Source organism: Guptibacillus hwajinpoensis, from assembly GCF_005144865.1.
Lineage (GTDB): Bacteria > Bacillota > Bacilli > Bacillales > Guptibacillaceae > Guptibacillus > Guptibacillus hwajinpoensis_A.
On the sequence record NZ_SWFM01000012.1, the window covers coordinates 1 to 42,117 of the forward strand.

General features: G+C 38.1%; 43 protein-coding genes and 2 pseudogenes. 39 read left to right on the forward strand and 6 right to left on the reverse strand.

Features of this window, described 5'->3' with window-relative positions; all coding sequences use genetic code 11:
* Positions 1–289: 289 nt before the first annotated feature.
* A complete protein-coding gene (locus FBF83_RS19955; RefSeq protein WP_136948853.1) occupies positions 290–1,729 on the reverse strand; it encodes a carbon starvation protein A in 1,440 nt (479 codons plus the stop codon).
* 337 nt (positions 1,730–2,066) lie between these two features.
* Here FBF83_RS19955 and FBF83_RS19960 point away from each other — a divergent pair, with 337 nt between their 5' ends.
* From FBF83_RS19960 to FBF83_RS20015, 11 genes are all read left to right on the forward strand, one after another.
* Positions 2,067–3,044 carry an acyltransferase family protein gene (locus tag FBF83_RS19960; protein WP_169525654.1) on the forward strand — a complete coding sequence of 326 codons (978 nt, stop codon included), beginning with the start codon at positions 2,067–2,069 and terminating at the stop codon, positions 3,042–3,044.
* Positions 3,045–3,491: 447 nt separating this feature from the next.
* Entirely contained in the window at positions 3,492–4,616 is a 1,125-nt protein-coding gene (gene msrB, locus FBF83_RS19965) for a peptide-methionine (R)-S-oxide reductase MsrB (RefSeq protein ID WP_136948855.1), read from the forward strand.
* Between the two features lie 117 nt (positions 4,617–4,733).
* Positions 4,734–5,108, forward strand: coding sequence for a YidH family protein (locus FBF83_RS19970; protein WP_136948856.1), 375 nt, complete (start codon positions 4,734–4,736; stop codon positions 5,106–5,108).
* Positions 5,109–5,487: 379 nt separating this feature from the next.
* Positions 5,488–5,748, forward strand: a complete 261-nt coding sequence (locus FBF83_RS19975) for a metal-sensitive transcriptional regulator (protein WP_136948857.1) — start codon at positions 5,488–5,490, stop codon at positions 5,746–5,748.
* 50 nt (positions 5,749–5,798) lie between these two features.
* A complete protein-coding gene (locus FBF83_RS19980; protein ID WP_136948858.1) occupies positions 5,799–6,278 on the forward strand; it encodes a DsrE/DsrF/DrsH-like family protein in 480 nt (159 codons plus the stop codon).
* 13 nt (positions 6,279–6,291) lie between these two features.
* Positions 6,292–6,651, forward strand: coding sequence for a rhodanese-like domain-containing protein (locus FBF83_RS19985; protein WP_136948859.1), 360 nt, complete (start codon positions 6,292–6,294; stop codon positions 6,649–6,651).
* Positions 6,652–6,665: 14 nt separating this feature from the next.
* On the forward strand, positions 6,666–6,974 hold the full coding sequence (locus FBF83_RS19990; protein WP_136948860.1) for a rhodanese-like domain-containing protein: 309 nt from the start codon (positions 6,666–6,668) through the stop codon (positions 6,972–6,974).
* A gap of 20 nt (positions 6,975–6,994) precedes the next feature.
* The gene (locus FBF83_RS19995; RefSeq protein WP_136948861.1) at positions 6,995–7,558 is read left to right on the forward strand and encodes a sulfurtransferase TusA family protein; all 564 of its coding nucleotides are present in this window, start codon (positions 6,995–6,997) and stop codon (positions 7,556–7,558) included.
* A gap of 39 nt (positions 7,559–7,597) precedes the next feature.
* Positions 7,598–8,719, forward strand: a complete 1,122-nt coding sequence (locus FBF83_RS20000; protein WP_136948862.1) for an MBL fold metallo-hydrolase — start codon at positions 7,598–7,600, stop codon at positions 8,717–8,719.
* Positions 8,720–8,735: 16 nt separating this feature from the next.
* Complete coding sequence (locus FBF83_RS20005; protein WP_136948863.1) at positions 8,736–8,963, forward strand: sulfurtransferase TusA family protein; 228 nt, start codon at positions 8,736–8,738, stop codon at positions 8,961–8,963.
* 347 nt (positions 8,964–9,310) lie between these two features.
* The gene (locus FBF83_RS20015; protein ID WP_136948865.1) at positions 9,311–10,093 is read left to right on the forward strand and encodes a sulfite exporter TauE/SafE family protein; all 783 of its coding nucleotides are present in this window, start codon (positions 9,311–9,313) and stop codon (positions 10,091–10,093) included.
* A 67-nt stretch (positions 10,094–10,160) separates the two neighbouring features.
* Here FBF83_RS20015 and FBF83_RS20020 read toward each other — a convergent pair whose 3' ends face one another.
* Entirely contained in the window at positions 10,161–11,447 is a 1,287-nt protein-coding gene (locus FBF83_RS20020; RefSeq protein WP_136948866.1) for a hemolysin family protein, read from the reverse strand.
* A gap of 464 nt (positions 11,448–11,911) precedes the next feature.
* Between FBF83_RS20020 and FBF83_RS20030 the strand changes: the two genes are divergently transcribed.
* The 5 genes and pseudogenes from FBF83_RS20030 to FBF83_RS20050 all read left to right on the forward strand — a co-directional run bounded on the left by FBF83_RS20030 (position 11,912) and on the right by FBF83_RS20050 (position 14,341).
* On the forward strand, positions 11,912–12,613 hold the full coding sequence (locus FBF83_RS20030) for a TVP38/TMEM64 family protein (RefSeq protein ID WP_136948867.1): 702 nt from the start codon (positions 11,912–11,914) through the stop codon (positions 12,611–12,613).
* An 80-nt stretch (positions 12,614–12,693) separates the two neighbouring features.
* Entirely contained in the window at positions 12,694–12,996 is a 303-nt protein-coding gene (locus FBF83_RS20035) for an EthD family reductase (protein WP_169525656.1), read from the forward strand.
* A 104-nt stretch (positions 12,997–13,100) separates the two neighbouring features.
* Entirely contained in the window at positions 13,101–13,718 is a 618-nt protein-coding gene (locus FBF83_RS20040; RefSeq protein ID WP_136948869.1) for a flavodoxin family protein, read from the forward strand.
* A 321-nt stretch (positions 13,719–14,039) separates the two neighbouring features.
* Positions 14,040–14,141 (forward strand): annotated as a pseudogene (locus FBF83_RS21230) (YjcZ family sporulation protein); the annotation flags it as partial.
* Between the two features lie 113 nt (positions 14,142–14,254).
* Complete coding sequence (locus FBF83_RS20050) at positions 14,255–14,341, forward strand: YjcZ family sporulation protein (protein WP_136948892.1); 87 nt, start codon at positions 14,255–14,257, stop codon at positions 14,339–14,341.
* Positions 14,342–14,927: 586 nt separating this feature from the next.
* Here the strand turns inward: FBF83_RS20050 and purU are convergent.
* Positions 14,928–15,791 (reverse strand): formyltetrahydrofolate deformylase, encoded by an 864-nt coding sequence (gene purU / locus FBF83_RS20060; RefSeq protein WP_136948870.1) that lies wholly within the window; start codon positions 15,789–15,791, stop codon positions 14,928–14,930.
* Positions 15,792–16,051: 260 nt separating this feature from the next.
* Here purU and FBF83_RS20065 point away from each other — a divergent pair, with 260 nt between their 5' ends.
* The 8 genes from FBF83_RS20065 (at position 16,052) to FBF83_RS20100 (ending at position 23,691) form a co-directional block, all read left to right on the forward strand.
* The gene (locus tag FBF83_RS20065; protein ID WP_136948871.1) at positions 16,052–16,813 is read left to right on the forward strand and encodes a DeoR/GlpR family DNA-binding transcription regulator; all 762 of its coding nucleotides are present in this window, start codon (positions 16,052–16,054) and stop codon (positions 16,811–16,813) included.
* A gap of 188 nt (positions 16,814–17,001) precedes the next feature.
* Positions 17,002–18,030 (forward strand): LLM class flavin-dependent oxidoreductase, encoded by a 1,029-nt coding sequence (locus FBF83_RS20070; RefSeq protein WP_136948872.1) that lies wholly within the window; start codon positions 17,002–17,004, stop codon positions 18,028–18,030.
* Positions 18,031–18,093: 63 nt separating this feature from the next.
* Positions 18,094–18,444 carry an IDEAL domain-containing protein gene (locus FBF83_RS20075; protein WP_136948873.1) on the forward strand — a complete coding sequence of 117 codons (351 nt, stop codon included), beginning with the start codon at positions 18,094–18,096 and terminating at the stop codon, positions 18,442–18,444.
* A 70-nt stretch (positions 18,445–18,514) separates the two neighbouring features.
* Positions 18,515–18,931 carry an RrF2 family transcriptional regulator gene (locus FBF83_RS20080; protein ID WP_048311837.1) on the forward strand — a complete coding sequence of 139 codons (417 nt, stop codon included), beginning with the start codon at positions 18,515–18,517 and terminating at the stop codon, positions 18,929–18,931.
* 70 nt (positions 18,932–19,001) lie between these two features.
* Positions 19,002–19,502, forward strand: coding sequence for a Crp/Fnr family transcriptional regulator (locus tag FBF83_RS20085; RefSeq protein WP_136948874.1), 501 nt, complete (start codon positions 19,002–19,004; stop codon positions 19,500–19,502).
* Between the two features lie 12 nt (positions 19,503–19,514).
* Entirely contained in the window at positions 19,515–20,150 is a 636-nt protein-coding gene (locus FBF83_RS20090; protein WP_136948875.1) for a nitroreductase family protein, read from the forward strand.
* Positions 20,151–20,274: 124 nt separating this feature from the next.
* The gene (locus tag FBF83_RS20095) at positions 20,275–22,029 is read left to right on the forward strand and encodes an ABC transporter ATP-binding protein (protein ID WP_136948876.1); all 1,755 of its coding nucleotides are present in this window, start codon (positions 20,275–20,277) and stop codon (positions 22,027–22,029) included.
* 126 nt (positions 22,030–22,155) lie between these two features.
* Entirely contained in the window at positions 22,156–23,691 is a 1,536-nt protein-coding gene (locus tag FBF83_RS20100) for an FAD-dependent oxidoreductase (RefSeq protein ID WP_136948877.1), read from the forward strand.
* Positions 23,692–23,778: 87 nt separating this feature from the next.
* Here FBF83_RS20100 and FBF83_RS20105 read toward each other — a convergent pair whose 3' ends face one another.
* Both FBF83_RS20105 and FBF83_RS20110 read right to left on the reverse strand, forming a co-directional pair.
* Complete coding sequence (locus tag FBF83_RS20105; RefSeq protein WP_240688159.1) at positions 23,779–26,196, reverse strand: S8 family serine peptidase; 2,418 nt, start codon at positions 26,194–26,196, stop codon at positions 23,779–23,781.
* 192 nt (positions 26,197–26,388) lie between these two features.
* Positions 26,389–27,741, reverse strand: a complete 1,353-nt coding sequence (locus FBF83_RS20110; protein WP_136948878.1) for an alanine/glycine:cation symporter family protein — start codon at positions 27,739–27,741, stop codon at positions 26,389–26,391.
* A 196-nt stretch (positions 27,742–27,937) separates the two neighbouring features.
* Here FBF83_RS20110 and FBF83_RS20115 point away from each other — a divergent pair, with 196 nt between their 5' ends.
* From FBF83_RS20115 to FBF83_RS20135, 5 genes are all read left to right on the forward strand, one after another.
* Positions 27,938–28,705, forward strand: a complete 768-nt coding sequence (locus tag FBF83_RS20115) for an SDR family NAD(P)-dependent oxidoreductase (protein WP_136948879.1) — start codon at positions 27,938–27,940, stop codon at positions 28,703–28,705.
* Between the two features lie 192 nt (positions 28,706–28,897).
* Complete coding sequence (locus FBF83_RS20120; RefSeq protein ID WP_136948880.1) at positions 28,898–29,953, forward strand: GGDEF domain-containing protein; 1,056 nt, start codon at positions 28,898–28,900, stop codon at positions 29,951–29,953.
* Positions 29,954–30,051: 98 nt separating this feature from the next.
* Entirely contained in the window at positions 30,052–30,690 is a 639-nt protein-coding gene (locus tag FBF83_RS20125) for an SDR family oxidoreductase (protein ID WP_136948881.1), read from the forward strand.
* A gap of 217 nt (positions 30,691–30,907) precedes the next feature.
* On the forward strand, positions 30,908–32,317 hold the full coding sequence (locus FBF83_RS20130) for an alanine/glycine:cation symporter family protein (RefSeq protein ID WP_169525658.1): 1,410 nt from the start codon (positions 30,908–30,910) through the stop codon (positions 32,315–32,317).
* A 352-nt stretch (positions 32,318–32,669) separates the two neighbouring features.
* Positions 32,670–33,554 carry a hypothetical protein gene (locus FBF83_RS20135; protein WP_136948882.1) on the forward strand — a complete coding sequence of 295 codons (885 nt, stop codon included), beginning with the start codon at positions 32,670–32,672 and terminating at the stop codon, positions 33,552–33,554.
* A gap of 33 nt (positions 33,555–33,587) precedes the next feature.
* Here the strand turns inward: FBF83_RS20135 and FBF83_RS20140 are convergent, their stop codons facing one another.
* The gene (locus FBF83_RS20140) at positions 33,588–34,322 is read right to left on the reverse strand and encodes a hypothetical protein (protein ID WP_136948883.1); all 735 of its coding nucleotides are present in this window, start codon (positions 34,320–34,322) and stop codon (positions 33,588–33,590) included.
* Positions 34,323–34,589: 267 nt separating this feature from the next.
* Between FBF83_RS20140 and FBF83_RS21020 the strand changes: the two genes are divergently transcribed.
* From FBF83_RS21020 to FBF83_RS20185, 10 genes and pseudogenes are all read left to right on the forward strand, one after another.
* Complete coding sequence (locus FBF83_RS21020) at positions 34,590–34,739, forward strand: hypothetical protein (RefSeq protein ID WP_169525660.1); 150 nt, start codon at positions 34,590–34,592, stop codon at positions 34,737–34,739.
* 234 nt (positions 34,740–34,973) lie between these two features.
* Positions 34,974–35,411: a GNAT family N-acetyltransferase gene (locus FBF83_RS20145; protein WP_136948884.1), complete on the forward strand. Its 438-nt coding sequence runs from the start codon at positions 34,974–34,976 to the stop codon at positions 35,409–35,411.
* A gap of 79 nt (positions 35,412–35,490) precedes the next feature.
* Positions 35,491–36,391, forward strand: a pseudogene (locus FBF83_RS20150) (aminoglycoside phosphotransferase family protein).
* Between the two features lie 563 nt (positions 36,392–36,954).
* Entirely contained in the window at positions 36,955–37,530 is a 576-nt protein-coding gene (locus FBF83_RS20155; RefSeq protein ID WP_136948885.1) for a class I SAM-dependent methyltransferase, read from the forward strand.
* Between the two features lie 65 nt (positions 37,531–37,595).
* A complete protein-coding gene (locus FBF83_RS20160; protein ID WP_240688161.1) occupies positions 37,596–38,372 on the forward strand; it encodes a carbon-nitrogen hydrolase family protein in 777 nt (258 codons plus the stop codon).
* A gap of 115 nt (positions 38,373–38,487) precedes the next feature.
* Positions 38,488–38,811, forward strand: coding sequence for a hypothetical protein (locus FBF83_RS20165; RefSeq protein ID WP_240688160.1), 324 nt, complete (start codon positions 38,488–38,490; stop codon positions 38,809–38,811).
* A 175-nt stretch (positions 38,812–38,986) separates the two neighbouring features.
* Positions 38,987–39,271, forward strand: a complete 285-nt coding sequence (locus FBF83_RS20170) for a hypothetical protein (RefSeq protein WP_136948887.1) — start codon at positions 38,987–38,989, stop codon at positions 39,269–39,271.
* A 502-nt stretch (positions 39,272–39,773) separates the two neighbouring features.
* Complete coding sequence (locus FBF83_RS20175; RefSeq protein ID WP_136948888.1) at positions 39,774–40,169, forward strand: hypothetical protein; 396 nt, start codon at positions 39,774–39,776, stop codon at positions 40,167–40,169.
* Positions 40,170–40,467: 298 nt separating this feature from the next.
* A complete protein-coding gene (locus FBF83_RS20180; protein ID WP_136948889.1) occupies positions 40,468–40,797 on the forward strand; it encodes a hypothetical protein in 330 nt (109 codons plus the stop codon).
* A 381-nt stretch (positions 40,798–41,178) separates the two neighbouring features.
* The gene (locus FBF83_RS20185; protein ID WP_136948890.1) at positions 41,179–41,757 is read left to right on the forward strand and encodes a histidine phosphatase family protein; all 579 of its coding nucleotides are present in this window, start codon (positions 41,179–41,181) and stop codon (positions 41,755–41,757) included.
* The last annotated feature ends 360 nt before the right edge of the window (positions 41,758–42,117 follow it).

Sequence of the window (42,117 nt, forward strand, 5' to 3'; positions counted from 1 at the left end):
GATTGTTGTTTTGAAAGAGGTTTTGTGAAAAAACCCCACTTCGCTAATTGGAGCGGAAGGATGCTCGACTCCTGCGGGACTAGCGGGACAGGTGAGACCCCACAGGCGCGATGTTCTTACGCGCCGAGGAGGCTCAGCGCCCGCCCCGCGGAAAGCGAGCATCCTGGAGCGGAAATTCCACCCTACCTTCAATCAACAATATCTATCTACGAAAAGAGCCTTCTATAGTAAAGAAGCTTACATAAAAAACCAGCTACCTTTTCACTAAAGAAAAGGTAGCTGGTTTTGTTTATGCAACTTGTTCTACCGTAACAGGATTACTTCTACGAGCTTTCCACAGTTGATAACCGAACCATCCGGCTGTCAAAGCTGTAATGCCTGCGCCAAACATCATCGAAACATTGTATGGAAGTTCGAATCCTTCAGGTGCAAGGAACAAATAGGTTGAAACGGTCATGGTCATGAAAAGTGCTGGTAAAGAGCAAATCCAGTGGAATTTATGCTTTTTGACAAGATACATTGCGGCTGTCCATAGCATAACGGTTGCAACAAGTTGATTAGTAAAGCCTACGTATCTCCATAAAAAGGTGTAATCGATTTGCGTTAAAAGGAATGTTGGTGTAGCAACTACTGCAGTTAGTAGCAATGTTTTACCTTTGCCGCCGTTACCCTTTTTATCTTTCTTTACGAATAAATCAGCAAGCATCATTCGAGAAGATCGAAGTGATGTATCTCCAGTTGTGATTGGAAGAATGATAACCCCAATGATCGCTAGAACTCCTCCGAACGTGCCGAGTAAAGAAGAACTGATTTCATTCACAACGCCTGACGGTCCACCAGCAGCAAGTGCACCTTGAAGGCCACCAGTGTTTCCGAAGAAAGTCATTCCTGCAGCTGCCCAGATTAAGGCAATGACACCCTCAGCAATCATCGCTCCATAGAATACCTTTTTTCCATCGCTCTCTTTTTTCATCGTTCTAGCAATGATAGGACTCTGAGTGGAATGGAATCCTGAGATCGCTCCACAAGAGACGGTAATCATTAATAGTGGCCATAGTGGCAAATTATCAGGATGAAGGTTTGCCATTGTTAAGTTTGGAATTGGGTTGTCCATAAAGAATAGCCCGATACCGATTGAAACAGCCATCATGATAAGAATGACACCAAAGATCGGATAAATCCGACCGATGATTTTGTTAACTGGAAGCACAGCAGCCAGTACAAAATAAGCGAAGATAACAACCAAACACATTGTGAAGCTCAGTGGTGTAACCTGTGCCATTAGCTGTGCTGGGCCTGCAGTAAAAGCAGCCGCAACGAGAATCATTAATACGATAGAGATAATATTGATCGTTCCTTTTGCGCCTTTTCCAAGATAGCGACCAACAAGGGAAGGATATTGTTCACCATTGTGTCTAAGTGACATCATTCCAGAGAAATAGTCATGAACAGCTCCAGCAAAGATCGATCCAATGACAATCCAGATAAAAGCAACTGGTCCATAAAGAGCGCCTAATACAGCTCCAAAAATAGGACCTAGTCCAGCGATATTTAATAGCTGAATTAAACTACCCTTCCACCAGCTCATTGGCATATAATCCATGCCATCTTCTTTTGTATATGCAGGGGTCTCACGATCATCGTCTATGCCGAAAATTCGCTCAACCACCTTTGAATAAACGTAATAACCAACGATCAATAAACAAATAGCACCGACAAATGTGATCATGTTCCCGCCTCCTTTTCCGTGTTCGAAAATATAACACTCATTTTACTAATCTAATCCAAAAAAAACAACATGATTATTCAGAAAAAATGTATTTTTCTATTAATTAAAACGTTTCCAATATAAATTAGTTCAAATATCCTTGTATAGGTTAGTAAATTCGTCTTGTTTAAGTTGGATATATAGTTCGAATAGTCCTACTTTTTGTTTGAATGACAGAATGGCAGACATTTAGTACGAATAATCTACAAAGAATATAGTTGAATTAATGAAAATATGGGTATATAGAAGAAGACGAAGCTTCACAATCGTCTCTTGTATCTTTGAGGAGGTTGTTTTCGTGTCAAAGCGAATTGCATTGTTTGATAACAGTAAAGCTATATTAATATTGCTAGTAGTAGGAGGACATTTGCTCACACCTTTTATTGGTGATTCTCGTTTCCTCTATAGTCTTTATCACGTAATCTTTATATTTCATATGCCTGCATTTATTTTTTTAACAGGTTATTTCACTAGAAAGGCGTCTGGAACAAAGTATTTTTGGAAGATATTCACAACGTTTTTGTTGCCGTATATCATTTTCCAGGTAGTCTATTCGATTTATTACACTAACCTTTATGAAAAATCGTTTGCCATTGAGCTTTTAACGCCTAGATGGGCGATGTGGTTCTTGTTATGTATCGCAGCATACAAGTTGATATCCCCAATCTTATTGAAGATGAAAGCTAGAATATTGCTTCCATTAAGTATTGTTGCTGGCTTACTGGTAGGATATTTTGATATTGAAAGATTCCTATCATTAGATCGTCTATTCGTATTCCTTCCATTCTTTGTGCTAGGTATGATGATGGGACGAAGAGAACAGCCGATTCGATTGCCATATATGAAATGGGTTGCCCCTATTGTATTAAGTGGTCTATTCGTTCTGTTCTACCTTTACCAAATTGAAGGTCTAACGGATCTTCTTTACGGCACGTACGTGTACGACTCCAATATCGACCTTCTTGTTCGTCTTGTGTATTATGTTGGAACTGCACTTGTGATGTTCCTGTTTTTCTCCATGATACCTGAAGGTCCAATGGTACTTACACCAATTGGGTCACGTACATTTGCGATTTATTTGTTCCATGGATTTATTATTAAATGGTTCTTGGAACAGCAGTCTGCGGATGTTATTGCTACGGTATGGGGTATACCGTTCATCGTCGTCTTTGCCGTTTTCATCTCCACATTATTGAGTATGCCTTTCTTCTCAAAATTACTTGCGTTCGATCGATGGCTCCCTTCACCTGAGAAATTAACTTCAGCACGTAGATAGCAATAAGCGGTATGCCACCTGGCATACCGCTTTTATGTATGTCTACTTCACTTACTCTAAGAGAATGTGCTCTTTGCAATCAAAAGATTAAAGATTCAAAAGAAAATACGTTACACTAAATGAAAGTAAATCAAACCGTACTACTTTCTTCAAAGAACAATAATTATTATTGCATAGCATAAGGTTACCTTAATGTACGATTCTTTTGGTGAGGCATTACACGATGAGGCCTTTTCGATGAAGAAACATATCGCAATTATCTCCAAACTATTGAGTGGGAAATGGGAAGACTAAGTTAATTAAAAGATTAGACTGAGGCAACCCCTATGATGCGATATCAAAACAGTTGATTGAACTTCACGGAGGTAAAATAGTCGTTAGAAGCCAGTGGGCGTGGGAAGTGAATTCTGGTTTACGCTTCCTTTAAACAAGAAGGAGGAATTGTAAATGAAAGCAACAAGATGGCTTCTATTAGTTGGTATAGCTGTGGTACTCATTTTTGCTGTACCAAAGTTATATGATGTTGTGTTCAAACGTTCTTATGGTAGTGAACCTGCACAGGCTATTGAAGATAATGAAGCAGTAGCAACATTTGCAGGGGGCTGTTTCTGGTGCATGGAACCGCCATTCGAGAAATTAGATGGTGTTAGTGAAGTTGTTTCAGGCTACATTGGAGGGGATACTGAAAATCCTTCATATAAAGAAGTTTCTAGAGGTGGAACTGGACACGTGGAAGCTGTCCAAGTTTACTATGACCCATCTGTTGTTTCGTACGAAACACTGTTAGATGTTTTTTGGAGACAAATTGATCCTACTGACGATGGCGGTCAGTTCGTTGATCGCGGTGATCAATATTTGTCAGCTATTTTCTACCATAATGAAGAACAGCAACAAGCAGCAATTGAATCAAAAAAAGAAATACAGAACTCTGATCGATTCGAGAAACCAATTGTTACGCCCATTGAAAAAGCGACAACATTCTATGTAGCGGAAGAATACCATCAGAATTACTACAAAGAGAACGAGTTACGTTATAAATTCTATCGGAAAAATTCAGGAAGAGATCAGTTTCTTGATAAATACTGGGGTAACGAACGTGAAGTGGAAATACCTGAAGTGAGATCAACTTCATATTCAGATGCTGAACTTAAGGAAATGTTAACACCAATTCAGTATAAAGTGACTCAGGAAGATGGCACAGAAAAAGCATTCGATAATCAATACTGGGACAACAAAGAAAAAGGAATCTATGTAGATATCGTGTCAGGAGAACCGCTATTCAGCTCTACTGATAAGTATGAGTCTGGAACAGGGTGGCCAAGTTTTACTAAGCCTCTAGTGCCAGAGAATATCGTAGAGAAAGAAGACAAAAGCTTCTTTACCGTTCGAACTGAAATTAGAAGTAAAGGAGCTGATTCCCATCTTGGTCATGTGTTTGAAGATGGGCCGGAACCAACAGGTCTTCGATATTGTATGAACTCAGCTGCACTTGACTTTATTCCTTTAGATGAGATGGAGGAAAAAGGTTACGAAGAGTATATTGAAACAGTTAAAGAGGGAGCAGGATCCTAATCGGATTCTGCTTTCATTTTCGTAGTATGGGTATAATAGAAGGTAGAATGGTTGCAAGAATCGGGAATGAAGGATATAGTATAGGATATTCCGTAAATACACACGGGGGTATGATAAATGGACATTGAAAATAAAAAAGCTGATGGCAGAGTACAACAGCTACTCGCGAATGAAAGAACTTTTCTTGCCTGGGTGCGAACTTCAATTGCGATTATAGGGATTGGTTTTCTAACTGCGAGTTTACATTTTACAAGAGCGGTTGGTGAGAGAGCAGATGATCAAGTGGCCGTCTTTATTAGTTTCTCATCATTATTATTTGGCCTATTAACCATGGTCGGTGGAACGATTCAATTCTATCGAACGAAAAAAAGGATCTTGAAATTTGAAGTTCCATCATCTTCATGGATTGTTATCTTCTTATTGGTAGTTGTTCTATTAATCATTGCTCTTATAGCAACGTACTTTATCATTCAAATCAATTGGCTGAGCTAATTGCTACCTATTGACATGTAATTCATGTACGTTATAATGCCCCTATAGGTATTGGAGAAGTAACCATCCAAATATATTTTTTCTTGACTTTATACCCCTTGGGGTATAAAGTAGGAAGAGTAATAAACACAATACAATGAAGTCGTAATCTTCATGGAACGTTATCTTTTATTGATAGTTGTTCTTTTGATCATCGCTCTCATAGCGACGTACTTCATTGTTCAAATCAATTGGCTAAGCTAATTGCTGCCTATTGACATATGAATTATATACGTTATAATACCCCTATAGGTATTATAAGAAAGCAACAATTTAATTAGATAAATATTTTTTTACTTGATTTTATACCCCTTAGGGTATAAAGTGAGGAGGTAAATAAATGCAATACGATAAAGCCGTCACAAATCGATTGAAAAGAATAGAAGGTCAGCTACGTGGCGTAATTAATATGATGGAGCAAGGGAAAAGTTGTGAAGACATCGTTACGCAACTTTCAGCTACACGTTCTGGCATTGATCGTTCAATTGGATTGATTGTTGGTTCTAATCTTGAACAATGCTTACATGAACAAATAGAAAATGGTGAACCAACGGGTGACGTTGTAAAAGAAGCCGTCAACCTACTTGTAAGAAGCAGATAAAAAATTTTAATTAGTTATATACCCTATGGTGTATATTAGGAGGATATAGAATGAGTGAACAGAAGAAAACAACGATTGTACTATTTAGTGGTGACTATGATAAAGCAATGGCAGCTTACATTATTGCGAACGGTGCCGCTGCTTATGACCATGAAGTAACCATTTTCCATACGTTCTGGGGATTGAATGCACTTCGTAAAGATCAGCAAGTTGACGTGAATAAAGGTTTCCTAGAAAAAATGTTTGGTAAAATGATGCCTCGTGGCGCAGACAAAATGGGTCTCTCAAAAATGAATTACGGCGGAATGGGTAAGAAAATGATTAAAGACGTTATCAAAAAGCATAACGTAACCGAACTACCTCAGCTTATTGAACTTGCTCAGGAACAAGATGTGAAACTTGTTGCATGTACAATGACAATGGATCTTCTTGGACTTCAGAAGGAAGAACTATTAGAAGAAATCGATTATGCAGGTGTTGCCGCATATCTTGGTGATGCCGAAGATGGTAATGTGAATCTCTTCATCTAAGGAGCGATAGGATATGGAAATCATCATTGTTGCAGCAATCGTTATAATAGGGTGGCTACTGTATAAGAAAGTAGGCCCTGGAAAAAATGTTAAAACGATTACTTCAGAAGAAGCTAAAGCGAAGTTTAATGATCGAAATGTACAATTCATCGATGTTCGAACAAAAGGTGAATACAAAGGGCAAAAAGTAAAGCAGTTTAAAAATATGCCGCTCCATGAACTTGGAAACCGCGCAAAAGAGCTCGATCCGAATAAAGAAGTTATTGTACTTTGTCAGAGCGGAATGAGAAGCGGAAAAGCTTGCAGCGAATTGAAGAGACAAGGATTTACTAATGTTTCTAATGTTCGCGGCGGATTGAATATGTGGAGATAATAGGAGGAAAAAGAATGTCTGGTTATGTAAAAGATGTAACTGCTACAGAAGTAAACGAAATGTTACAACAAAATAAATCGATTAGCGTTGTAGATGTTCGTGGTCCTGAAGAAGTTGCTACAGGCAAGATTCCTGGCGCATATAATCTACCTGTTAATGAGCTTCAATCACGGATGGATGAACTTGATAAAGAGACTGAACATATTATTGTATGTCAGTCTGGTGGAAGAAGCAGTATGGCTTCCATGGTACTGAAATCAAACGGATATAAGGTATTAAATATGACCGGCGGTATGCTTGGATGGTCAGGAGAAACTGAATAATCATTCTCAGGAGGTAGACTATGATAAAAACAGATCATGTATTGGATGCGAAAGGACTCGCTTGTCCTATGCCAATCGTCAAAACAAAGAAAACGATGAAAGATCTTGAAGCAGGAGTCGTTCTTGAAATTCAAGCAACAGACAAGGGATCGAAAGCAGATATTAAAGCATGGGCTGATAAAGTAGGCCATCAATATCTTGGTACAGTAGAAGAAGGAGAGGTTCTGAAGCATTACCTCCGTAAAGCATCAGATAGTGAAACAGAATCTGAGAAGAACCACCCGAACATTATTTCAAATGATGAGCTTGCAGACAAATTATCTGATGATAACATCACGATCGTTGATGTAAGAGAACCAGCAGAGTATGCATTTAGTCATGTTCCAAATGCGGTTTCCCTTCCACTTGGCGAAATGGAAGACCGTATGTCTGAACTAACTTCTGACAAACAAATTTATGTCATCTGCAGAACGGGTACACGTAGTGACCTTGCAGCTCAAAAATTAGCTGATAGTGGCTATGATGTAATCAATGTTGTTCCAGGGATGTCCGAATGGACTGGACCAACTACTTCAAGTCTATAAAAAATTTTAAAATAATTAATACCACAGGGGGTATAAAGATTGGATTTAAAACAAACACAAGCAAGTGAAGTGGCTTCAAAGGTGATTAACAAGCAAGATCTCTTTATTCTCGATGTGCGTAATGAAGAAGCATATGGTGACTGGAAGATCGAAGGAGAATCCATTACTTCAATGAATGTTCCTTACTTCGATTTAATTGATGGAGTAGAAGATCTTCTTCCGGAACTCCCGAAAGATAAAGAAATTCTCGTTGTTTGTGCAAAAGAGGGTTCTTCGATCTTCGTAGGTGAAGAACTAGTTGAAGCAGGAGTCGAGAATGTTTCTTATCTCTCTGGTGGTATGAAAGCATGGAGTGAGTATCTTGAACCTGTTAAAGTTGGGGATCTTCCTGGAGGAGCACTCTATCAATTCGTTCGAATTGGTAAAGGATGTCTTTCATACATGATCGAATCAAACGGAGAAGCTGCTGTTGTTGATGCGAGTCGCATGATTGAGAATTATACGACCTTCACAGAAAACAAAGGTCTTACAATTAAGGCAACAATGGATACGCACTTGCATGCAGACCACATTTCTGGAGGTAAAGCGTTAGCTGATCAAGTTAATGGAACATATTATCTTCCAGAAGAAGATGCAGGAGAAGTAACATTCCCATTCACTGCTCTTAAAGAGAATAACAAAATGGTCATTGGTGAAGTTACAATTGAGCCAATTTATTCTCCAGGACACACGATCGGTAGTACTTCATTAATGATCAATGATGCTTATCTTTTAACTGGTGATATTTTGTTCGTAGAATCAATCGGTCGTCCAGATCTAGCCGGGAAAGCTGAGGACTGGGTTCTCGATCTTCGTACAACACTTTATAACAGATACAAAGAAATGGCTGGCGAATTAACTGTTTTACCTGCCCACTTCTCTAAAGTGGCTGAACTTGGTGATACAGGAGTTGTTTCCGCTAAGCTTGAAGAACTTTATGAGAAGAACGATGGACTTAATGTGGAAGAAGAAGCTGAATTCCGTAGAATGGTAACAGAAAATCTTCCACCACAGCCGAACGCATATCAGGAAATTCGCGAAACAAATATGGGGAAAATCACCCCAAATGAAGAAACACGAAGAGAAATGGAAATTGGACCAAACCGCTGCGCGGTTAACTAATAAGGAGGATTTTACAATGGAAGCACAAAAAACATTAGACGCAAAAGGGCTAGCTTGCCCGATGCCAATCATCAAAACGAAAAAAGCTATGAAAGATCTTGAATCTGGTCAGGTTCTTGAAATCCAAGCAACAGATAAAGGTGCACAAAGTGACCTTACTGCATGGGCTAAATCTGGCGGTCATGAACTAATGAAATCAGAAGAAACGGACGGCGTCTTCTATTTCTGGATCAAAAAAGCCTAACAACACTATAAGGAGGTACTGAAAAAGTACCTCCTTTTTATTAAGTGTTTTTTTAAGAAATTTTTAAAAGATTGTTGCACATAAAAGTATCTTTGTATAAGGCTCATTTCTAAAAGATTTTTGCTTTTGCTGTATAGATAACCACACTTGGCTGATTGGAGCGGAAGGGTGCTCGACTCCTGCGGGACTAGCGGGGCAGTTGAGACCCCACAGGCACGCCTAAGCGTGCCGAGGAGGCTCAGCGCCCGCCCCGCGGAAAGCGAGCACCCTGTAGCGGAAATCAACCACCACTTTTATAGCAACAAAGTATACGAAAAGAACCTTAATTGAAGAGAGGAGGGAACAAGATGGATTTTAGCTTTATTATTACGATTTTTGCAATTGGATTTATTGGTTCGTTTGTATCAGGGATGGTAGGTATTGGTGGTTCGATTATTAAATATCCAATGCTTCTTTATATCCCATCAGCTCTTGGGTTTGCAGCATTTAGTGCGCATGAGGTTTCAGGCATTAGTGCGGTGCAGGTGTTCTTTGCTACGATTGGTGGTGTCTGGGCCTATCGTAAGGGTGGATATCTAAATAAGCAGTTGATTCTTTATATGGGTGTTAGTATTCTGATCGGTAGCTTTATCGGTGGGTATGGATCAACCATTATGTCTGAACAGGGAATTAATGTGGTTTATGGTGCTCTTGCTGCGATTGCTGCAATCATGATGTTTATTCCGAAAAAGGGTATTGATGATATTCCACTTGATCAAGTGAAGTTCAATAAACTGCTTTCAGCTAGTCTTGCCTTTATCGTAGGAATTGGTGCAGGTATTGTTGGTGCGGCTGGTGCGTTTCTACTCGTACCGATCATGCTTGTGGTGTTGAAAATTCCTACCCGTATGACGATCGCATCGTCACTTGCAATTACGTTTATATCTTCAATCGGTTCAACAGTAGGTAAACTAGCCACAGGCCAAGTACTACTACTTCCAGCTGCGATCATGATTGTTGCAAGCTTAATTGCTTCACCACTTGGTGCAAATGCAGGGAAGAAAATAAATACAAAGATTCTACAATGGGTTCTTGCAGCCCTTATTCTTGGAACGTCGATTAAAATTTGGTTTGATTTACTAGTTAAGTAATAAAGAAGCTGTCTCCCTTGTCTAAATGCAAGGAGACAGCTTCTTTTTTTACTATAAGCGAAATTCGTCATTCAGTATGTTTAATTTCAAGCTCTTTAATCTGGTGTCCATCAATTTCACGGACGGTGAATTCGTAATCATTAACAGTAAATGATGTGCCAAGTTCAGGTTCAATATCATGTGTTAAGACCCAACCGCCAATGGTATCGACGTCAGTATGATCAAGAGAAGTTCCAAGAAGTTCGTTAATGTCAGAAATTAACGCTTTCCCATCAACGATTGTTTTTCCGTTTGCTTCTTCACGTATTGGAAGCTTTTCATCAAAATCAAACTCATCCTGAATCTCGCCTACAATTTCCTCAAGAATATCTTCTACTGTCACAAGTCCTGCAGTGCCACCATATTCATCAACTACAATTGCAATATGGTTGTGGCTTTTTTGCATCTTTTTAAGAAGGACTTTAATGGGAGAAGTTTCGATAACATGATTGATTGGGTGGATATATTCTTTAAGAACGAGCTCTTCCCCCCACTTATATTGGGTTAGAATTTCCTTAATATTGACCACACCAATAATCTTATCTTTGTCTCCATCTGCTACAGGGTAACGTGTGTATTTACCGTTTTTCATGATTTCTAAATTTTCTTCTGTTGTATTGTCTACAAATAAACACGTCATTTCAGTACGGGGAATCATGATTTCCCTCGCCATACGCTCATCGAACTCGAAAATATTATTAACGAATTCCATCTCCGACTTATTAATTTCTCCACTCTTATAACTTTCAGATAAAATGAGACGAAGCTCTTCCTCAGAGTGCGCTTGTTCATGTTCATTCGCTGAGTGTAAGCCGAACAGTTTAACGACGCCTCTCGCTGATCCATTTAGTGCCCATATGAATGGATACATAATCCGATAGAACCAAATAAGTGGTCGTGCTAGTAATAAACTAACTTTCTCTGCTTTCTGTATGGCGAATGTCTTAGGGGCAAGTTCCCCTAGTACAACATGCAGAAACGTAATAATACTGAAAGATAAAGCGATCGTTAGCGGTGACATAATAGCTTCTGGAACATGAATAAGTTCAAACAGTGGATGAAGAAGCTGTTCGACTGTTGATTCACCAAGCCAACCAAGAGCTAGAGCTGTAATGGTAATACCTAACTGACAGGCGGAAAGATACCCATCAAGGTTTCCAAGTACTTTTTGAACAGCTTTGGCCTTTTTATTTCCTTCACGTGCAAGTGAGTCGATTCTTGTTCTTCGAATTTTTACGATTGCAAATTCAGAAGCTACAAAGAACGCAGTTAATACAATTAGTAGAAGAACAGCAATTATTTTAATGATTTCCAATAGTGCCCTTACAGAATCGTAAGGGTTCACCTCCTATGTAATAAGATATCTATCGTTAGTATAAAGATGTTTTCCTTATTAGGGATAAAGTGAAACTAACTTTATCATACTATTTGATTGGATAGTGGGAATATGAGTGATATTGATGGATTACAATGAGATCTGGTGCTATGATAAGCTTTGTCTTTGGTTAAAGTTCTACTCTAAAAGATTGTTGCTATTGAAACAATTATTCAAAAGAACCACACTTAGTGATTGGAGCGGAAGGATGCTCGACTCCTGCGGGACGAGCGGGACAGGTGAGACCCCACAGGAGCGTAAGCGACGAGGAGGCTCACCGCCCGCCCCGCGGAAAGCGAGCATCCTGGAGCGGAAATTAACCCACGCAATGTATACGAACAGGTCCTTATTTAATGTCTTAAGAGCCTCTTCACATATTAGTTTTTTCAGAAAGGGGACGAATTATGAAAAAGAACGTATCTCCCCTTAAATGGACAGGGTTAGCTTTACTCATTATAATTCCAATTATTTTCTTTATCAATCCACAATGGTTTACTACGATTCGTTCATTTATATCTCTCGACTCCCTATCACTGCTTGCAGATTATTTCCGTTCTCTTGGAATCTGGGCTCCTTTCATTAGTATTGGCCTAATGATCGCACAAGGTATCATTGCACCACTACCTTCTTTTGTAATTACAGCAGCAAATGGGCTTGCTTTTGGCATACCGCTTGGAATAATTATCTCGTGGACAGGTGGAATGGCTGCTGCACTTGTCATGTTCCTTCTAGCTAGACTACTTGGGGCTTCGTTTGTTGAAAAAATAACGAAGAATAGCGATCTTCTTGCTAAAGCGAACAGGTATAGTGGTGAGAATGGGTTCTTCTTAATTCTCGTTGCAAGGATTATTCCAATTGTTTCCTTTGATATCATTTCCCTTATTGCTGGACTAAGTAACATTAAGTTCCGATCGTTTGTTCTTGCAACTGGTATAGGACAGATTCCGGGTACAGTTCTATATACGATTGTTGGACATGATATTGCAAATCTTGATCAATACCAGAATCGCTTCATTTGGACAAGTATTGTTCTAGTTGCATTCCTGATTATTGGTAAATGGAGAAGTGTTCGTAAGGCAAAAAAGCCGAAAACTGGTCATGAATAATGCCTTTCACTTCCTTAATTTATTTCATGAGATTATGATTAACGTGAGCTAGATATAAAAAAAGACAGGAGAGATTGGCATTGGCTAAAATCATTGTGATTTATCAAGAACCAAAGGAAGTTGCTGAGTTCAAACAATACTACGAGAACAATCATATGGCACTTGTAAAAGATGTACCAAACGTGAAGCATGCTGAAGTAAATTATGTTACTGCTGCAATGAACACGGACAAACCATACTTCTTAACAGCTACGATTGAGTTTGGTTCGAAAGAGCAATTAGAAGATGCGATGCAATCCCCAGCTTGGGCTAAAGTATCTGAAGATGGCCAGAACATGATGAAGTTTCTGCATGAGCCACCACTTCTGCTTATTACAGAATAAGAATTATAAGGGTACTCGAATACGAGTGCTCTTTTGTTTAACCTTCTCTTCAAAAGGTAATAGGATGGCAAGACTATGTAAGAATTTAGAGAGGAGATTATTTCATGAAAGCTTTGTTTCTTAACTGTTCATTAAAAACAAGCGATGAGCGATCAAACACGGACGCTTTATATAAAGAAGCGGAAGCTGTTTTTGGAAAAGAAGGTATTGAAATGGAGAGCGTCAGACTAGCTGATTATAACATTGCTTATGGCATATCTGAGGATGAAGGTAATGGTGACGAATGGCCAACGATCTTTGAAAAAGTAAAGGCTGCGGATATAGTTGTGCTCGGTACACCACTATGGCTTGGTGAGAAAAGCAGTATCGCAACACTTGCCATTGAGCGCCTATATGGAGGAAGTGGGTTAACAAATGAGAAAGGTCAATCTCTTTACTATAATAAGGTAGGCGGAGTGGTCATCACCGGTAATGAGGATGGTGCGAAGCACGCAGCTGCATCCATATTATATGGTTTCTCACATATCGGGATTACCGTACCTCCTAATGTAGATGCTTATTGGGTCGGTGAGGCAGGACCAGGTGATTCATATATCGATGCAAATGGTCAGGAAAATGATTTTGCTACAGGGCATGCCAAAACAATGGCGCATAATTTAGTGCATTTCGCACGAATCTTTAATGAAAACCCAATTCCTGCAAAAGGAAACACAATGGAATAAATTCAACCTCTCTCCTACTTATAGGAGAGAGGTTTTTTATATGTCTATTTTCGACATGAAGATACCTCTTCATTCACCTGAGAGCCCAGTATTCCATAAGATAGAAGATAAACAAAAATGGGGGGATTCCAGTGGATGAACTGATCTTGTTTCTTGTCCTTTTTATTCTTCTCATAATTATTTTGCTTGCAGTAGCGGGGATAATTTAGAACACGTAAAAAAAGGCTTAGGATATTTCTATAGGACTATGGACATCCGCCTACCCTTCTTTTTCATTGCGACATATAGTATTAGTAACCTTCCAGGAAAGGGGGTTTTCTAATGAGTGGAAAAGAGCAAGTTCGTGGCGGAGGCTACGGTAAAGGATTTGCGTTAATTGTTGTATTGTTCATTCTCTTGATTATCGTTGGGGCAGCTGCAGTAGGCGGAGCAGGTTACGGATGCGGTCCATGTGGCGGAAAAGGTGGCTACGGCGGCTACGGCGGTTATGGCTACTAAACCTTTCTTGTTGAATTAGCATGAAGGGAGGGATATCTATGAGTTACGGTTATGGTCAAGGCTTTGCGCTAATCGTTGTTTTGTTTATTCTTTTGATTATCGTTGGCGCAGTATGGGCTTACTAATATAAGCAAAAGCACCCAATTAGGGTGCTTTTTTCCTTGATATGAGGTTGGTTATAGCGGTGAAGTTATTATTGATGGGCGTTTTTGTACATATTGCTTTGTTAAATATAGTTATTCACAATACCTCTTATGAAAGTCTTTTAGAAAGGCTCTTTCATAGATATTGTTGCGATAAGAGTGGGATTTCCGCTTCAGGATGCGCGCTTTCCTTGGTGCGGGCGATGAGCCTCCTCGGCGCGCAAGAACATCGCGCCTGCGGGGTCTCATCTGTCCCGCTAGTCCCCGCAGGAGTCGAGCACCCTTCCGCTCCAGTCAGCCAAGTGTGGTTCTTTATACAAAAATGCTTTTACAAGCAACAATCTTTGAAAAAAGAGCCTTTCATAAACATTGTTGCGATAAGAGTGAGAGGGATTTCCGCTTTAGGATGCTCGCTTTCCTTGGTGCGGGCGATGAGGCTCCTCGGCGCGCAAGAACATCGCGCGGAGGAGGCTCATCTGTCCCGATAGTCCCGGCAGGAGTCGAGCATCTACCGCTCCAATTAGCTAAGTATGGCTCTTTAAACAACAATGCTTTCAAGAAAAATACCTTATTGAAAAACAATTGTTTTATTACCGTGCACGATGACTCGTTTCTCAAGATGCCATTTAACAGCCCGGTATAAGACAATTCTTTCTATGTCTTTTCCATGTCTTTTAAGGTCCGCTACATTGTAGCGATGGGTAATGCGAGTAATATCCTGTTCAATAATTGGGCCTTCATCTAGTTGCTTATTCACATAATGGGCGGTTGCACCGATTAATTTTACACCACGGTCGAATGCTTGTTTATAAGGGTTTCCTCCAATGAATGCAGGGAGGAAGGAATGATGAATGTTAATGATTTCATTATGATAATGTTTGATTAATTCTTCAGGGATAATTTGCATGTATCGTGCCAGAATGACAGTATCTACTTTACGTTTTTCAAGCAATGACAAATGTGATACTGTTGCTTCTGCTTTCGTTTCTTTTGTTACAGGAACATGATGGAAGGGAATGCCTGCTTCCTCAGTTAATTCTCTGAAATGATTGTGATTACTAATGACCATGGCGATTTCTGCATGAAGTTCACCTAACTGCCATCTCCAAATTAATTCTTGTAAACAATGATCTTCTTTCGTAGCAAATATAGCGATGCGAGGCTTTTTTGATGTTGCTGTGATGGACCACTGCATTGAGAAGGGTGAAGCCGTTTCTTCAAACGCATCTTCAAGATCAGGTAGCTTTTCAAGCAAGTTCGGGTGACTAAATTCAATTCTCATGAAGAAATGACCTTTAACAGGATCTGTAGAGTGCTGATCTGAGTGTACGATGTTGGCACCATTTGAGAAGAGGAAGGTGGAGACTGCTGATACAATTCCTTCCGTGTCAGGGCATGATACTAATAGAATACCTTTTTCTGTTTGGTTCATCACTGGCCTCCTATAGGTGTTAAATAGTTAAAATCATACATTATTTCGATGTAAAGCGCAAAAGGATTTTCGGTTTTTGCAGGGGCTGGGGGGTTTTTGAGTCGAAAATCGAGCGGTTACATGAAAATTGGGTATAGTGGCATATGAAAAAAGTACTGATAAAACTTACAAATACTTAATAATACCTATAAAAACTTATTAATATTGATTTATTACTTATAAAAACTTATAATGTAAGGGAATGGAAGCGGGGTATTGGCATGTATCAAGAAGAAAGAATGTTAGCTATATTGGATTATCTGAAAAAACATGAACGTATTTCTGTTGATCAGATTTGCGAACTCTTTCTTGTTTCAAGAGATACGGCTAGAAGAGATTTAGTGAAACTTGAAGAAGAAGGTGCAGTAACGAGAACGAGGGGTGGAGCGGTACTTCCACAGCTTCGACATGAAATTAAGTCTTATCACGATCGACTAAATGTTGTTTCAGAAGAGAAGCAGCGGATAGGAAAGAAAGCAGCCGGTTTTGTTAACGAAGGGGATGTTGTAATTCTTGATGCATCTACTACCGTACAGGCATGTGCTGAGTTTCTAATCGACAAACAAGCAACTGTGATAACTAACTCAATTCATCAAGCCGATATTCTTTCCAATGGTGAGCTACTTAATATTCATCTTCTTGGCGGAAAGCTTGAGAAAGACCACCGATTTCTTTATGGATCAGCAGTTGTAGAAAAAGTGTCTTCTTATAATGCTGATATTGCCTTTATTGGCGTTATCGGTATATCCGAGCAGGGTTTAACGATTGCTCATGAAGAAGATGGAATGGTTAAAAGGAAGATGATTGAGCAATCCAATTATGTAATAGCACTCGCGGATTCATCAAAGTTTGGGCGGTCAGAATTTTTTCGTTTTGCCAAGCTTGAAGATGTGGATCTGATTATTACTGATAAGATACCTGATGAGAATGTACAGCTAATGCTGGATGATCATCAAGTGGAACTTGTAATTGCAGAGAAGTAATGAATGGCCAGTAACAGCTTAGGCTGCTGGAATAATAGAAACGAACCGGCGTAACCATAAGGGCGTGACGGTTCGTTTTTTGTTTGCAATAAAAGTGAAGTGGTTAAAAGCAAATTGCTTTGTGAGATTAAGAAAAGCTGTTACGATGAACTGTAATAATTCGTTTTACATTAAAGGGGCGGTTATATATGAAATTAAGCGTACTTGATCAATCTCCTGTATCAAGAGGTAATACGCCAGTAGATGCACTTAGAGAAACGACAAAACTAGCTCAAGAGACTGAGAAACTTGGGTATCATCGTTTTTGGGTTTCAGAGCACCATAGTACGAAAAGCCTTGCAGGCTCCAGTCCAGAGGTGTTGATCTCACATTTGGCTGCAAATACAAATACGATGAGAATCGGGTCAGGTGGTGTGCTTCTGCCACACTATAGCCCATATAAGGTAGCTGAAAATTTTCGAATGCTTGAAACTTTAAATCCAAATCGAATTGATCTTGGACTTGGACGAGCGCCAGGAGGAATGCCTAATGTTACAAAAGCACTCGCCGGTGGTAATAGTATGGGTATCGATCATTATTTAGAACAAGTGAATGAATTGGCCTCTTATTTAAAAGGAGAGGATCCAAATCGACTGAATGTAAGAGCGACACCGCTTGGTCGTACAACTCCTGAAATGTGGTTGCTTGGCTCAAGTGCTGCAAGTGCAATGATGGCAGCTCAGCGTGGATTAGCATTCACATTTGCTCATTTCATTAATGGAAATGGTGGATCAACAGTAGTCGATCGTTATTTGAGTCGCTTTGTACCGTCTGAATTTAATGAAACACCTCAAACAAACGTGGCTATTTTTGTTGTTTGTGGAGAAACCGAAGAAGAGGCAGAATATCTCGCCTCAGGTCTTGACCTCGCTATTCTTTTAATTGAACAAGGAAAATCTGGAGAAGGGTTCCCATCACCAGATGAAGCACATCAATTCTCATATAGCGTGTTTGATAAAGAACGTATTCGGGAAAATAGAAGTAGAATGATCGTAGGAGATCCGGAGCAGGTAAAGAATCAAATCGAGGAACTTGCCTCAAAGTATCAAACGGAGGAAGTTATTATTAATACGATCACTCATGACTTTGAATCACGAATAAAGTCATATAAACTCATTGCGGAAGCGTTCGACTTAAAGGAAAACGCTAGTCTTGACAAAACCAACTGTAATAATTAAAATTACACTATATCTTGAATCAGTTGGAACACAAACTAGTCTTCCAAATAAGGAGGGAGAAAAATGATGAACCAACTACATCAGCAATCTCAGTATCAAAAAGGTGATTGGGTAACAGGAAAATCAGTCCATGATGAATTAATTCATGGTTATGTAGAATCAGTAAATAACTATCTTGGAACGATTAAAATATTCGTTCTTGAATGTGATAATCCAGAAACAGTAGGGAAAACAATTGAAACTTTCCAGAATCGTATTTCCCAGCTTGAAGAGCCTGATTTTGAAAAAGATGAATCATATCTTTTAAACTTAATTGAAGTATCATTAATTACTAAAGATAAAGAATGGTTTATGGAGCTTTCAGATCAACTTAACCAACTTAGAAATGAATCAGAGGAAGTAGTTCTCTGTTAAAATTTTCTTGCCAGCTATAAATGGAATACGATAGGATGGAAGTGGAAGAAAGTGTAGGGAGGAACTGCAATTGAATAGTGATTTTACTCTCGCCGTGCACAGCTTGGCGTTGCTTGCGATCAAGCCTGGACAAATGGCGACAAGCGACTACCTTGCTGGAAGTGCTTCAGTCCATCCCGTTCGTATGAGGAAAATTCTTAGTTTACTCAAAAAAAGCGATTATATCGCTTCAAAAGAAGGCGCTGGCGGTGGTTTCACCCTAGCCTGTCGAGTAGAAGATGTTACGCTTGATAAGATTTACAATCTAACATCTGTTGGGGCCCTTAAGCCTAAGTGTCCTGACTCAAATGAATATTGCCTCGTAGGAGCGAACTTGTCTAGTGTACTTGGCGACATATTTACAGATGCTGAGAATCATTTAACAGCATTTTTGCAACAATACACGATTCGTGATATCATTCAGAGCCTAAAGCAAAAACAATTGTAATCGATTGTTTTTGTTTATTACCCGAACTGTAATAAAAATAATTTCAATAATTTATTGGGGGTGAGCAGACATGAGTAAAGGTCTGGCAGAAAGAAACGTAAAAAGCAAATTGAACACGAAGGATTGGAACAAGTTAGAACGTTCGGGTCAGCAGATAAAACGAAATGAAGCTAGAATGTTAATTAAGCCAGAACATACAAATCGTGATGTTTACATTATCAAAAAGGGAAGTGTTGCAATTTACCATGCTGATAACATGGAAACACCACTCGCGGTGCTTGGAGCAAATGATGTTCTTGGCAACCGGTCCATCTTTGTACATCAAAATTTGTATGCAAAAACTATTACTGATGTTGAGCTCATTCGACTCGATCAAACAGCCTATCGTACTTTTTATCTGGCATATCCGGAACTCGCGATTAAGTTAACAACTGAGCTCTCTAGATTGAAGTTAATTATTGATTTTCCTGAAAGAACTGCAAATTCATTTTTATCACAAGTAAAAAGTGGTTTACAAAACTGGGTCAACAAGACAACAGGTAAAAAAGGAAGATACTGCCACAATTGCTAAAGGAGAGTAATCATGTCTGTAGGTACGCAAGAAAAGCAAAGTGTTTTAGAAGTAATGAAAGAGCGACATTCTGTAAGAAAGTTCGAGAAGGGTGTTAAGATTCCTGAAGAGGTAATGGATGAAATGCTCAATGCTACTATTGAAGCACCATCATCATGGAACTTGCAACATTGGAAGTTCTTAGTGATTGAAAGTGAAGAACAAAAAGAGAAGTTGCTTCCGATTGCGTTTAACCAGCAACAAATTGTTGATAGCTCAGCAACAATTGTGATTCTAGGTGACACAGAAGCTAACCTTCATGCTGAAGAAATTTATGGACAAGCAGTGGAACTAGGCTTTATGGAAGATGCAGTGAAAGAAGCGCTTGTTAGCCAGATTAATGGTGCTTACCAACGTGAAGGCTTTGCATTAAGTGAAGCGATCAAAAACAGTTCACTCGCAGCGATGCAGCTAATGCTAGCAGCAAAAGCAAAAGACTACGACACGGTTGCAATGGGTGGATTCAATCCGGTAGCACTTGTAGAAGAGTTTAACATTCCATCACGTTATGTACCGACGATGCTCATTTCTGTTGGTAAAGCAGCTGTTGAAGCACATGGAACAGCTCGTTTTCCGCTAGAACGTGTCGTTGTTAAAGAAAGCTTCTAAATTGAATACATGACCAATCAAGGGAGGGGGAAACCCCTTCCTTATTTATGTATAAAAAAGCGTTAAATGTCATTGCTAGAGAAATAGAGCTATACTAGTGGGAGTGAATCAAGGGGGAACTGGTATGAAAGAAAAGCATAAAGAAAAACGGATGAATTGGCGCGATCTTTCCAAGCTGATTCGTGATACGAGACCTTCCAAACTTTTAGTTTCAATTGCTATATTTATGAGTGTGGTTGGGACAATAGCCGGATTGATTGTACCGTATTTCACCAAAAATTTAGTTGATCAGCTGTCTGCTAGTACACTTTCATCAAGTGTCATTGGCTTATTGATCGCTGCCTTTATCGTACAAGCTATTTTCTCTGGTCTCTCGATGTATCTTCTTCTCTATATTGGTGAGACGGTAGTAGCTCGTCTTCGTCAGCGTTTAATGAACAAGGTGCTATCGCTTCAGGTTGCCTATTTTGATAGCAATCGGGTAGGTGATACAACGAGTCGCATCGTAAATGATACAGGTGTGATTAAAGATTTAGTATCGAATCACTTAATAAATTTACTAACTAGCACACTTTCCATCGTAGGTTCAATCGGTATCCTACTCTATCTTGATTGGAAGTTAACTGCGATTTTACTTGCTGTTGTTCCAATTATGATGATCGGTATCCGTTTCATTGGAAAGCGAATGTATAAAGTATCGAAGGGACTACAGGAGGAAACGGCTAAATTTACAGCAACGATTACTCAGGTCCTTTCAGAAGTACGTCTTGTAAAATTCTCGATGGCAGAAAATGTTGAAGAGGAAAATGGAAAGCAAGGAATTAACAACGTTTTCTCATACAGTATGAAAGAAGCAAAGATATACGCTCTATTAATGCCGCTTATGACGTTATTACTAATGGGTGTTCTCGTAATTATTGTGGGATATGGTGGTGTTCGAGTCTCAACGGGAGAGTTAACAGCAGGAGAGCTTGTTGCATTCTTGCTATACCTTTTCCAAATCATTATCCCCTTTAGCTCAATGGCCCGTTTCTTAACGGCCATTCAGAAAGCTATGGGGGCAACAGAACGTCTTCAAGTTCTCCTACAACACGATAGCGAAGAACGAACAAGTGGTGATGAAGTGGTCGATCCAGCTCAGTCACTTACTTTTCACGAAGTTGAATTTTCATACGGAAAAGAAGCAGTACTCAAAGGGGCATCTTTCAATGTTCCACCTGGCAAAGTTACAGCTATTGTAGGTCCAAGTGGGAGTGGAAAAACGACAACCTTTTCCTTGATCGAGCGATTCTATAAACCACAACATGGTTCGATTACCCTTGGTGGGAAAGATATTCATACCTTCTCGCTTCAATCGTGGCGTAAACAAATCGGATATGTTTCACAGGAAAGTCCGCTCATTGCAGGATCAATACGAGAAAATATCTTATATGGACTAGAGCATACCGTTTCAGAGCAAGAACTAAAGGAGGCAGCAGAGCAGGCCTATGCCCTTCCTTTCATTATGGAGCTTCCGGAAGGCTTTGACACTGAAATAGGTGAGCGGGGTATTAAGCTTTCGGGTGGCCAGCGACAGCGTATTGCCATAGCGCGAGCCATTGTAAGAAATCCATATATTTTGTTATTAGATGAAGCAACATCAAGTCTCGACAGCACGTCGGAAGTTCAGGTTCAACGAGCACTAAATAATCTGATGGAAGGCCGAACGACCATTGTGATTGCACATCGACTGTCTACTGTTGTCCACGCTGATCAAATTCTTGTGATGGAAAATGGAATGGTTTCAGGAAAAGGGACGCATGAAGAACTTATGAGAGATAGCAGTCTCTATAAGGCATTAGCTCAGCAACAATTTCAAATAGATGAGAAGCTTTCATAGTTTCTATAAAAACTATAAAGTAAAAGACTTATCTCTATCGTGGAGATAAGTCTTTTTGTGTACACGGTATGAATCACTCTTAAATGGTAAAAATAGGAGAGTTGATTCCTTAAGGAGGTTTTCCTATTGAAACCGAGTAAAGAATGGCCAGATGCTCCTGAACCGATTTGGCAAATTAATAAAGAAATCACTTCTCACCCGTCTCTTAATGAAAATATAGAGACAGATGTTGTCATTGTAGGTGGTGGAATAACAGGCATTACATCTGCTTATCTTCTAGCAAATGAGGGGCTAAGAGTTGTCCTACTAGAAGCAAATCAAATTCTAAACGGAACTACCGGTCATACAACAGCAAAAATCACTACTCAACATGACCTTATTTATGATGAATTCTTAAATCACTTCGGCAAGGAAAAAGCACAGAAATACTATCAAGCAAACACAGAAGCTTTAAAGTTTATTAAGCAAACGATTGAGAAAAATACTATTTCTTGTACATTCTCTGAAGAAGATGCTTATCTCTATGCCACAACTCCAGAATATGCAAGAAAGCTAACGAACGAGATGCGAGCTTACCAGCAGCTTGGCATTAATGGGGAGTTCGTGAACAGCTTGCCAATTGATCTCTCAATTAAGGCTGGAATCGTTATGAAAAATCAGGCTCAATTTGATCCTGTTGCCTATTTGACACCCCTTGTTGAGGCTTTTTTAGAAAAGGGAGGGCAACTATATGAACAAACGGTGGCAATCGATGTTCAGAAAGGCACAAAACCAATTGTTGTGACGAAAAAAGGTTCAACTGTGACAGCCAAACACGTACTAGCATGCACGCATTTCCCGTTCTATGACGGAAATGCTCTCTATTTCACACGAATGTACGCTGAAGCCTCTTATGTCCTAGCTGCTTCTACTAAAAAGGATTTTCCAGGGGGCATGTACTTAAGTGCTGAAGATCCAAAGCGATCACTAAGGAGTCATACCTTTAACTGTGAAAAGCTCGTGCTTTTTGGTGGTGAAAGTCATAAAACCGGTCAGGGGAACAGGTTAAGCGACCACTACAAAGCGCTTAAATTCTTCGCTGAAGAAACTTTCGGAGTGAAGGAAGTTGCCTACAGATGGTCGGCAGAAGATTTTTATACACTAGATAAACTACCATACATAGGTCCTGTAACAAAAGGACAAGAAAATGTTCTAATCGCGACGGGCTTCCACAAATGGGGCATGACGAACGGTACAGCTGCTGCGCTACTTTTCCGAGATTACGTTCTAGCAAACGAAAATCCGTATATGGATTTGTTTGTACCTTCCAGATTCTATGCTGATCCAAGCATGAAAACATTTTTGGTGCAAAATGCTGATGTGGCAGGACATTTTGTTAAAGGGAAATTATCCATTCCTAAGAAGAAACTATCAGAGTTAAACAAGGATGAAGGAGCCGTTGTTCGCATCAACGGGAAACGGGCGGGAGCTTACAAAGATTCTGAAGGGTCTATCCACCTCGTCGATACGACATGTACTCACTTATACTGTGAGGTTGAATGGAATGATGGCGATCGAACGTGGGATTGCCCATGTCATGGATCTCGATTTGGATACGATGGCAAAGTTGTGGAGGGTCCAGCAGATAGACCGCTAACGAATTTATCAGATGAACTTGAATAGGTACCAGATTTTAGAACGTTCACTCCATAAAAAAAGCGGCACTCTCATATCGATCGAGTGCCGCTTTGTATTGTAATGAAAGAAACTTTAATACTGATTAAAGAACCGAGTCATGGAAACTGCAAGCTCTCCACGAGAAACTTTTGAAGTTGGGTTGAAAGCAGCATGAATGGTTGGTTCTTTATCATATGGTCCCTGTGATGATGTGAATTGAGCATTAAGGATACCGAGATCGAGTGCAAGCTGAACATAGCCTTTTAGATCGGATGGGATAGTGCTCGCATCCGTAATCGCAATTCTTTCCCCTTTGTAAGCTACTGAAACGTCGCCATTAAAGCTTTGTGCCTCTTCTTGTAAGCCTAAGCTTTGTACAAGAGAGTAAGCGAGTTCAGCACGAGAGACATTTCCAGACGGATTGAATTTGTCGTTAGCGGTTTTTAGCATAACGCCGTTGAAGCTATGCGCGCCTTTTAGAGCTGCACCTTTTGCAAGAACAGCTTCGATTGCCGCATTGTCGGTCCCTTGCTCAACCTGACGGATACCTGATCCCATCACAAGGTAGTTAGCGAGATCTTCACGAGTTAGCAATTGATCTGCATAAAACTTCCCACCACTTTTGGCATCAAATAGACGCTCTTGAATGCCAAGCTTGATTGCTGATTCGGCAGGATGGCCATTGATATCTGTTAAACCTGATAGAGTACTAGCTGTTTTTTGGGTTAACGTTCCGACTACTTCTTCTGGTAAAGCAGCCCCAGGATAAGCACTTACTTCAAGCTTCCAGTCACCTGCAACTGGGTTATCAACGGTGATAGTATTTACAAGGTCGATACTATAAGTAGGGTTGAAGCCTGATTCGTATTCTTCCCCATTCGGGTCCGTAATTGTGAAAACAAGTGGATTTCCACCTTCTTCTGTATACGTATCTCCGTCTGCATACATTTTAGCGACGAGCTGAGATTGGTTTTCTATCACATTAAATGTTAGTTCGTTTGTAGAAGTTGGGCTATAGTCGATTTTGTAATTCTCTCGGATCACGTTCATTGAGCTAACCGCATTGAAGGTTTGATCTTTATTTACAGTAGCGCCATATGTTTTGTTTCGATTCATAGCAAGGTCAACAGCAGCATAAGCATTCACATATCCTGAACCAACTTCATATGCTTCGCGACCTGGCATATTTGTAGCTGTCTGACTGATGATTTCCTTTACTTCACCAGGTGTTAAATCAGGGTTAGCATCTAATAGTAAAGCCGCAATCCCTGCCACATGAGGCGTAGCCATCGATGTCCCTTGTAGTGTCGTGTAATAAGGAAGGTAAGCTGTAGGGATAAGGTTTCTATCTTTACTAGTATTAAGGACACCAACAGGTGATAGGGTTCTTGCTGAAATGATGTCGACTCCTGGAGCTGTTACGGTCGGTTCATCTTTCCATGTCCACGTTTCTCCATCTAGTTCAAACGTTTCACTAACCCCTCTTGTACCACGAGAGGAGAAGCTTGCTAGCGTTCCATCCTTTTTTCCAGCTGCAACTGAAATGACCCATGGTGCTTTTGCGTAAGGATTGTGAGTATCTTCACCTGGACCTGCATTGCCAGCTGCAAAAAGTACCGTGATGCCATTATCATAAGATCGTTTTGTCGCAACGTTTACAGGATCATCAACGAAGAAGTCATCATTCGATCCCCATGAGTTTGTAATCACCTTGATGTTATATCGTTCTTGATTTTCAATGGCATAATCAAATCCACCAACAAGATCAAGAATCAGTACACCGCCACCTGAACCGTAGCCAATCATATCTGCGCCAGGAGCAACGCCTTCATATAATCCAGCGGAGGCTGCTCCAGTTCCGCCAACTGTACCAGCTACGTGAGTACCGTGACCCGAATTTGTATCCGTGTTTGCAACGTCTTCTACGTAAACGACAGGTGCTAAACCTGTTGAACTAGGCATATTTGTTGTTCCCATAACGTTCTGAACAAGATTCTTTCCTAGCTTCATATCAGGGTGAGTCCCATCAACGCCACTGTCGTTCACCACTACCCCGATGTCCTTACCTGAAACAGGTAAACCACCATTCGCTTTTCTCATTGCATCGTTCGTACGAACTTTGTTAACGCCAGTTAGATCTGTTGAATCTCCGTTATAAAATTCAACATTACGATTGAGGTAAAGAGAGCGAACATCGCTTTCTTTAGATAGTTCTTCAATTTGACTCTTTGTAGCAAGGACACCTGCAATAGGTAACGATCGCATTGTGATTCCTGTTTTAATTCCTAAAGATTTCAAGACGTTCACGTTATCTTTTGTTGGTGCATCATTCCCGTAAAAGGTAACAATAACATTAAGTAAACCAGCGCTTGTTTTCATTTCTTCCACTAGATGTTTATCCAAAGTTGTGTTGTTGTTGTTAGCACTTGCATTTCCTGCCCCAACAGGTAGGAAAAGTGTAACGACTAGAAGAGCTACGATAAATAGGTTAATCGAATGACGGTGCTTCACATGATCCGCTCCTTTTTATACTGAAATTTCAGATAATAGTATACTTAAATTATCACATTGAGAATGCTAGATAGCTATCATCTGAAAGGCATAAAGCGATCATAATAAAAGTAGTAGATTTGGATAGTGCTTAAGGAGTAATTTAGTAGTATAAAAAAGAGACTCGCCAGTTGACGAGTCCCTTGTGTTATTTTAATTCGATATACCGGTTGATTGTGCTTCACGCTTTTCTTCTTTAACTTTTTCCATAAATCGTTTGGTTTCAGCTACAACTACTCCAGAGAGTCCGAGTAGACCAATTAAGTTTGGTAGTGCCATTAAACCATTAAAGATATCGGCAAGTAGCCACACGACGTTTAGCTTTAATGTCGTACCTACAAATACAGCAAGAACGAAAACATAGCGATAGTATTTAATCGATGCGTCTCCGAAAAGATAGGAGAAACATTTCTCACCATAATAAGACCAGCCAAGAACGGTAGAGTAAGCAAAAAGAATGAGTCCAATTGTTACAATGAGTGCACCAGGAACACCTAGAAACTTCTCGAAAGTTGCAGTAGTCAGTGCAGCGCCATTCAAATCTCCTTTGTAAAGATCCCCCATTACAAGTGCAATTCCCGTGATGGAACAGACGACAATTGTATCAATAAATACTTGAGTCATGGATACTAGCGCCTGTCGTCCTGGATAATCTGTTTTTGCTGCAGCAGCTGCAATTGGAGCAGATCCAAGACCAGCTTCATTGGAAAATACACCACGTGCAACACCAAAACGGATAACAGCACCAATCGCACCACCTGCGACAGCTTCACCAGTGAAAGCATCTGTGAAAATAAGTGAAACAGCAGCAGGAACTAAATTAAAATTCATGAAAATAACGACTAATCCACCAATGACGTAGAATAAAGCCATAACAGGAACGAAGTAAGCCGTTACTTTACCGATGCTTTTAATACCACCTAGAATAACCATACCTGTGAATACCATTAACACTAGACCAGTAATCCATGGCGCAATGCCAAATGTCGAAACGGCATCAGCAACTGAGTTAGACTGTACCATGTTTCCAATCCCAAAAGCGGCAAAAGCCCCAAAGAAAGCAAAAACCATACCAAGCCATTTCATGTTCAATCCTTTATCAAGGTAGTACATTGGGCCACCTGACATTTCACCCTTCGAGTTAACCGAACGATACTTAACCGCTAGTATGGCTTCAGCATACTTTGTTGCCATTCCGAAGAGGGCACTAATCCACATCCAGAATACGGCACCGGGTCCACCAATAAAAACAGCTGTTGCAACACCGGCAATATTCCCTGTTCCGATCGTTGCTGCAAGAGCTGTCATGAGAGCCTGAAAGTGAGAAATATCTCCTTCAGAAGTCTTATCCTGACGCTTCGTGAATGCTTGTTTTAAAGCATATGGAAGCATGGTGATTTGGAGAAAACCAAGACGTACAGTGAGGTAAATACCCGTTCCTACAAGTAAAATGAGCAACGGCCATCCCCATACAAATCCACTTATCGCACTTAATGCAGCTTCCAATAAAAACTCCTCCTTTTATGTACATTAATACTAAATATTCTAACAAATTATCGCAAAAACCTTTATAAAGCCAAATATTTTTTAGAAAATGATGTCGAATCACTATTAAAGCGTTTTCATAAAAAACTCATAAGCATTCATATGGAGCGGAAGGACAGAATTGGGTATGGTAGAGAATATGAAGGAGGAAGATACCATGCGATACTTTGATTTATCAGATAAAGTGGCAGTTGTAACTGGTGGTGGTAGAGGAATAGGAAAAACCATCGCCCTTGCCTTATCGGAAGCAGGAGCTACCGTTGCAATTATTGGTCGGACGAAAAGTGTGTTGGATGAAGCAGCTAACGAAATAAGCAGTGAAACAAATAGAAGAGTGTATCCATTTGTAGGAGATGTGACGGATGAAGAGAGCATTAATGAAGTAATAAAGAACGTTCATCAGACGATGGGCTCTATCCACATTCTTGTGAACAACGCTGGGAAAACAGTTCGTAAAACGATTGAAGAACTTGAACCTCATGAATGGGATGAGGTCATGACGACAAATGCTAAATCAGTTTATATGATGACGCGGGCTGTGCTTCCTGATCTTAAAGAAGGAGAAGGAACAAGGGTCATTAACATTGCATCAATGGCAAGTGAAGTAGGACTCCCTTTCTCTACTCCTTATGGACCTAGTAAAGCGGCTGTCGTGCAATTAACAAAGCAGCTGGCGCAGGAGTTGTCACCACTAGGCATTACCGTGAATGCAATTAGTCCAGGATTTATTAAAACACCATTCAATGAGAAAGCACTTGAAAACAAGATCTTAGTAAACAAAATTAATGGAAGCAACTCGATGCATCGAATTGGACAGTTAGAGGAATTAATCCCAGCCGTTCTTTACCTTGCTTCCCCGTATTCGACTTATACAACGGGGCAGAATTTATTAATTGATGGCGGGACAACCTCACATGCTTTCTAGAATAAGAAATTAACAAAGAATGAATTTAAATGGTAAAGCGGGTTGGAACGCAAATCAACTCACCATTTAAAAAAGAAGAGACCTTCTTTTTTTAATAGCACATTCATCAATTTCAAGTAATACTAAATTATGTATCATTCATTCATTTGATGGTAGAGTTAAGAAAAACTAGACATAGTGGAAGTGAAAGATATGATGCAATCATTATTAGCGAACTTTTCTATCCTTTTATTTATGCATCTTTGTATACAAAGCGTTTATTATATTGCTTTTCGTAAACAATTGCCGGATAGTTTTGTCGCAATACTTCATGTAGTTATTGTAGCTGTAGGAATTATTCTTTTATATATGCTTCCTGTAACGTTAAATGATTACCGCTTTGATTTAAGGACGATCCCAATGGTTTTTATTGTTTTGTATCATGGGTACAAACACGGATTGAGTGTGCTGGCAATTGTGATTGTTGCAAGGTTTGCGTTTCCGGGTGAATCACTCATTGTTGAACTTCTTTATACACTCGTAATACCAACGATCGTAACATTGGTATTTCGAAATAAAATCATGAACACTATTTCCTATTTCAGTCTGTTTATTTATTTTTCAGCTATATGGGTTATGTCAGACGCTGTATTAGGGTTAATGATTTTTGGTGCTAATACCACCATTTCAACTTACGTCCTTCACTTTATTTCGTTTCAGCTATCAGCGATGATCATGTATTTCTTTATTCAAACAAGCACGAAGAATTTAGAAATGAGTGAACAGCTTCGTTATTATGCAGAGCATGATTCACTAACGGGTCTTCTTAATCTTCGAAGTTTTCTTAAGCAAGCTAAAGAACGAGAAAGCAAGTTGACTCAATTCGTTGCTATGATTGATTTAGACTACTTTAAAGTTATTAATGATACGTATGGGCATTTGAATGGCGATCGAGTATTAGAAGAGTTCTCTTCATTTTTATCTCTCCAGAGTGATGAGTGGCTCATGGGAAGATACGGCGGCGAAGAATTTATTCTACTGATTGAAGTAGAGCAAACATCCGATGCGTATGACAGAATGAAAAAGCTTCAAGCCGCATTACATAACCACCTCTTTACAACAGAAACAGGAGAAAAAATTGAGGAGGTTTCCATCTCAATTGGTCTAGCTGAATGGCCTCAAAATCAATCGATTATGCCCGCCATTGATCAAGCAGACCATAACCTTTACCAAGCAAAGAGGAACGGTAGAAATCAAGTGTGGGTGTAATGTTCCTTCCTTTAATAGCTAAAAACACATCGAGAGGTTTAAAAAAGTTATTTTGCGGAATATAACAGTTGTGAAGGTTTTTAAAGGAGGAAATATAAATGAAAGTACTAGTGATCGGTGCAAACGGACAAGTAGGAACACATTTAATTAAATCTTTGGCTGAACGTGGCCATGAAGCAGTAGGTATGATTCGAAATACAGATCAAGTCAAAGCAATTGAAGATGCTGGTGGAAAAACCGTATTAGGCGATCTAGAGAAAGATTTCTCTCAAGCATTATACGGATGTGAAGCCGTTATTTTCGCAGCTGGATCTGGTCCACATACAGGTGCAGATAAAACAATTATGATTGATCAAGAAGGTGCTATTAAAGCAATAGACGAAGCGAAGCAACAGGGAATTAAGCGTTTTGTTATGTTAAGTACCGTAGGTTCTGACAATCCTGAAAAAGGACCTGACAACATGAAGCCTTATCTTTATGCGAAAAAACGTGCTGATGAGCATCTGAAAGCGACGAATTTAAATTATACAATTCTTCGTCCAGGTAGCCTTTCGAATGATCCAGGCACTGGCCAAATCAGAGCTGCTGAAAGCCTAGATGACAAATCAGGTCAAATTCCACGTGAAGATGTTGCAGCTGTATTGACTGAAATCTTGGAGAATGATAATACGTACCACCGCACATTTGAAATTCTAAATGGTGACCTCAGCATTAGTGACGCTCTCGGGCAATTATAAAAGATAATGCAAGTGTATGAGAGACTTGATGGAATTCCCGTTAAGTCTCTTTTCGCTTGGAGAAAGTTACTAATTGTCATTTCTACATAACTATAGTAAAAATTAAATAGTGACTATATCACCATTTTTGTGAGTAGAAATTGCGAATATATCTTAGGAATGATAATGTGATAAAGGTTGATCGTTGAAAGCGTTAACAAAAAGGGGTAGAGAGAGAATGAACATCTTAGAATCGCTAGAGAAAATTAATGCTATTCTGTGGGGAGCGCCTAGCCTTATTCTGTTATTTGGAACAGGCGTATTTCTGACAATGGTCCTTAAAGGACTTCAATTTCGCAAACTTGGTTATGCGTTCAAACTAGCTTTTTCAAAGGAGAAGGAAGAAGATAGTGGTGCTGAAGGTGACGTAAGTAATTATAAAGCGTTAATGACATCACTTGCTGCTACAATCGGAAATGGTAATATTGCTGGTGTAGCTACGGCCATTACCATTGGCGGACCTGGTGCAATTTTCTGGATGTGGATTGTAGGGTTGCTGGGAATGGCTACGAAATATGGGGAAGCCCTACTTGCGATGAAGTATCGTGTGAAAAATGACCGTGGCGAATATGCGGGTGGTCCTATGTATTATGTCGAAAGAGGACTTGGCCCAAAATGGAAATGGCTTGCAATCTCCTTTGCATTATTTGGTGCGATTGCTTCATTAGGAATTGGGAACAGTGTACAGTCCAATACAATCGCAAGTGTTGTTGATGAAAGCTTCAATATCGACGGTTGGGTGACTGGAGTGATACTTGCAGTTCTTACTGCACTCATCATATTTGGCGGAGTGAAACGAATCAGTTCAGTAGCTGGTTTCTTTGTGCCAATTATGGCTGTTTTATATATCGTAGGATCACTCATTATTATTGGCCTAAATGTCGATTCAATTATTCCAGCAATGAAATTAATCTTCACCTATGCTTTTTCACCTATTTCAGCAGTAGGAGGATTTTCTGGTGTTATTGTAATGGAAGCAGTAAGATCTGGCGTATCGAAAGGAATTTTCTCAAACGAAGCTGGTCTTGGTACGGCAGCACTTATTGCAGGTAATGCAAAAGCAGAACATCCAGTGAGACAGGCACTTGTAGCGATGACAGGTACGTTTATCGTTACGATCGTTGTTTGTACAATGACAGCACTTGTTCTCATTATGACAGGCTTCTGGGATCCAACAGGTGGAGACCTTTCTGGAGTGGTACACGATCCAACTCTTGAAGCTGGGGCACTAACAACCGCAGCATTTGGATCAAGCCTTGGTCTAATCGGAGAGTATATCGTGACGTTCTCAGTTATTTTCTTCGGTTTCTCTACCATCATTGGTTGGTATGTATATGGATATAAATGTTTCGAATATTTGGTAGGCACGAAAGTAACAGTTTATTACGGAGCGGTTTATATCCTTGCTTGCTTTGTTGGAACCGTCGCAAACCTTACCACAGTCTGGGCATTCGCAGACATGGCAAACGCTCTAATGATGATTCCTAACTTAATTGCTTTGCTACTACTATATAAAGTCATTAAGAGTGAAACAGACGATTACTTTAATCGTTATCTAGTAGAATATGAAATGAAACAGGCTAGCTGAATTGAAGTGATTGCGAAAACACACCAATAGAATAATATAGAAGTTCAAAGTAGTTCAGTTTAGGAGTACAAAAGTTTTATTTGTACTTTTAAATGGACTACTTTTTTAATATATAATCGCATCACGAATGATTTATGGAAATGTATAGGAAAATTGCGAGTAAATTTGTGTGGTGAAATGGTAAAATTAAGGTGTTGTGTGGAAGATGTAGTGTTCAATTAAAGGGCAGGATTGTTGAATAAGCAGATTTGACATTCCCGCTAAATAAACACCCAATTTTATGAATTTAATGGAAAAATAAACCTTTTTATGCTAAGTTGATAATAAAACAATGATGGAGGGTGTAAGGTTATTGAGTATAATTAAATCATTTTCTGTAGATTGCGGAGATATGTTTTATATAAAACATGGATCAGATAATTTTACAATAATTGATTGTAACCTTTCTGATAGAAATGAAGCTGATATTGTTGATGAGCTAATTGATGAATCAAAAGACAAGGGGATTAAAAGATTTATATCTACTCACCCAGATGAAGATCATATATGTGGTATAACATATCTTGATGAAAGAATGGGAATAGGTAATTTTTATTGTGTAAAGAATGAAGCAACAAAAAAAGACCCTAGTAAAGATTTTATTAAATACTGTGAATTAAGAGATTCAGAGAAAGCTTTTCACATTCAAAAAGATTGTAGTAGAAAATGGATGAATATTAGTGACGATGATAGAGGTGGTTCTGGAATAAATATATTGTGGCCAGATATAAATAATCCAGATTATAAAGAGGTCCTATCAAAAGTAAAAAATGGTGATAGTCCTAATAACACGTCAGCAATAATAAAATATGGTTTAGAAAATGGGGTCACCGCTTTATGGATGGGCGATTTAGAGAAAGATTTCATGGAAAAAATTGAAGACTATGTAGATTGGCCTAGTATTGATATATTGTTTGCACCACATCACGGTAGAAAGAGTGGGAAAATCCCTAAAACTATTCTTGACAAGTTGAAACCAAAATTAATAGTGATCGGAGAAGCTGCATCTATACATTTAGATTATTATGATGGTTACAATAAAATGACGCAAAATTCCACTGGAGATATTCTATTTGAATGTGTAACTAATAAAGTACACGTACATGTTAGAAATGAAACATATAGTGTTAATTATTTAGACTACGAAACTATAGAAAGTTTCGAGGGATTAAACTATATTGGAACGTTGAATTTATAAAAAATCACTTGAAGCCTCTTATTTTTGAGGCTTTCAAGTGATTTTTTCGCAGGTAGCTAATAATGTTCTTGCGTATGTCCTAGAAGTACTTTCAACCCACTTTTTTCTTACAAAGAAAAGCCAAAGTAAACTAAAAAAAACACTTAAAAATATAGAAATTATTACTTTTAGTGGTGATTCTAAAAGGTTGAAACTATGTGATTGGTATAATCCAAATAGGTCGATAGCCAATGAAAACATAGCGAAAAATATTCCAAACGGCTTAATTCCCAACATATTTCTACTAAAACCATAGTTAATATTGTCTTGATAAAGTAAAGAATACTTAGTGTTATCTCTAGTTTTTTCAAGTAACCAATCGACTGCAGATTTATATTGCTCTCTATATAATGCAGGATTTTTAATTTCTTCTTTTTTATTGGGTAAGTTTAATTCATCAATATGCTCATTTAGGAAATTGTGGTATCTCTTCTTAGTTTGATTATTAATTGTATTATCTGTATGAGAAAGGAAAATTACTGAAGGAAAGTCCCCCCATTCTTTTAGTAGTTGGGTTTGTAATTTTTTCCCCCGTTCTCTAGCAACTTTGGCTAAAAAAAATAAAATGATTATTAATATAAATATTGTAATAAAACTAGATTCAAAACTAATAAGTTCTGGATACCAAATTAAGATAGTTAGACTAAATGGAGCAATTGTTATTAATCCAGGAAAGATTCTTGCTTTTAATTCGTATTGACTAAAGATATCTAGAATCTTATCAGACAAAATTACACCCCTCTATTTTAAAAATAAATCATATTAACATTTTACCATAAATGTTAAATATAGATATTTAGGGCAAAACATAAGTTGAAAAGTTATAATACAAGAAGATAATTCAAAGTTACCACTCTTTATTCTGTTAAATCGGAGCTTATCTGTAATAGGATAGGCTTTTTTTGTAAAATAAATGATTGAGTTATTTACGCTCCTTTGAAACAATTGGAATAGAGTTTTAGATATTGAATTGAAGGTATAAAAGGTGGAATGAAGATGAAAGGATTATTTATTTCAATATTTACTTTTATAATAGTTTGGGCATTATATGGGGTATTTTTCAATGACTTTGAAGAGGATATTTTATTTCTTACAATAATAGGGATTATTACTGGTTATAACATAGGTAAAAGACAGCGTGATTAATGTAGATGTAGAAAGTATTTCTTCCATTATCTCGGAGCAATTGTGCAATATAATAGCAGCGTAAACGTTGAAGAACGATCTTCATTTATCGGGCGTAATTCCCCACTGAGGGATTACGTCTTTTCTTTCAAGAAAAGGGTTGAGTATGTGGATGGGTTTTGAATAATTGGAATTAAACGGCAGGGGAGTTATGATACAATTAGTCCAAATTTACAAAAAAGGGGAAATAGAGTAATGGATGCTTTAAGGATAAAAGAACTACACTCAAAGGCTGAAATTATTGAAGCATTTCCAGTAATGAAGCAATTAAGAGCTCACCTAGATGAAGATACATATCTCGACCTGGTATTAGAGGCAAAAGAAATAGATAGGTATAAAATGATTGCCCTAATCAATGGAGAAGAAATAGTTGCAGTAACTGGATTTAAGCCGATGACCACCCTTTATTACGGTAGGTTTGTATGGGTTTGTGATTTAGTTACAAACGATAATGAGCGTTCAAAGGGATACGGTGAGAAACTACTTACCTATGTTCATAATTGGGCAAAAGAAAATAAATATGAAAGTGTTGCATTATCTTCGGGGTTACAGCGTAAAGATGCACACCGTTTTTATGAAAATAAGATGGATTATGACAAAGTAAGTTATGTATTTAAAGCAACTTTAAAATAACTCCCTTATACTGCAATCTCGGAGCGATTATTTAGCAACAGGAGAAAAGTAAATATAAAAATAAGGTGGAGGTGATAACGTGGATAATGTTCTTCTAACTCTGCAAAAAAAAGTGAGCTGCTTAGCTAATGCTTCTAAGATTGAAAAATTAAATAAAGGATATTCTTTAGATGAAAAATACATAGTTTCTTTTCATGACAGAAAATATCTATTGCGAATAAGTGATTTGGAAAGATATGAGAGGAAAAAAGCTGAATTTCAAATATTAAATAAGCTTTGTGATTTAAATGTTCAATCTCCTAAACCAATTGATTTAGGGATTAATAATGAATTGCGAATTTGTTATAGCATTTATACCTTTATTGAAGGTAGTGATGGTATAGAACTATTGGATGAACTGAATAATCATCAACAACTAAGGATTGGATTTGACGCTGGAATTCAACTATCTAGGATGCACTTTTTAAAAGCACCATTATCATTGGGATCTTGGTATGAAAGAGCTATGGCAAAACATTATCGATATCTAGAAGCGTACAAACACTGTGATATTAAAATACATAATGACGAAAAAATTATCGATTTTATAGAAAGAAGTAAACACTGGTTAAAAGATCGTCCTAATCATTTTCAACATGATGATTTTCACTTGGGGAACATCATTGTTCAAGACAATAAATACGCAGGTGTCATTGATTTTGATAATTTTGATTGGGGTGATCCAATTCATGACTTTGTAAAAGTAGCTTTGTTTCAAAGAGAGTTAAGTGTGCCGTTCTCCACTGGACAAATTAAAGGTTATTTTAACGAAGAGGTACCAGAAACTTTTTGGTCACTGTATTCAATTTATAATGCAATGGTCAGTAGTTTGGTCGTTACGATTTACTCCTGATCAAGTAGATGAAATGATTGGAAGAATTTATAATATACTTGAAGATCACAAAAATTTTGAGCTAGTAAAACCTTTATGGTTTAAATGAATATATTTTCTTTGTTCCGTTATATCGGAGCTTATCTGAAATAAGATAGTCTTCTTTTGTCTGAAATAAAGGATTGAGTTATGCTCGCCATTTTGAAATAATTGGTATTAAGGGGGAGCCGAATGAAGGTGTTTTTAAAGGTGTTAGATATAATTATTAATATAATAATTATATCAGTTGTGGTGTTTTTTATAGTTAGTACTTGGGTAGGGTACATTTCTGAGTATATCCGACCTAACTATGATTATAAGTGGTTATGTATTTTAGGAATGATAGTTGGCTTTGTTCTTAAATTTTTTAATAGAGAAATAGGGTTTTTGATAATTATAGTAGGGATAGTTTGTTGGTTCATCTTTTAACCATAGTAAGTATTTGATTTTTAGAAGTCACTTGTAGTTGCTTCATCTTAGTACTATAGGTCGATAGCGAAGAGTAAATGGGAATTCTTTACTGATGAAATTGGGCAGTTTAATAGAAGACTCGAATTCGAGATAAACACTTGAATTACAAGGTATTACCTATAAATGTATAGAATGTGATATATTCCATTAATCTCAAAGGGGATGTCTACAATCAAAACAAGAGAAGCAATTAAAGTTGTTATTGGCGCAGGGGAACACTCGAATAATCCTGATTGGATTCAAACTCAAGAAGCAGAACTAGATTTATTAAATGAAGTTCATTGGAAAAGCAGATTTAAAGTGAATTCAATAGAGGCTATTTTAGCGGAACACGTATGGGAGCATTTAACATACGAAGAAGGAAAGGCAGCCGCATTAAATTGCTTTAACTATCTAAAACCAAGTGGTTACATTCGTTGCGCCGTTCCAGATGGTTATTTTCCTGATAAGGATTACCAACAGGGAGTTCAAGTAGGAGGACCTGGTCCAAGTGATCATCCAGCAGCGAGTCATAAAATTGTACATAATTATAAAACGTTAAAATCAATGTTTGAAGAGGCTGGATATGAAGTTAACTTACTAGAATATTGTAATGAAAACGGAGAGTTTATTTATAATAATTGGGATGAGAGAGAGGGGTTTATCTATCGCTCAAAGAGGTTTGATCATCGCAATGCAGAAGGAGAATTAGGTTTTGTTTCTGTCATAGTTGATGCTATAAAGCTACCCACAACATAATTACTTTATAATACAATTTTCTGCTTTAGGGAGCAAAATCTTTCGAAGGGGGTTATGGTTTGAAAATGACCATTGCTTTAACACATTTCTCTCCAACTCTAAATGTGTTTGAGAATTTAGTAAGAATGAAAAGATTGATCTCCAAAGCAAAAGAGAATGACATTATAGTCATGCCCGAAGGCTGCTTATCTGGGTATAATGAAAGCTTATCTTTTCTGAACTCTTCTGTTGCCTTCCATATAGAGTCGTCATTAGAACAGCTTCAATCAATCGTTGATGAAAAAAATATTCATTTAATATTTGGATCATGTATCCTTGAAAAAGGAAGTTGGTACAATGCAGGAATCTACATGGCGCCTCATAGAATTAGGTTCATTTATAAGAAAGTGAATTTAGCCTTCCATGAAAGAGAATATTTACAATCTGGTAATGAGCTTTCTTGTTTTAGATTACATCAGGGAGATTTAAGTATTACGGCTTCTATACAACTTTGTCGAGAAATTAGGTTTCCAGAGCAATGGAAAGCCTTAGCTCAGGAAGGTTCGCAAATTACTTTTTATTTAACTAACGTAACAAATTCAGATAATCTGTTGGTTTGGAATGCACATTTAATAAGCCGTGCAGCTGAAAATCAAAGATTTCTTGTTTCTTCAAATATATCTCATCCTGAGCAGGGGTGCTCCTCAATGGTCATTTCTCCATTTGGGAATATTATTAAGAAGCTTCCGGCTGATATAGATTCAATAGAAAGAATCTCTATTGACTTAAATGAAAATTCAAATTGGTATTTAAGCCAAACTCGCCGAGATGTAGTTAATATTGTTACGAATCTAAAGAATTAAGGTTGGGTTTGGACTAGTTAATCTTTTTAAACACTACTTAATTACGTTGTTCCGCAATCTCGGAGCGTTTACTTAATAAAAAGTAAGCGCTCTATGTAGGTTTAGGAGCAGGCTAGTGAAAGAAGAGGATATTAAAACAGAGAGGAGTGGTAAAATGGCAATTGTTATAGGGTATGTAATTGCATTTATAGGTGTGTATCTAGCTCTTCTGCTAAGCATAGATAAACCAAAAAATAAAAAATATAAGGTATGGGGCATTGCTCTTATGGTACCAATTTCACCAGCTTTAGCTTTTGCGATAGGGTTAACCTATGCAGTCAGTGTAGGAAGTGGTTGGGCAGGGTTGATAATGTGGTATATTTTCCCCTTTATTTTCACAGTAGGACTCGTTATGTTATTGGTTGGTATTTTCAAGAAAGAAAAAACAGAAATAGTTTGAGTAGTTAAACTAACGGGTGCGATTGTTCAATAGAGCATTAGCCCATTAGCCCATTAGCCCTTTATTACATAAGCACAAGTAATATCAGTGGTTTAACCTATTTAACTGGCAGAGCAGTAATCTTTAATAAGTAAAAAGGGTTAGAATTTAAGTGAATATATATGGAGGTATAGTAATGTGGGCAATATTAGGGGTCATTGCCATAGTAGTAACTGTTATAAACCTTTCTTTGTATGCAGCAGGAAAGGATTATAAGCTTGCGATGGCGATGGGATTATCATTTACATCATTAACACTTTGTGCAGAATACAGTCTTGTATCTCGATGGGTAAGAGTGGAAGACTGGGCAGCTTTACTGGATGTAGTACCAGGTATGGAAAGAGCATTATGGTTTTTGACAATTGTTTCTATCTTACTAAATATAGCACCTATACTTTTAGAACGAAGAAGTAAGAAATAATCACAAATATTTAAGTATCATGATTTGGGTCCTCACTATCAGGAACAAGTTAAACTCGGAGATATCTCGATTTCAAGTCTCCCGCAAACTCGGAGCTTATCTGTAATAAGATTAGTAATTTTTGGCGTTTTAGAAGTATGTTTATAAAAAAAATATGGGGGCTTTTAATTTGAGCAAATACATTACAGCAGCAATCACAGCATTTTTCTTTGGTATTTTAGGCACATCACTTTTAGGTCCCTTGGGTTTTTTTATTACAGTCATTATTGTGACTTTATACTTGATTTATGAGGAACTACGTGAGATTAAAAGAGAGCTGCAGAGGACTAGCAGATCTTAATGAGTATATTCCTTGTTCTGTAATCTCGGAGCAAATGCTGAATAAAGAAGTAAGCATTCTAATCAATTCTAGGAGTATTTCTTTGGATGATTAGGCTAAAGTGAAGTCTGATTTGCCTTTTTATTTGAGGAGAGAAAATTTTGAAAGTTTTGGGGGGATATAATGAAATTTCGTTGGCACTACGTTCTCTATATGACTGGATTTATTGTGTTATTAGTTGTCTTAGGAGAGCTGAATGATTATTTTGATAGCAAGCAGCGGGCAACCTTTAACGTCTTTCCCTGGGAGATTATTGCAGCATTAAGCTACCTATCTATTGGGGGATATCTAGGTCTCCCTTTACTAATAAAAGAATACAACAAAACTGGTAAGTGGAGGGTGAATTTGCAAAAGCTAACCCTTATTGGTTTACCATCACTTTATCTTGCTTCTTCCTGGTTTATCCCAACTTCTATCCTCCCGGCGTTTCTTTTTCATAGTTATGAGGAGCTGAGTCTTGGTGGTATTATTGCTACGGGATATATAGCCACTATGAGCTTTACTAAAGAAAGTAAGTAATTAATATCGAAATTAAGGTGTCAGTAAAAAAGTTCGATTTTTACTTAATTTGTTAATCAACAACCTCGGAGTAGTTCTGTAATATCATAGCAGAGTAGAGGTTGAAGATCGATCTTCATTAATCGTTCAGCCAACTCAGTCAACGATTTTTTAACATATCAGATAAACTTAAAGATAAGAACCTCTCCTTCAGGTGATAGTGATACTTTCTACTATATACATGATAATATTAAAGTTGTTTTAAAACCTGATGGGAAATTGGTAACCGTCCATAAAAAATCTTAAGGAGAGTATTTGTATGGGTATTAAAGTTGATGACTATGATTTAATAGAGTTATTTGAATGTGAACCTGATTATTTATATGAGAAGGAACAAGGAATATTCATGATAAATAAAATGGATGATGTTGGTATCCGTTTACTCATGCTTGTATCGATTCATGAACAACGATGTAAAATAGATTTAATTAATGCACATAATGATAAGGCACTTATTGAACTTAAGTTTATGAACGTAATTAAGATAGAAAGAAAAGAAAATACGTTACTTATAATTTCAAAAGATAAAAAAGAACCATACACAGTTTGGTTTACTCCTCGAATCGCATTGCAAAGCATTACCTTTTAATCGTAAAAGAAGCTAATAAACAAACCTGTTTAATGTTACATAGAAAGAATATCGTGATCAAGGTATCGCTAAAGCATTGATTAAGTATATAGAAAATGATCTTTGAGTATAGATTCAAATTTCATATTTTTTCTGAGTAGCATTAGCGAAGAGAGGGGAAAGGCACGCAAACTTTACAAATCTTTTGGTTGCGATATAACAGGATATAGATTTGTAAAACTAATGATTGGGGACGGTTCTCATGATTTTTTTAATATTGGGGGCCATTGAATTGTCCACTTGCTCCATTAAATCGGAGCGTTTGCTTAAAAAGAAGTAAGCGCTCTATGTAGATATAATTGCGCGTTTATAGGGAAGCAAGAGTAAAAGGAGATAGATAGAATGACAACCATAGGGCTAATTAGACATGGAATTACGCAGTGGAATAATCTTGGTAAAGCACAAGGCACGTCAGATATTCCTTTAAACGAATTAGGTAGAAAACAAGCTACAAATATTGGCGCTAGGCTGCGAGAAGAAGGAAAATGGGATGTCATTATTTCAAGCGATTTAACAAGAGCAATTGAAACTGCACAAATCATTGGGAGTAAACTAAACTTACCTATAAGTCATTATGACATAAGAATTAGAGAAATAGATTGCGGGGAAATTGAAGGAACGACAGAAGAGGATCGCCTGGAAAAGTGGGGAAGCAATTGGCGTGACAAAGACCTAGGGATGGAAAGTTTTGAAGAAGTAGGTAAAAGAGGAATTGAATTTATTAAGGATATAGTCCATACATATAACGGCAAGCGAATATTAATAGTGAGTCATGGTGCTTTAATCGGTTTAACATTGCAAAAATTACTTCCCAGTAGGTTTCAAACAACTTATATAGATAATACATCGTTTACCATCTTAGAAAATATTAATGGAAATTGGGATTGTTCCTTATATAATTGTTCAAAACATTTAATGTAAGTGAATTTATAGCAGATCATAAACTCTTATTCCATTAAATCGGAGCGATAGTGGGATAATCTAATCGATGCTCCTCAATTTCCTGATCTAAGTGATGAAATCGAGTACAATTCTCTGTTAAGCAATCGGGGAACGTTTGCAGTTTGAAAAAACGCCTCACATCACCAATACCAATGGGTTTTATGCATCAACTATTTAGTCATAGGATTCGATTCTGGAATAACTCTAGTATAAATTTTATACTTCTGGGACATAATAGAATCAAGTTTACTTGATTGATAACCTAGGAGAGTGATGTCCATGTTATTATCGACGATATGGGAAAAGTACGAACTTGATAAGAAGATTGAGGGGTATTCC

Excerpts from the sequence above, each read along its gene's own strand:
- FBF83_RS19955 (WP_136948853.1), bottom strand. The coding sequence starts at position 1,729 with ATGATCACATTTGTCGGTGCTATTTGTTTATTGATCGTTGGTTATTAC.
- msrB (WP_136948855.1), top strand. The coding sequence starts at position 3,492 with ATGAAAGCAACAAGATGGCTTCTATTAGTTGGTATAGCTGTGGTACTC.
- FBF83_RS19970 (WP_136948856.1), top strand. The coding sequence starts at position 4,734 with ATGGACATTGAAAATAAAAAAGCTGATGGCAGAGTACAACAGCTACTC.
- FBF83_RS19975 (WP_136948857.1), top strand. The coding sequence starts at position 5,488 with ATGCAATACGATAAAGCCGTCACAAATCGATTGAAAAGAATAGAAGGT.
- FBF83_RS19980 (WP_136948858.1), top strand. The coding sequence starts at position 5,799 with ATGAGTGAACAGAAGAAAACAACGATTGTACTATTTAGTGGTGACTAT.
- FBF83_RS19985 (WP_136948859.1), top strand. The coding sequence starts at position 6,292 with ATGGAAATCATCATTGTTGCAGCAATCGTTATAATAGGGTGGCTACTG.
- FBF83_RS19990 (WP_136948860.1), top strand. The coding sequence starts at position 6,666 with ATGTCTGGTTATGTAAAAGATGTAACTGCTACAGAAGTAAACGAAATG.
- FBF83_RS19995 (WP_136948861.1), top strand. The coding sequence starts at position 6,995 with ATGATAAAAACAGATCATGTATTGGATGCGAAAGGACTCGCTTGTCCT.
- FBF83_RS20005 (WP_136948863.1), top strand. The coding sequence starts at position 8,736 with ATGGAAGCACAAAAAACATTAGACGCAAAAGGGCTAGCTTGCCCGATG.
- FBF83_RS20015 (WP_136948865.1), top strand. The coding sequence starts at position 9,311 with ATGGATTTTAGCTTTATTATTACGATTTTTGCAATTGGATTTATTGGT.
- FBF83_RS20030 (WP_136948867.1), top strand. The coding sequence starts at position 11,912 with ATGAAAAAGAACGTATCTCCCCTTAAATGGACAGGGTTAGCTTTACTC.
- FBF83_RS20040 (WP_136948869.1), top strand. The coding sequence starts at position 13,101 with ATGAAAGCTTTGTTTCTTAACTGTTCATTAAAAACAAGCGATGAGCGA.
- FBF83_RS20050 (WP_136948892.1), top strand. The coding sequence starts at position 14,255 with ATGAGTTACGGTTATGGTCAAGGCTTTGCGCTAATCGTTGTTTTGTTT.
- purU (WP_136948870.1), bottom strand. The coding sequence starts at position 15,791 with ATGAACCAAACAGAAAAAGGTATTCTATTAGTATCATGCCCTGACACG.
- FBF83_RS20065 (WP_136948871.1), top strand. The coding sequence starts at position 16,052 with ATGTATCAAGAAGAAAGAATGTTAGCTATATTGGATTATCTGAAAAAA.
- FBF83_RS20070 (WP_136948872.1), top strand. The coding sequence starts at position 17,002 with ATGAAATTAAGCGTACTTGATCAATCTCCTGTATCAAGAGGTAATACG.
- FBF83_RS20075 (WP_136948873.1), top strand. The coding sequence starts at position 18,094 with ATGATGAACCAACTACATCAGCAATCTCAGTATCAAAAAGGTGATTGG.
- FBF83_RS20085 (WP_136948874.1), top strand. The coding sequence starts at position 19,002 with ATGAGTAAAGGTCTGGCAGAAAGAAACGTAAAAAGCAAATTGAACACG.
- FBF83_RS20090 (WP_136948875.1), top strand. The coding sequence starts at position 19,515 with ATGTCTGTAGGTACGCAAGAAAAGCAAAGTGTTTTAGAAGTAATGAAA.
- FBF83_RS20095 (WP_136948876.1), top strand. The coding sequence starts at position 20,275 with ATGAAAGAAAAGCATAAAGAAAAACGGATGAATTGGCGCGATCTTTCC.
- FBF83_RS20115 (WP_136948879.1), top strand. The coding sequence starts at position 27,938 with ATGCGATACTTTGATTTATCAGATAAAGTGGCAGTTGTAACTGGTGGT.
- FBF83_RS20120 (WP_136948880.1), top strand. The coding sequence starts at position 28,898 with ATGATGCAATCATTATTAGCGAACTTTTCTATCCTTTTATTTATGCAT.
- FBF83_RS20125 (WP_136948881.1), top strand. The coding sequence starts at position 30,052 with ATGAAAGTACTAGTGATCGGTGCAAACGGACAAGTAGGAACACATTTA.
- FBF83_RS20130 (WP_169525658.1), top strand. The coding sequence starts at position 30,908 with ATGAACATCTTAGAATCGCTAGAGAAAATTAATGCTATTCTGTGGGGA.
- FBF83_RS21020 (WP_169525660.1), top strand. The coding sequence starts at position 34,590 with ATGAAAGGATTATTTATTTCAATATTTACTTTTATAATAGTTTGGGCA.
- FBF83_RS20145 (WP_136948884.1), top strand. The coding sequence starts at position 34,974 with ATGGATGCTTTAAGGATAAAAGAACTACACTCAAAGGCTGAAATTATT.
- FBF83_RS20155 (WP_136948885.1), top strand. The coding sequence starts at position 36,955 with ATGTCTACAATCAAAACAAGAGAAGCAATTAAAGTTGTTATTGGCGCA.
- FBF83_RS20160 (WP_240688161.1), top strand. The coding sequence starts at position 37,596 with ATGACCATTGCTTTAACACATTTCTCTCCAACTCTAAATGTGTTTGAG.
- FBF83_RS20170 (WP_136948887.1), top strand. The coding sequence starts at position 38,987 with ATGTGGGCAATATTAGGGGTCATTGCCATAGTAGTAACTGTTATAAAC.
- FBF83_RS20175 (WP_136948888.1), top strand. The coding sequence starts at position 39,774 with ATGAAATTTCGTTGGCACTACGTTCTCTATATGACTGGATTTATTGTG.
- FBF83_RS20180 (WP_136948889.1), top strand. The coding sequence starts at position 40,468 with ATGGGTATTAAAGTTGATGACTATGATTTAATAGAGTTATTTGAATGT.
- FBF83_RS20185 (WP_136948890.1), top strand. The coding sequence starts at position 41,179 with ATGACAACCATAGGGCTAATTAGACATGGAATTACGCAGTGGAATAAT.